Source organism: Occallatibacter savannae (assembly GCF_003131205.1).
In the GTDB taxonomy this organism is placed as follows: Bacteria; Acidobacteriota; Terriglobia; order Terriglobales; family Acidobacteriaceae; genus Telmatobacter; species Telmatobacter savannae.
In genome coordinates, this window is sequence record NZ_QFFY01000003.1 from 748863 (window position 1) to 795662 (window position 46800).

Genomic DNA, 46800 nt, shown 5'->3' on the forward strand with positions numbered 1-46800 from the left:
GAACAAGCTCCTGAATGCGCGAGGCGATCTCGTAGATGGTCTCGACTCGGTTGTGCACGAAGTAGACCTGCCCGCCGCGCTCGAGTTCCACCTCGATCGCCGAGCGAATGATCTTCTCATCGAACTTCGCAACCACAGTCTGGATAGCCATACGATCCTTCGGCGGGGTCTCGATGACTGACATGTCGCGCAGGCCGACGAGCGACATGTGCAGCGTTCGCGGAATAGGTGTCGCGGACATAGCCAGCACATCGATCTCCTTGCGCAACTGCTTCAGCCGCTCCTTATGCCGCACGCCGAATCGTTGCTCTTCGTCGACGATCAGGAGCCCGAGATCCTGAAACTTGATGTCTTTCGACAGAATGCGGTGCGTGCCGATCAGCACGTCGACCTTGCCGGTCTCGAGCTTTTCGAGAATGATCTTCTGTTCCTTTGCTGTGCGAAAGCGCGAGATCATCTCGATGGTGATCGGAAATTGCGAAAAGCGCTTCTTGAAGGTCTCGAAATGCTGAAAGGCAAGCACCGTAGTCGGCGTGAGCACTGCCACCTGCTTGCCATCCTGCACGGCTTTGAATGCGGCGCGCATGGCGACCTCGGTTTTGCCGTAGCCCACGTCTCCGCAGAGCAGCCGATCCATGGGCGTGGTCGACTCCATGTCCTGCTTCACGGCCGCTATCGCGGATAGCTGGTCGTCCGTCTCGCGGTAGTCGAATGAATCTTCAAACTCACGCTGGAAGTCGTTGTCCGCCGAAAACGACGTGCCCTGAGCCGTATGCCGCTGCGCGTAGAGCTTCAGTAGTTCCGCGGCCATGTCCTGCATGGCCTTGCGCACGCGCGCCTTGGTCTTGACCCACTGCTGCGATCCGAGTTTGTTCAGCTGGGGCGCGGGCCCGGTGTCTGTCGAACGATACTTCTGGATCAGGTCAAGACGTGTCAGCGGCACATACAGCTTGGCCTGTTCCGCAAACTCAAGGATCATGAACTCGACCGCGAGGCCATCCTGCACGATCTCCTTCAGGCCTTGGTATTGCGCGATGCCGTGCTCCACGTGGACGACATAGTCGCCAATGGCAAGATCGCGAAAATCGGAAAGGAACGCGGCAGTCTTCGACTTCTTCGGCTCGGGCCGCGCGTGAATATCGGCATCGTCGGAAAGGTCGTTCGCGCCGAAGACAATCAGGTTCGCGTCCGGAAAGCTGACGCCGGAAGCGATCTGCGTCCGCACGATGACAGGCACGCGCATATCGCCCGCCATGTAGCTGGCCTCTTCGAGTTCCGACCCATGCTGGACAACGCGGCTGCCGAACCGATAGGGCACTTGGTACTCGCGCAACATCGTTGCCGTTCGTTCGGCATCGCCCTGCGTGGGCACCGCGAGGACGATGCGCTGATCTGCGGCCATCAGATTCTTGAGTTGCTCCACGAGCGCGGGAATCGATCCATGAAACCGCAAAGTAGGCCGCGAGTTCACTGCGATCTCTCCCAGCGTGTTGTCGTCTTCAAGCACATCGACGGCGCCGAGCTGGTCTAGGTCGAGCCCCTGATGCGAATCCAGAAAGCCCTGAAGAATCTCGGGCCGGAGATAGAGATCCTCGGGCCGGATCAGATTTCCGATCCCGCTGCGATCATGGCGCTGCTCGACCTTGTTCCACCAGCGATCGATCTGGTTGCGCACCATCGCGGGCTCCTCTACGAAGAGGACAGCGTTGGGAAGGAGCTTGAGCAAATGGCTCTCGGCTCCGGCTACTGCGGAGAAGAACTCCCAACCGGGAAAGACGCTGACGCCACCGGCTGCGGCGGCTTCGATCTCCATCTCCTCTTCGTCAGACAAGCCCTCGCCGGCGACCTGCACGCGCTGCTTACTGAGCCTGGCGTGAACGGCGGCGAGCAAATGCTCCGTGACGGGCGTCTCTGTTAAGGGAAGCAGCTGCGCTTCATCCAGGCCGGACTGCGAGCGCTGCGTCTCAGGATCAAACTTGCGGATCGTCTCGATCTCATCGCCGAAGAACTCGATGCGGACTGGGCGATCAGCCTCCGGCGAGTAAACATCGAGGATGCCGCCACGCCGCGTAAACTGCCCGGGCATCTCCACCAGGTCCATCTGCGTGTAGCCCACGGTGGCGAGGTGGGCAGTGAGAATCTCGACATCCATTTCCTCGCCACGGCGCACCGTTACGGCGAGGCTCGCGTAATAGTTGCGGTCGAAGAGGCGCAGAGCTGCGGCCTCAGCCGGGGCGATCAGAATCGACACTCCACCCGTCGCCAGCTTGTACAGGGCAGCAGCACGCTGTTCCTGGACGTCCGGGTGTGGCGACAGGTTCTCAAAGGGCAGCACGTCGTGCGCCGGGAGCCGCACAACGCGATCGGGATCAACGGCGCCGGTCAGCTCGCACCCAGCGCGAAGCGCGAGTTCCAGCGCTTCAGCAGCTTTATTGTCGGCGACGACGACAATGACCGGGTGCTTGGCCGCGCGGGCCATCAGCGGAATGTACAAGCAACGAGCTGTATTGGTGAGTCCAGACAGACGTCGCCGTCCAACACCGAGGGAGAGGTGCCTGCGAACGCGGTCAAACGAGGAGGACTGCTCCAGTTCCGCGAAAATTTCGCGGACAAACGGGAGGATCATGCAGTGTTCAGTTTATCGCACTGTCTCAGCAGCAGTTTCGTCCGATGAAGCGCCAATCCGAGCGGAAAAGGTTGCTTTCTCTTGAGCTCAATCCGCCGCCTGGGACACCGGATGGGCAGCCTTGGTCGACTCGGCGTATACGAGCACCCCACCCAGCGTCATCGCCCCCGCAATCGCCCATAGTCCCGCCGAGTAGTGATGCGTCAGGTCATGCAGCCAACCCATCGACGACGGGCCGGCGAAGGCGCCGACCGCACCAACTGAATTCACCAGCGCAATCGCCGCGCCGGCGGCTTTCCCGGAAAGACGGCTCGCGGCCAGGCTCCAGAACATCGGCAGCCCCGCCAATATCCCCATCGCGGAAATGCAGAAACCAGTCGCTGAGAGCGGTGCGGTATGCGCGACACCCGCAACTACAAACCCGGCCGCACCGACAAGAAACAGCCACGGAAGTGTTCGGAACCCTCTCCTGCGGCTGGCCCACAGCATTGCGAGCGCGCCGCACCCGAATGTCGCAGTTCCCCACCAGCCTGTCGCGATCGTCGTAGCACCATGCGCGGTAAGGATCTTCGGCAGCCAGAACGTAAGCCCGTAGTTCCCGCTGCTCCAGAGAAAGTAGACGATGCAGTCGCGGATCACTCGGCCGGTCTGTTTCTCTCCGGTCTCCTGCAATCCATCCTCGCCGGATCGATCGCGCGCGACCTGCTCTTTCTCCGCATCGGAGAGCCAGGACGCCGACCACGGCCCATCGGCCAGTACAAACCAGCTTGCAATTCCCAGGAGAACCGCCGGCGCTCCCTCAATCAGAAATAACCACTGCCAATCCTTGAGGCCTCCGAAATCGCCAAGCATCATAATGTGGGCCGAGATCGGCGAACCGATTGAGTTGCACAGCGGCACCGCCAGCAAAAACATCGCCAGTATGCGCGTGCGCAGTCCGCGCGGCATCCAGAAGGTGAAGTAGTAGATCACTCCCGGATAGAAGCCCGACTCCGCAATCCCAAGCAGAAAGCGAATGGCAATGTAAGCGGACAAGCTGTGAACGAACGCCGTTCCCATCGACACAATGCCCCAGACAACCATCAGAATTGCCAGCCATCGCCGCGCGCCGAGCCGCGCCAGCACAAGGTTTGCAGGCACTTCAAACAGGCAGTAGCTGAGAAAGAATACGCCGGCGGCGAACCCGTAGTTTCTAGCACTGATGCCAAGATCGCGGTTCATCGTCAGCGCGGCAAAACTGATGTTCACTCGATCGAGAAACGCGACCATGTAGAGAATGACGAGAAAGGGGACGAGACGCCAGGCGATCTTGCGGTAGAGCGGGCTCATGGCTACGGCGTTCACTCTACGCAGATACTCCTCGATGCAGGCGCGAACCAGACTACACGCTAATGCGGACGCCCGGGAAGGATGAAATGCTCGGCGCAGCGCGGCTCATATGCGTCGCCCGGTACCTTCACCGGGCAGTCATACGCTGCGGGCTTGCCGTCGATCAGCCGCTGCGAGTAGAGAGCCCGCGCGCCGCAGGTGCAGTAGGCCATGCACTCCGTAATGCTGCCGCCGTAGGCATTTACAAGCCAGCTCAGGTTGAGCATCTCGCCGAACGGCAAAGCCCGGAAGTCGAGGTCCAGCCCGGCGACCAGCACATCATGATTCGCATCGAGCAGGTTGCGCGCAAAGAGAAAAAGATCGCTGACGAACTGGCCTTCGTCAATGGCGACACATTCGACGCGCTTACCGATCTCCTGTTCCACTTCCGCAATTTTTTCGAGCACGGGCCAGGGATCGGCGGAGTTGAATTCAAGCGCCTGCATCCGCGCATGGCCATTCGGATTGCGGCTCTCCACCAGCCCAGGACCGCCTTTGGTGTCATCGCTGGGCTTCAGCACAAGTACGTACTGCTTGGCATACTGGCGGCGCATCTCGGCGCGGCGCAGCAGCTCGGCCGTCTTGTTGCTGCGCATCGGCCCCATGATCAGTTCGATCTTGCCCGGCACTGCTTGAACTCCCCTCACATCTGCGTCGGAGTTCATGATACTGCTTCAGGCAGTCGCCGGGTCTTTGCTGTTGGATTGACGCTCACTCGCTGCCCAGCGCCTTCGTGAATGCGTAGAAGAAGTCCAGCGACTTCCAGAACGAGTCCACTGGGATGCGCTCATCCTGGCCATGCGCCCGGTCGTCATCACGCTCCAGCGCGACGGCTGAATAGCCGTAACAAGGGATGCCGACCTGGGCAAAGTAAATGGAGTCGCTGGCGCCGTTTTCCATGACGGGGGTGACCGGAACGCCCGGCCAGATCTGCTGCGTGATGCGCGTCAGCGGATCAAAGACTTCCTTGATGGGCGGCGGCGGCACGATCGCCTTCCGTTCCGGCGCTGTTTCCGACACTGCGCCCGCGTCGGAGACATACTTCACGCTGAGCTTCGAATCGGCGAAGAGCTTGATAAGTTCCTGCCGAATCTCCTCCGGCGAGTGGCCGGGAAAGATACGGCAGTTCACGTTGGCCTGCGCTGTCTGCGCAAGGGCGTTGCGCGCGTGGCCGGCGTTCAGCATCGTGGCAACGCAGGTAGTGCGGAAGTTTGAATTGAAATCCGGCTCCTTGCTCAGCCGCGCCGCTGCAGTCTGGTCGGGCGGAGTTGCAAGTATGGCCTTGATGTCCTGCGCGGTCTGCCCCTTCTCCTGCTTTTCGAGATTCTGGAAGTACGTCCGCGTGACGTCATTCAGCTCGAAGGGGAAGGAGTAAGCCTGAAGCTTGTTGAGCGCGGTGGTCAGTTCGTAGATGGCGTTATCAGGGCGCGGGCGCGAGCTGTGGCCGCCAGGATTCCGCGCGGTGACCTCGTAGTCCGCGTAGACCTTTTCTGTAGCCTCAACATCGGCGACAACGGGCCGCCCGTGATCGAGTTCCACCCCTCCCGCATCCATGTTGATGACGAACGCCGCGTCCACCAGGTCGCGGTGATTCTTCACCAGCCACTGAGGGCCGTTGAACTTGCCGCCTTCCTCATCGGCAGTCAGAGCCAGAATCAGATCGCGCTTCGGCTTGTAGCCGTCGTGATGAAGTTGAAGGAAGGTCCACACCAGCGCTGCGTCCGACTCTTTCATGTCCTGCGTCCCGCGCCCGTAGAAGTAGCCGTCCTTCTCCACAAACTCAAACGGATTGGTGTGCCAGTCGCTCGGCAGAGCTTCCACCACGTCCAGGTGGCCCAGGAAGAGTACCGGCTTTTCGGACGTCGGCGCTCCGGCGCGCATGCGCACGATCAGGTTCATCTTGTTGGGATCAGGTCCGATCAGTTGCATGTCCTCCGGCGCAAAGCCCGCGTCGAGAAACCGCTTCTGCATTGCCTTCGCAGCCGCCGTCACGCTGCCCTTCGGCGTATCGGTACTGTTGATCTCGATCAGCTGCTTGAAGATGTCGCGAGCCTCCTCCCGTTGCGCCGGAGTGGTCGTTGGAAGCGATCCGGACTGTGCGGAAGAAGCGATGGATGCTGCGCAAAAAAGGCTGGAAAGAAGAACGGAAACGACCTTCGGGGACATGGCTGCATTGTACAAAATTGCTGGCTCGGGCCGAGTCGGAGACCTGCATCGGGTACTTCGGTTGCAGATCGCGACAAATCGATTTATTGTGATGCCGCAGCATTTTCGAGGTGGGGTATGTATCGAAAGCTTCTTGTCGCGGCCGGAGCGGTCGCATTGACACTCGGCACCGTTACTCTCAGCGCGCAGGAACGGCCGAAGATCACCAGCATTTCGCACCTGGCGGTTTACACGTCAGATGCGGCGGCGACGGATCACTACTATCGCGAGATCATTGGAGCGGCCAAAGAAGCGGATCCCGAGAATCCTGCCGGCGTAAAGTACGCCTTCAGCGCGACGCAATACATCGAGGTGCTTCCTCTGCCCGCCAACTCGGGCGTGAATCGCATGGACCACGCGGCATTCAATACATCCGATGCGGAAGCTATGCGCAAATACCTCGCGGCCAAGAGCTGGAAGACCCCTTCGTCGGTCTCAAAGGGCAAGGACGGAAGCCGCTGGTTTGCGGTGACCGATCCCGAGGGCAATAAGATCGAATTCGTTCAGCCCTCTTCCAGCGCGAAACCCGTGAATGCGCCGAAGATCATCGGCAGCCACGTCATCCACGTCGGCTTTCTCGTCCACAGCCGCGAAGCCGAAGACAAGTTCTATCGCGACCTGCTCGGCTTCCGCCCCTACTGGTATGGCGGCATGACGGACGCAAAGACCGACTGGGTCAGCCAGCAGGTCCCCGATGGCCACGACTGGCTCGAATATATGGTCTCCGGCGGCCCCGGCACCGGCATCCCGGCGAACATGACGCAGCAGACGCTCGGCGTCCTCGATCATTTCGCCATCGGCGAACACTCCGTCCCTGACGCGTACAAGAAGCTCGAAGCCGAAAACCGCCTCGGCAACGGCCGTCACGATCAGGGCCCGAAGATCGGCAAGGACGGCAAGTACCAATTCAACATGTACGATCCCGACGGCATCCGCGCCGAGCTTATGAACTTTAAGGCGACCGAGAAGCCCTGCTGTTCGCCATTCACTGCGCCTGATCCGTCCGAGTAGGCACCTAATCAGCAATTGGAACGAGGGCTGCGCTTCGGCGCGGCCCTCGTTCTCTCCACGATAAAATTGCTTATGGCCGCAACCGCAATCTCTCCTGAAGTCCTCGCCAAGTACGAGCCGGTGATCGGCCTCGAAGTGCACGTCCAGCTCCTGACGGCGACGAAGATCTTCTGCGGCTGCGCCAACAAATTCGGCTCCGAGCCCAACACAAACATCTGTCCTGTCTGCATCGGCCTGCCCGGCGCGCTTCCCGTCCTCAACGCGAAGGCCGTCGAATACGCAACGCTCGCGTCGCTGGCGCTCAACTGCCAGGTCCGCGAGCGCTCCATCTTCGCCCGCAAAAACTACTTCTACCCCGATCTTCCCAAGGGCTACCAGATCTCACAGTTCGACAAGCCCATCGCCGAGCACGGCTGGATCGAAGTTCCCACCGCCGAGGGCGGTACGAAGAGAATCGGCATCACGCGCTTGCACATGGAAGAAGACGCAGGCAAAAGCATCCACGACGGCTTCTCCGACTCCGCAACGCGCACCTACCTCGACCTCAATCGCTGCGGCACTCCGCTCTGCGAGATCGTCAGCGAACCCGACATCCGCACGCCCGACGAGGCCTTCGAGTACCTCACGCGCCTGAAAGAGATCCTCCTCTACACCGGGGTCTCCGACTGCAACATGGAAGAAGGTTCGCTGCGCTGCGACGCGAACGTCAGCGTTCGCCTCAAAGGCGCACCGAAGTTCGGCACCAAGGCCGAAGTCAAAAACGTCAACAGCTTCCGCTTTATCCGCCAGGCGCTTGAATACGAGATCGAGCGCCAAATCGAACTGATCGAAGAGGGCGGTCGCGTCATCCAGGAGACGCGCCTCTGGAATGCCAACGAGGGACGTACGTATTCGATGCGCTCCAAAGAGCAGGCGCACGACTACCGCTACTTCCCCGAGCCCGATCTGCCGCCCCTCGTCCTCACGCCTGAGTTCATCGCACAGAAACGGGCGGAACTACCCGAACTGCCCGAAGCCCGCCGCAAGCGGATGGTCGCTGAATACGAGCTGAGCGAGAAGGACGCGCAGCCCCTCACCTCGTCGCGCGAATTCGCAGACCGCTTCGAAGCAGCCGCAAAGTCCGCGAAGAACCCGCGGCGCGTCTCCAACATTCTGATCAGCGAACTCGGCGGTCGGCTCAACGCGCAGGGACTCGAGCTCGATCAATCGCCCATCTCGATGGCGGGCGTGGTGCTTGCTGCCGATCTGCTCGAAGAAGGCAAGATCAGTTCCAAGCAGATGAAAGGTCTGTTCGACATTTGCTTCGAAGAGAGCGAAGACTTCCCCGCTGTCTACGAGCGCGAAAAGCCGGAGCAGATCACGGACACCTCCGCGATCGAGAAGATGATCGACGAGGTCATCGCCGCGAATCCCAAGCAGGTTGAGCAGTATCGTGCCGGCAAAAAGACGCTCGCGGGATTCTTCGTCGGCCAGGTGATGCGAGCGTCCAAAGGGCAGGCCAATCCCGCGCTACTCAACGAGCTGGTCACGAGGAAGCTGGAAGGCTGATCGAACTCACCGGCCTACCGCGATTTCGCCGCATGCTGTCGCGCGGAATCGCGCCACGGCATCCGCACGGCGTATACCGGCGTTGCAGTCACGGTCTCCTTGGTTACGCTGAGCAGCTTGCGTCGCGCCAGCCAGCGCACCGCGGACTGCGCTGAGCTCTTCGATATTCCCACGGACTCGGCGACCTGCTGGTAACTGGCGCGAACCTCGCACTTGCTCCGCGCCTGCTCCGCTGCCAGCCAAAGATACACGAGAAAGCTGGCGGGTTTGTGGTCGTGACCGACGAGATCGCGCATCAGTACGTCCGTGATGTAGTCATCCAGCAACGGCATAGCTGTATCGATAAATACTATAGCAAGCGATACAGGATTGATCTCAAAAATCAGTCCGCGTTACTCTCGCCTGCGTGAGGTGAAGATGATCAGAGGAATCAAGTTTGTAGGTGTACCCGTACGCGACCAGGCCGTCGCTTTGAAGTTCTACACCGAGGCGATCGGCATGAAGGTGATGACCGATCAGCCTTTCTCGCCACAGCAGCGTTGGATCGAGCTGAAGTTTCCTGGAGCAGATACGGGCGTCACGCTCTTTACACCGCCAGGCCACGAGGATCGAATCGGCCAGTTCCAATCCATATCATTCTGGTGCGATGACGTGTTTGCGGAAGCCGAGGCTCTGAAGCAGAAGGGCGTTGTCTTTACAAAAGAACCGGCGACCGAAACTTGGGGAACGGCCGCCGTCTTTCGTGATCCTGATGGAAATCAGTTTGTCTTGTCGAGCCGGAAGTAGCTTACTTCAGCTTCAGCTCTGTCTCATAATCTTTGCTTGCGTTCCACGAACTCACGGTCTTCGTGGCGCTCTTCTTGCCGTCTTTTTCAGCCCAGAGATCGTAGTCGTCGGTCATGCTCACCTGGGCAAAACGGAATCGCCCGTTGCTGGCGGAGGTATAGCTGCGAATCGCCTTGGTCTTGCTGTTCTTGAGGAACACGGTCGCGCCCTGTACCGGCGCGGAATCGTCCCCGACCACCGATCCGCTCACATTGCGCTGCCCCACGTTCTGGGCATGCGCGGCGGTGAGATTGGCGATCGAAGGGACTGTACCCAGCGTCAATGCTGCGAAAAGGGCCCATGCGGTCATACGTGCGCGACTGCGTTTCACTCTTCCTCCTCGTCCTCGTCCTTGTAGTCGTCATCGTCCTCGTCGATTTCATCTTCGACTTTCGACAACTCCAGGGGTTCCACTCCGACTATTTCGTACTCGGTTCCACACTCGCCGCAGGCGACCACGTCGCCCTCTTCCACTTCTTCTACGTCGATATCGAGATCGCTTTCACATTCCGGGCAGCTTGTCATGGCAGCCTCCTCTCTCCAGGGATTCCTTGATGTAGGATGACGGTACCCTTAGGGTACGAACTCCGGCTAGTTTTAGGCAAACCCGCCGCCGAGGTCAAGTAGCCGAGACCCTTCTTCACTCAGAAGTACCGCATCGGAGAACAGAATGCAGATTCAGCGCGCGCTGTTGTTTTGCGGAGTACTTTTTTCCTGCGGCTCCGCCATCGCGCAGCCCGATTATCAACGTCATGCCACCTCCCTCAAGCCTGCTCCGGCCGACCCCGCCATCGCTCGCGTTCTGGCTTCCATCACGCCTGCTCAAATAGATCAGACGGTAAAAGCGCTGGTTAGTTTCGGTACCCGTAACACATTGACCAGCATGGACAGTAACCTTCCCTCGGGCCAGGGCATCAACGCCGCGGCGGACTGGATCGCGAGCCAGTTCGAGGCGATTTCGCAGCAGTGCGGCGGCTGCCTGGAGGTCAAGCGCGACACCTTCACCGCCGATCCGGCCAGCGGAGAGCCGTGGGCCCGGCGCATTCCCAAGCCCACAAAGATCGCGAATGTGTACGCCGTGATGCGCGGCTCCGATCCCGAGCGGGCCAGGCAAATGGTGCTTGTCACCGGTCACTACGATTCAATGAACTCGAACACGTTCGCCAACTGGTCCGACACCTCCGGTGCAGCCCCTGGCGCAAACGATGATGCATCCGGCGTCGCGGTTTCGCTGGCATGCGCCCGCGCTCTGAGCCAAGTCAAGTTCCCTTCAACGATTGTCTTCGTTGCCGTGGCAGGAGAAGAACAGGGCCTCGTCGGCTCTGAGCATCTCGCCAAGCTGGCGAAGTCGGAAGGCTGGCAGCTTGAGGCCGTGCTCAACAACGACATCGTCGGTGGCAACACCACCCCGGGCGACACTCTGCAAATGAAGGACCGCGTGCGCGTCTTCTCTGAAGGCGTCCCGGTCGCAGCCACGGCACAGGAACAGCAGCGCATCCGTGCTTTGGGAAAAGAGAACGATTCTTCAAGCCGCGAGCTCGCGCGTGAAGTTGCCGATGTCGACCGCACCTACTTGGCTCGAGCTGCATCGCCCAGCCGCTTCAGCGCCTTCCTCGTTGACCGGCCCGATCGATATCTGCGCGGAGGCGACCACAGTTCATTCAATCGCGAAGGATTTGCCGCCGTACGTTTCACCGAGTGGCGCGAGGACTTCAATCATCAGCACAAGAACGTCGTCCGGCCGCCTGCGGGCTCCAGCGATCCAGTACAAGGCGACCTGCCGGAGTTTGTCGACTACAAATACGTGGCGCAGGTCGCGCGACTCAATGCTGCAACTCTGGCGACGCTGGCATTCGCTCCGGGCAAGCCGCAGAAGGTCGCCATCGAAGCCAAGGACCTCGGCAATGGAACCACCCTGACCTGGGAGGCTCCGGCGGGCGGCGGTGTAGCCCATTATGAGGTTCTCTGGCGCGAGACCACGTCCCCCGACTGGCAGTACGTGAAAGAAGTCGCTCCATCTGAAGGCGGGGGCGATATCTCCGTTAGCCTTCCCATCTCGAAAGACAACGTGATCTTCGGGGTGCGGGCCGTGGATGCGAAGGGCCATCGCGGGCTGGTCTTGGTTCCGTAATTGAAAGCCGAAGGCCGCATCACCAGCTCAGGCCATGACACGCCTGTGCCGTTCCGTTTAACCTGTTCAAGACCATGGCCAGGATCGGCGCCACCCAACTTTCGTTTCCTAGCTTTCGCGGCGCCACCCGTCTGCTGGTGCTCGTCAACCTGGCGACGTTCTTCATCCTGCTCATCCTGAAATCGGCAAGCCCCGATGTTTTTTCATGGCTCCTTGTGCACGGAGCGTTGTGGCCCGAGGCGGTCCTCCATGGGTGGATCTGGCAGCCGCTCACCTACAGCCTCGTGCAATTGGGCGTCTCTTCCACTCTGTTCGCGCTGCTATCGATCTGGTTCCTCGCCGGCTTCCTTGAGAATCTTCACGCAAGCGATTGGGTCCTCGGCCTCTATGCCACCTCGGTCATCTTCACGGCGATAGCCGGAGTAGCCATTTGCGCCGGCGCTCTGATGACAGGCCACGCCATTCCGGCTGCACCGCTCTTCGGCTCATTCGGCGGCGTCTTCGGCATGTTGGTCGTCATTGGCGTTCTCTATGGCGATACGGAGTTCATGCTGTTCCCGTTGCCTATCAGCATCAAGGCCAAATACATCGCCATCATCTACGGCCTCGTCGCCATCGCATACTTCTTCACCGGCTCATGGATGTATGCGTTCGCGCAACTCGGCGGGGCTTTGGGCGGATGGCTGTTCACCCGCATGCGTTCAAAGCGCGGCGTCTCCTTCGTTGTCAGCGAGCGCTGGTACGGCATGCGCAACGCCTTTTATCGCTGGAAGCGAAGGAGAGCGGCGAAGAAGTTTGAAGTCTATATGAAGTCGCAGGGCCGCACCGTCCGTTTCGACGGCAGCGGCCGCCAGATCGACGATGAAGATCCCGAAGACAAGAAGCGCTGGAACTAATCAGCGCAGTTTTGAAAGGGCACGACTTCAGTCGTGCCGAAAAGCCGCGCAAACATGAAGTGGGCTTTAGCCCCTGAGGTAGGCTTCCATTCGCAAGTCAGCTTCAGCCCGCCGTGCCCTCATCGACCTTTCGCTCCATGATGGTTTCATCCATGGGCTCGTCCAGGTTGCCCTCCACAATCGCTTCCGAGCCCGCAATCGTCGTGTTCGGATGATGCCGCCGCAGGATACGGCTCGTGTCGTCCCGCCCCGGCTCTACGCTGACCACGCCGATGTCGCCCTGCATCGGATCAGCCTCAGTAAAGCGCGCCAGCCGCTCCTCGGCCGTGTCGTCTACGATTCGTCCCGAGCTGTCCCGCGTGCTTGGCGGATGGTCATCCTGCGTCAGATTCACGCGGAGAGCATCCACCTCTTCCTCGGTGCTCGCGGCCAGCTCCGAAAGCTTCTCGCTTATGTCGTCCGCTTCGACATCGTCGCTGCTCTCAGCGCCTGAGGCGAGCACCTCGACTCGTTCCACATCGCCTTCGTTGTCTAGTTCGTCGGGGGTCGTTCCCACCTGACGCGAAAGATCTCCGGCCTGTCCCGGCCGCACATCGGTTGCCTGCCGCTCGTTCCGATCCGCCATCTTCTCTGCTCCTCGTCTGCTTCTTCGCTCGTGCTCTCCCTTCTGATGCGTCCTGTGCGGTTGCCGCATGTCTGGCCAGCCATACCGCGAGACCGCCGGCACAATCCGGTGAACGGCCGTGGGATACAATCCTCTCTGGAATGAACAAGAAGATCGCATTTCTCTTTCCTGGGCAGGGTTCTCAAACCGTCGGCATGGGCCGCGAACTCGCCGAGCGCTTCCCCATCGCCAAACAAACCTTTGCTGAAGCCGATGAGGCTTGCGGATTCGCCCTGTCGAAGCTCTGCTTCGAGGGACCCGAAGAGGACCTCAAGCTGACCGAGAACACCCAGCCCGCCATCATGACGGTCAGCGTCGCCGCCCTTCGCGTTCTGGCCGAACACGGCATCAAGCCTGCGCTCGCCGCCGGGCACTCGCTCGGCGAGTGGTCCGCTCACGTGGCTGCAGGAACCCTCTCCTTCGCCGATGCCGTTCGCTCCGTCAAAGCCCGCGGCCGCGCCATGCAGCAGGCAGTACCGCCCGGCCAGGGAGCGATGGCTGCCATCCTGCAACTCGATGCCGAGAAGGTAGCCGAAGCCTGCGCTGCCGCTGCTCAGGATACAGGCCTCGTCGTCGCCGCCGCCAACATGAATTCGCCCGGCCAGACAGTCATCTCCGGCGCAGCCGCTGCGGTGGAGAAAGCCGCCGCCCTCTGCAAAGAGCGAGGCGCCCGCCGTGCCGTGATGCTTCCCGTCAGCGCACCCTTCCACTGCGCCCTGATGCAACCTGCTCAGGAAGAAGTAGCGCGCGTTCTTGCCGCCCTCAAGCTGAGCGATCCGCAGATCCCCGTCGCCGCCAACGTTAGCGGCACCATCATATCCACGGCGGACGGCGCACGAGAAGCGCTCGTGAAGCAGGTGACCGGAGCCGTTCGCTGGGTCGACTGCATGCGAGCCCTCATCGGCGCGGAAGCTGAAATCTTCGTGGAAGTCGGCCCCGGCAAAGTGCTTTGCGGCCTGCTCAAGCAGATCGACCCCGCGCAGAAATCGTTGAACGTAGAAGACGCTGCAAGCTTCGAAAAGACTCAGGCGGAGTTAGCCTCCGCCTGATCATTGCAACCTGGATGTGAGCGCCGACCTACGGCCCGAGGTACAGTTCCTCATCCGGCGGCGCGAAGTTCAGCGTGTGGTCCTTAGGGAAGTACGTCAGGAAGAGCGCCTTGCTTTTGCGCCCATTGATGAACATGCCCACCAGCAGAACGTTCTTGAAGACGCGCGCCGCTACGATGTCGTGGCTCTGAATCACGCCGTACTCGTTCTGGCTGCTGTTCGGTCCCCAGTCCTGTTCGAACCGCTGAAACGGGTACATGCCGAACTTGTCTGGATGCTGCTGCCAATTCGGGTCGTGCATCCAGATGCCGTACGCCTTCTTCAGGTCGTTCTTCTCCACCGACTCCATGAAGCTGTTGATGGCATGGCGTCCGCGCATGTGCGTGTACCAGTTCCACGGCCAGTCGGCAGGGTGCCCCGACGCCAGCCAGAACCCCACAATCAGAGCCAGAACCAGTCCACCGGCGCTGTAGACCATCAGGCGGTTGCGCCGGTCGCGCGCCTCGTCGAACTTCGGTGCATCAAGCAGCGTCATCGCAAACTTTCCTCGCACTCAAGAATAAGGCACACCAGTGAGCAGGGAGTAGTTAGTAGTCAGTAACGAGCAGGAGCGCAGAGCTCAGCACACTCACTTAGACACCAGTAAGTGCCACTCTGTTCCCTAATCCCTGCTGTACACGTTCCGCTGTTTCTCCCCCTGCCGCTCCAGCGCCAGCTCGATCAATCGCGTAATCAGGTCCGTGTACTTGATCCCGCTTGCCTCCCAGAGCTTCGGATACATGCTGATCTGCGTGAAGCCGGGCAGCGTATTCACCTCGTTAATGTAGATCCGCCGCTTGCCATCCGGCTCCATCAGGAAGTCGACCCGGGCCAGCCCCGCCAGATCGCACGCGCGAAACGCCGCAATCGCCATCTCGCGAATCTTCTTCGATTCGGCCCCCGTCAGCTTCGCCGGAATCACCGGCACCGATCCCTCTGACAGATACTTGGCCTCGTAGTCGTAGAACTCCTTGCCCGGAATGATCTCGCCCACCACGCTGGCCTTCGGTTCATCGTTGCCGAGCACGGCCACCTCAAGCTCGCGCGCGCCCGATTTCTTTCCGACCACGCCCTGCTCCACCACCAGCTTCCGGTCGTACTTCGCTGCTTCATCCAGGGCGGGCCCCAGTTCCCTCCGGTTATGAGCCTTGCTGATGCCGACCGAGGACCCCAGGTTTGCCGGCTTCACAAACAGCGGATACTTCAGCGCCGCCTCAATCTGCGCAATCGTCTTGCGCGGCGACCCCTCCCATTGCGACCGCAGCACCGTCACGTGCTTCACAATCGGCAGCCCCGCCTGCGCGAACAGCCGCTTCATCACGTCCTTGTCCATGCCGGCCGACGACCCCAGCACGCCCGACCCGACGTACGCGATCCCTGCCAACTCAAACAGACCCTGAATCGTCCCATCCTCGCCGAATGTCCCGTGCAACACCGGAAACACGACATCAATCGCGGAAGCCTGATCCGAAAGACGCCGCTTCAATTCGCCCGTTGAGGACGCAGATACAGGCACCGGAGCCAGAAGCGTAGGCATGCCCTCATGCAGCAGCTTCGCGCCCGGCGTCGTCTCCGGATCTCCAGCTCGCAGCTTGCGGCCCGCAGCGCTCTCCTGGCCTTCGAGCAAGCCGTGAGCGTCGCCTGCCCCAAGCCATCGGCCCTCTTTCGTGATCCCGATCGGGACCACGTCATATTTCTTGCGATCAATTGCCTTCAGAATCGAAGCCGCCGAGAGCAGCGAAACTTCATGCTCGCCGCTCCGCCCACCAAACAAAATGCCCACGCGCAGTTTCTTTGCCATCACGTTCATTGTCGCTCACACCAGCGTTATCGCGAGTGATGCCAAAGGTACGTGACGCTCACCCGTGTAGAACGACTCTTGGATTCACGATTGGAAGGCTAACCAGAACGGCTTGGACTAAGGCGGGAGTTTTAGGGCGGATTGGAAGGCTCGTGACGCGTCCTCCCATTCTTATGATATCTCTGCCTTCCAAAAAATAGCAGGCTGTATTTTCGCCGCAAACCCGCTATGTTCAACGAGCTGTTTTGAACACAGAGGATCGAACGAATGCAGGACTTCGCAGGAAAAGTGGCAGTGATAACCGGCGCCGCCAGCGGCATTGGCCGCGCCATCGCCGAGCAATGTGTGGCGCTGGGCGTAAAGACGGTACTGGCAGACGTGGAACAAGCGGCACTCGACCAGGCAGGATCAGACCTACAGGCTCGCGGCGGCACAGTGCTCTGCGTCCGCACTGACGTATCGAAGCGCGCCGACGTCGAAGCGCTCGCCGACAAGGCGTACGCCGCATTCGGACAGGTTCACCTTCTGTTCAACAACGCCGGAATCGGAGCCGGCGGCGTGGCCTGGGAAGCCACCTGGAACGACTGGGAGTGGGCCATCGGCGTAAACCTGTGGGGTGTCATTAACGGAATCAAGGTTTTTCTGCCGCGCATGATCGCACAGCAGACCGAGTGCCATGTCGTGAACACGTCATCGGGAGCGGGCCTGATCGCCGGCGCCGGATCAGCTCCCTACGTCACCACCAAACACGCCGTGGTGGCTCTTTCCGAGAATCTCCACCTGGGCCTCGAGCAGAGAAAGTCCCCCATCAAGGTCTCAGTACTCTGCCCAGGCACAACGCGCACCAACATCGCCTTCAGCGAGCGCAACAGACCCGAAGAGTTGCGAAATCCCGAACAGCCAATGACGCCCGAACGTCAGGCCGGCCTCGCTGCATTGAAGTCCATCCTGGAAAAAAGCACGCCCTCGGAAAAGGTGGCAGAGGACGTCTTCGATGCCATCCGCAAAGAGCAGTTCTACGTTCTCACCGATCCGCGCTGGATGGAGATGGTCCAGATGCGCGTCGAACGTCTCCTCAAACTCGAGAACCCGCTCGACCCCACACCAGCCGTGATAAAGCTGCTGGGTTCGCAAGCGTGATCCTCGCGAAGCTAACGATCTGGCGAGCAGCCGCAGCACCGACCCCTCAAAGAATCTTCTTCCCAAACGCCGAACACGCAAGCTCGACCGCCAGGTCCGCCGTCCGGTTATGTTCGTCGATCACCGGATTCACCTCGACGATTTCAAAGCTCAACATCCGGCCATGATCCGCCAGAATCTCCATCGCCAGGTGCGCTTCGCGGTACGTAGCACCGCCGCGCACCGGCGTCCCCACGCCGGGAGCATCCTCCGGATCGATCCAGTCCATGTCCAGCGACACGTGATAACCCGCCGTCCCGCGCCCAGCAGCCCTTAGCGCCTCCTCCATCACCGCGCGCATCCCGCGCTCGTCGATGTCGCGCATCGTGTACACCTCGCCGACACCTGCGCGCCGGATGTTCGCCCGCTCCGCCGGATCGATATCGCGAACGCCAACCAGCACCGTGTTCTCGGGCGAGATCTTCGGCGAGTAGCCCAGCACGTTGGTCAACTGCTCCGGCCCCATCCCCAGCAGCGCCGCGAGGGGCATCCCATGCACATTGCCGCTGGGAGACGTATCCGGCGTATTGATGTCCGAATGTGCATCGATCCAGATCACGCCGATCTTCTGATTTTGCCGCCGGTAAAACTCCGCCACACCCGAGACCGATCCGACCGCGATCGAGTGGTCCCCTCCCAGCACCATCGGTGTCATCCCATCCTCCAGCGCCTTTGTCACGGCCTTCGCCGTCCGGGTGCAGGTGTCCGCAATCTGCTTCAGGTATCGCGCGTTCGGGCTGCCGACGTTCTGGGTCTCCGCCACCTCGACTGCTACGTTGCCGCCGTCTTTCACCTGGTGGCCCAGCGCTTCAAGCCGCGCCTCCAGACCGGCCACACGCATGGCTGAAGGGCCCATGTCGACGCCCCGCCTGCTCGCGCCCATATCGAGCGGCACGCCGATCACGCGAATCTTCCGGGTTGGTAAGGATTGAGTTCCGCTGGGGGGGAAAGTGGTGATCAGGGGATTAAGTTCAGGGTTCGTCGCCATGCACGAGCTTCTCCGGGGTTCCGGCCTCAGAAATCATACCCTGCGACCCGTAGCTCCTGTCCCGATCCGGGACGAGTGTCTCGTTCTGGGCTGCTATCCCCGATGTAGCCTCGATTCCCCAAAAGGTGTACCGTCTGCGCCTCGGTTCCGACGTAACATTGAACGAAATTACAGCCTGGAATTTCGTGCTAAGTCTACCGATATCAATGGCTAACACGAAAGCAGTAGAGAAGGAACCCGGCGATGGATCTTGTGATCCGGAAGGCACGTGTTTTGCTCGGCTTGGCGCTCGCGATCGCGTCGATGCCGGCCCTTGCCCCCGGACAGAAACCTCTCACCTCTCTGCGTGCGATCCATGCCCTTTCGAATGCCCAGGCCAGCCACCAGCTCCCAGTCTCATTCGAGGCTACAGTCATCTACTACCGGGGATACGAGCGCACCCTCTTCGTCCAGGACGGCGACCTTGGCATCTATGTTCAGCCACGCGTACCCATTCAGCTTGCGCCTGGTGACCGAATCATCATCGAGGGAACCACACACGAAAGCTTCAGGCCTTTCATAGCGGGAGCCAACGTCACGGTGCTTCGCCACGGGGCTCTGCCGCGGCCGGTTCCCGCGACCTACGATTCCCTCATTCGCGCGATGTTCGATTGCCGACTCGTCACCGTTCGCGCTGTCGTGCGCAGCGTCGACCTCGTGCTCAGTTCCGACGTCCCGAGCATCTCCATGCAGATGCGCACCGAAGGCGGAGCCATCGATGCCGTGGTCGACAGCGCCGACATCCCGGCCGTCAAGCAGATGCTCGATGCCGAAGTCGAACTCACCGGAGCCGTTTCCGGTCATTTCGACGGGAAGATGCAGGTCACTGGCATTCTTCTGCACGCCAACTCGCTTGCTGCGATCAAGGTAATCAAGCCAGCCTTCAAGGATCCGTGGGACCTTCCGCTTACGCGCATGGATGAGGTCCTTGCTGCCTATCACGTCAACAATACGTCGGAGCGCGTCCGCGTTCACGGCACCGTCACTTACTACCAGCCCGGCTCTGTTGTCGTGTTGCAGAGCGGCTCCAGAAGCATCTGGGTCATGACTCACTCGAGCGAGCCGCTGCAGGTTGGCCATCAAGCGGATGCAATCGGCTTTCCCGGCCTTCACGATGGCTTTCTCACCCTCATGGGCGGAGAGATCGAGGACACAAAGGTCGCCAGCCCGGTTCAGCCGCGTTCCGTAACTTGGAGCGAGTTGGCGACTAGCCACTACCTGTTCGATCTCGTCAGCACCGAAGGCGTAGTGGTCGCGGAGAATCGCGGAGCCGCGCAGGATGAGTACGTACTCGACTCCGGCGGCAGCCTGTTCTCGGCCATCTACCGGCATCCAGCCAAACTGAGCACAAGAATCACGCCTCTGCCTGCGATGAAGAAGATTCCCGTAGGATCGAGGGTCCGCGTCACCGGAATCTGCCTGATGGGCGCGTCCAACCCGTTCGATACACAGGTGCCCTTCGACGTTTTGATGCGGTCCTCGGACGACATCATCGCGGTCGCTGCTCCTTCGTGGTTCAACGTCGGAAATCTCACGCGCATCATCGGCGTGCTTCTCATCATCGTGCTGCTGATCGGCGCATGGGGATGGACTCTTCTGGCGAAGCTCAAGCGCCAGACCGCTGCGATCACCGCAAACTCCGAGACCGTCGCAAAGCAGGAGCGGCACAACGCGCAGCTCGAAGCAAAGCGCAGCCGCATTCTCGAAGACATCAACAGCTCACGCCCGTTGCCGGAACTGATTGAAGCCATCACTGAGATGGTGGCCTTCAGCCTCGACTGTCCCTTTGCGTGGTGCGAGATGCTGGATGGGGGCAGTCTTGGCAATGCTCCCGCCAGTTCCAGCGGTTTTCGAATCGGTCATCTTGATATCCCGGCGCGCGCCGGTGGCTCGCTGGGAACGTTGTACGCCGCAACCGAATCAGGCGAACCCATTCACCCAGACGAAAGCGCGATGCTGGAAGCCGGAGTTCGCCTGGCAACACTCGCCATTGAAACTCGCAAGCTCTACAAAGACCTCGTATACAGATCGGAGTTCGACTTGCTCACCGACATTTACAACCGCTTCTCTCTGGATCGCTATCTGGAGGAGCAGATCGAGAAGGCTCGGACCGAAAACTCAATCTTCGGCCTGGTCTATATCGATCTCGATGAGTTCAAGCAGGTGAATGACTTTTACGGTCACCACGTTGGCGACCTCTACCTGCACGAAGTCTCGATGCGCATGAAACGTCAGCTGCGCACCGGAGACATGCTCGCGCGCCTGGGCGGCGATGAGTTTGCCGCGCTCGTGCCCGTGGTCCGCAGCCGCGCCGCGCTGGAAGAAGTCGCCCAGAGACTTGAACGCTGCTTCGACGCACCGTTCGCCGTTGAAGGGTACATATTGCGGGGCGGCGCCAGCGTGGGCATCGCACTCTACCCCGAAGACGGCACGTCAGCCGACAGCCTGCTGAGCGCTGCGGATGCGGCCATGTACGTCAACAAACATACCAAGCGTCACAAGACGGAAATGCCCGGCCAATTGCAGCAGGCTCTCTTCAAGCCGCGCCGCTAAGTCACACCCAAATAAAAGCGCCGATCCAAAATGGATCGGCGCCTTCATTTCCCCCCCGTGGTACAGTGCTGCGGGCCCATTGATCGTTGGACCCTGATCCCTACCGAACGTGCAGCTGCGAGATAGCGACCTTACCGTTCGTGAGGTCTGCTTTGCGCCACTGGCTCTTCTCATTGAGAGCCACCCAGCGGCGCTCCTCGCTGCGGTAGTGCCAATCCTTGTCGAGCTGGTAGTAGACCATCGTGCCGCTCGCTTCCATCACCTTGATGATGCTGTTGTCGTGCGAGTTCTTCTCGTCGTAGTCGGTGCTGGCGCTCTGCCCCATCTCGGAATAAATCTCGTTCAGTTCGAAGAGCAGCGCGTTCACATTGTCTTCCATCGGTTCGACGTTCAGGCCGATGCGCTTGGCCTCTCGCAGAGTGATTGGATAGTTGTGCGACGGGTAGCCCGCATTCAGATTGTTGCTGATCTCGCGCGCGCGGTCCTTGTCGCTCATGTGATAGGAGAGAATTTCTTCGCAGATCCGCGTCGAGAGCGCACTGGAGCGATCCACGGCGCCGATCACCAGCGGATGTACGTACGGGAACAACGCCGCGTATGGATTCGTTGTCGAGTCCTTCGCCTGCTCCGTCCAGAGGCGAATCACACGCAGCAGCTCATCGTTGCTCACGCTTACGCGGTCGTTGTCGCGATCGATCGGTGACAAGTCGTGCGTCAGCGAAGTGTCCACGGCCGAGAGATGTGCCAACGGCCCCATCAGAATCTTGTCCGCGCCCAGCGCGAGCATCGTCGCCGCCGACTGGCACTCCAGCGGAGCCAGCACCGTCAGGTGCTTCACATACCGGCGCAGCAGGTTGACCATCCGCAGCGACGCCTGCCCCGACCCGCCGTCGGACTTCACGAACAGCGACAGCCGGTCGATGCTGCCCATATTGCGCAGCAGCGCATAGAGGCTCGCGACATCGCTCTGGCAAATCGAGCCCTTGCCTGAAATCCAGTAGGTGATGACGGGTTCGCCGAGGAGCGTCGAAAGCTTGTCGAGGACCGGCTGGGTCCGCTCAATCAGCATCGGCGGCTTGGTGGCCGCGGGACGGATTACGGCAACTTCAGAGACAGATACAGAGACAGATGGATTAGGCAACTCGGGTACCGCTCAATATTGAATTGTCGTGAATGCCTAGATATTAGCACGATGTTAATTTCGCCAAAGACAAAAGAGCCCGGCTTGTCGCCGGGCCCTTCATCGCTTCTTGTTTGTACCAGCCGCGAACCAACCTGATTGCAGCTACTTGCGTGCCATGACGGAGCGGTAGCTACAAAGACACTTTAGTAAGCCAGCTTCTAGCGCCTTTGCAACTGGGGATCGTCGTCTCCTGCGTTCGACCCAGGAGGCGGAATCGTGACCCTCACTGTGATTGGCGACTGCAGCTGGAAGTTGACCAGCGTCTCCGTTTCAATCACCGTCTGCTCGCCGCGCGTTGCTGCGTTCACTCCTGTGCCCGCCGCGGCTCCAGCGAGTCCGCCGATTGCAGCGCCCTTGCCGCCGCCCGCGAGCGCGCCGATGATTGCTCCGAACGCCGCGCCGCCTCCCGCCTTGGTAGCTGTATTCCTGCCGCGCGCCGCGCCTTGCTTCGTGTACGCATCCGTAGTGACTGGAATCTTCTGACCGCCTCGTTGAATATCAGTCAATTCAAGACTCAGCAGCGACTGCCCTTTGAAGTGCGCCGCCTCGCGCGCCTCGATAATCCTGCCCACGACCGGCGCTCCGCGTCTCAACGCAATCACGCCCTGTGTTCCGAGATCGGCCGCGAGCGCGCCGTGGAAGGCATCGTTCGTCTGGGCCGTCTTGCTGTCCAGCGTCTCCGTGATTCGTACCGGAATCACCGTTCCCGCCGGGATGGTCACGTCTCGCACGACCGGCTGCGGCGGAGGCGGAGGAGCAGCCTGCACCGGTGGAGGCGGCGGAGTATTCTCTGCCTGCGCTGGACCGGGCTGATACGCGGGCGTCACAGGCGCGCTGATGGGAGCACTGTCCGCGCGGTCGGAGTCGTGCCGCTTCCGACGGTCCGCACGCGAATCCCGATCTCGATCCCTGTCTCGATCCCGATCGCGGGAAGTCGTCGGAGCCGGCGTCGGCTCAGCCACCGGTGTGGTCTGTTGCGGCGCCGGCATCGGCGCTGCTGCTGACGCCGGCTGAACCGTCAGATTGTTGATCACCGTCTTCACGCCGCCGATCGTGCCGCTGTCGTTCGCCGCCAGCGCGCGCGAAGCTTCGTCGCTGACGGTGCCGTTCAGCGTGGCAACTCCATTCGCAACGCTGACCTGGATATTCTGCTGCGCGAGCGCCGACTCGCCTTTGATCTTCGATTGAATGTCGCTTGCGATCTGCTGATCGCTTGGCGCGCCCGCCTGCTTCATCTTGCATCCCGCCGCAAGCCCGACCACTACAGTCAGAAGCACAACTCCTGCTTTGGGGAGCATGACTGCTGACCACCGAAACTGCGTACGACCGATGGTTCCCTGCTTCATTGCGAACCTCTTACTAGAAGAACTCGGCGGACTTGCCGCCTACCTAAGATTTAGACTTTCCCGGCCCCGCTTGGATGCGTTTTTCGCCGATATTCGCCCCAGCGAACCACAAGAATACCGGTCCGCTCAACTGCTATTTCGATTTACCAACCTACCCGGTTGAGCGTCCCGCAAAAGAAAAGGCCCGGCTTTTATACCGGGCCTTCTGATAACTGAAAACTGGTGACTGAGAACTGTCTTTACTCTGCCGCCATTTCTTCTGCTTCGCCTTCCTGGCGCATCATCTCGAGTTCGCGCTCTTCGGCTTCCTTCTCAGCATGCACTTCCTGCTGGACTCGAGCCGCCGCTTCCTCAAGCTCCGGAGAGAGCTGTACGTTGCGGTAGTACTCGAGCCCCGTGCCTGCCGGGATGAGTCGGCCTACGATCACGTTCTCCTTCAGGCCACGGAGATTGTCGATCGCCCCGTTGATGCTGGCTTCCGTAAGAACGCGTGTCGTCTCCTGGAAGCTGGCTGCCGAGATAAAGCTGTCGGTCGAGAGCGATGCCTTGGTGATACCCAGCAGGAGCGGACGGCCCAGTGCCGGGCGGCCACCCTCGCGCACCACGCGCTCGTTCTCTTCGCGGAAGCGGAACCGATCCACCTGCTGCTCGAGCAGGAAGTTCGTGTCGCCCACTTCGTCGATCCGCACCCAGCGCAGCATCTGGCGAACAATCACTTCGATGTGCTTGTCGCTGATCGCCACGCCCTGCAGACGGTAGACTTCCTGAATTTCGTTCACCAGGTAAGCCTGTAGTTCCTTTTCGCCCAGCACGGCAAGAATGTCGTGTGGGTTCAACGGACCGTCCATCAGTGGATCGCCGGCGCGCAGGCGTTCACCTTCCTGCACGTTGACGTGAGTGCCGCGAGGTACTGAGTACTCCTTCTCGTCGCCGTTGTCAGCCGTGACGTAGATCTTGCGCTGACCCTTGGTGACTTCGCCGAAGCGAACCACACCATCGATCTCGCTGATGATCGCCGTTTCACGCGGCTTGCGGGCTTCGAAGAGTTCGACCACGCGCGGAAGACCGCCGGTGATGTCCTTCGTACGCGTGGACTCCTTCGGAATCTTCGCAAGCACATCGCCAGGACCCACCTCGTCGCCATCCTGAATCATCAGGTGAGCGCCGCGAGGCAGCAGATACCGCTTGTGAGCCTTCGCGTTCTTCACCATGAAGGCAGGCTGGCGCTTCTCATCGGGAGCATCGGCAACCACCCAACGCGAGAGGCCGGTAACTTCGTCGACTTCTTCGTTGAGCGTGATGCCTTCCTGCAGGTCCTTGAATTGCACGGTGCCGCCGATTTCCGTGAGAATCGCGTAGGTGTACGGATCCCACTCAGCAAGCAAGTCGCCGAGCTTAACCGCCTGGCCATCCTTCACCCGGAGACGGGCGCCATAGACCACGACGTAGCGCTCCTTTTCACGTCCACGCTCGTCAACGACTGCAATTGACCCTGAGCGGTTCATGGAAACCAGAGCTCCGTCCTTGCTCTCAACCGTGTTCAGGTTGATGAAGCGCACGAAGCCGTTATTCTTCGCATCCAGTCGCGACTTGTCCTGCACACGGCTGGCCGTTCCGCCGACGTGGAAGGTACGCATCGTAAGCTGCGTTCCCGGCTCGCCGATGGACTGTGCCGCGATAACGCCGCAGGTCTCGCCGAGTTCCACCATGCGTCCGGACCCGAGGTTGCGGCCGTAGCAGAGAGCGCAGACGCCGCGACGCGATTCGCAGGTGAGCACCGAGCGGATCTTCACCTTCTCGACACCCGCACCTTGAATCGCCGAAGCAATGTCCTCATCGATCGGCTGGTTCACTTCGACAACCACGTTGCCGTCGTAATCCTTGATCCGCTCGAGAGACACACGGCCGATAATACGGTCGCGCATCGGCTCGATGATCTCGCCGGACTCGACGATCGATCCCACGTAGATGCCTTCGCTCGTTCCGCAGTCGTACTCCGTGACGATCACGTCCTGCGCCACGTCGACCAGACGGCGAGTCAGGTAGCCCGAATCGGCAGTCTTGAGTGCCGTATCGGCCAGGCCCTTACGCGCACCGTGCGTCGAGATGAAGTACTCGAGCACTGTCAGTCCTTCGCGGAAGTTCGCGGTGATCGGCGTCTCGATAACCTCGCCCGAAGGCTTGGCCATCAGTCCGCGCATACCGCTCAGCTGACGGATCTGCTGCTTCGAACCGCGGGCGCCGGAGTCGGCCATGATGTAGATCGGATTCATGGCTCCTTCCTGATCCGCGCGCTTCATGTTGCCGAACATCTCATCGGCAACCTGGTCCGTCACAGCCGACCACATCTGGATGACCTTGTTCGAGCGCTCGCCGTTGGTGATGGCGCCGTCCATGTACTGCTTCTGGACCTCGATCACCTTGCGGTCAGCATCCTCAACCACGGTGTACTTGCTGGCGGGGATGACCATGTCATCCAGACCGACCGACAGACCCGAGCGCGTTGCGAACTGGAAGCCCAGCTGCTTGATGCGATCGAGCATGCCCACCGTCACCTCGAGACCGAGGTTCTGGTTGCAGTAGTTCACCAGCTGCCCAATGCCCTTCTTCTTGAGCAGTCCATTGATGTACGGCATGCCCGCGGGAAGCGCGTCGTTCAGAATCACGCGGCCGACGGTCGTGTTGATGTACTCGTTGGTAAAGTCAACCGGCTCGGTATGCGTCAGGTCCTGATCGTCGTACGCCGTGGTCATGTCGAGAACCTTGCCCGTGTAGCGCAGGCGGATCGGCGTCAGCGTCTCCAGCTCCTTCGCTTCCAGAGCCATCAGGATCTCTTCCGTGTTCGAGAACACGCGGCCCTCGCCCTTGCCGCCCTTCTTTTCCTTGGTCAGGTAGTAGAGACCGAGAACCATGTCCTGCGTAGGCACGGTGATCGGCTGACCCGATGCGGGAGAAAGAATGTTGTGCGACGCGAGCATCAGCACGCTGGCTTCAATCTGTGCTTCAGGCGACAGCGGAATGTGCACTGCCATCTGGTCGCCGTCGAAGTCCGCATTGAACGCCGTGCAGACCAGCGGGTGAATCTTGATGGCCTTGCCTTCCACCAGCACCGGCTCGAAAGCCTGGATGCCGAGACGGTGAAGCGTTGGGGCGCGGTTCAGCAGTACCGGGTGATCCTTGATGACTTCTTCAAGAATGTCCCAGACCACCGGTTCCTGCATCTCCACCATTTCTTTTGCCTGCTTGATGGTGGTGCAGTGACCCGTCTGCTCGAGGCGGTGATAGATGAAGGGCTTGAACAGCTCGAGCGCCATCTTCTTCGGCAGACCGCACTGGTGCAGCTTAAGCTCGGGGCCGACCACGATGACCGAACGGCCGGAGTAGTCGACGCGCTTGCCGAGCAGGTTCTGACGGAAGCGGCCTTGCTTGCCCTTCAGCGTGTCGGAGAGCGACTTGAGCGGGCGGTTATTTGCGCCCCTCAGCACACGACCGCGGCGGCCGTTGTCGAACAGAGCGTCAACAGCTTCCTGCAGCATGCGCTTTTCGTTGCGCACGATCACTTCAGGCGCGTGCAGATCCATCAGCTTCTTCAACCGGTTGTTACGGTTGATGACGCGGCGATAGAGATCGTTCAAGTCAGAAGTGGCGAAACGGCCGCCGTCCAGCGGCACCAGCGGGCGCAGCTCTGGAGGAATGACCGGCAGCACATCCAGAATCATCCACTGCGGCTTGTTGCTCGACTTGCGGAACGCCTCGACGACCTTCAGGCGCTTGGCGTACTTGATCTTCTTCTGCGCCGAAGTTTCGGTCTTCATGCGCTCGCGGAGTTCCATGGCGAGCTCTTCAATGGTGACGCGCTTCAGCAGTTCCTTGATCGCTTCGGCGCCCATCATGGCCTTGAAGCCCGAGGGACGATACTGCTGGTCGAGTTCGCGATAGCGAGCCTCGTCCTTGATGATCTCTCGCTCCTTCACGGGCGCGTCGCCCACGTCGACAACGACGTAGGACTCGAAGTACAGAATGCTCTCAAGGTCGCGCAGAGAGATATCGAGCAGGTGGCCGATACGCGAAGGCAGGCCCTTGAAGAACCACACATGCGAGCAGGGGGAAGCAAGCTCGATGTGGCCCATGCGTTCGCGGCGCACTTTGCTCACGGTCACTTCAACACCGCACTTGTCGCAGATCACGCCGCGGTGCTTCATGCGCTTGTACTTGCCGCAGAGACACTCCCAGTCCGTGACTGGCCCGAAGATGCGGGCGCAGAACAGGCCGTCGCGTTCCGGCTTGAACGTGCGGTAATTGATGGTTTCCGGCTTCGTCACCTCGCCATGCGACCACGACCGGATCTTCTCCGGCGAAGCCAGCATGATGCGGATGGCGTCAAAATCGGTTATCGGGCTGGTGAGTTCAAACGGGTTTGAACGGAACAAGGCGACCCTCCTTGGCGGGCCTTGCGGCAACCGCCGCGGTATCTCCCGGGGATTAACTTCGTCGGGTCCTTCCTTCCCGGGAAGCGGCATTTACCGCTTTCAAGAAGGACACCGAAAACTCTGGAGCAGCTCGCAGCCTGCAGCCAGTAGCTAGAAGCTACCGGCTGCTACAAGCTCCTGGCTAGTCATCAGCTACCGCTGCCATCTCCGGCGCCGGAGCCTTCTTAATCAGGTCCGCACGCTTGATCAGTTCCACATCGAGGCACAGCGACTGCAATTCGCGAATCAGCACGTTGAACGACTCAGGCACACCCGGCTCGATTGCCGCTTCGCCCTTGACGATGGCCTCGTAGATCTTGGTTCGGCCATACACGTCGTCGGACTTCGCGGTGAGCAGTTCCTGCAGGATGTACGCAGCGCCGTACGCTTCGAGCGCCCACACTTCCATTTCGCCGAAGCGCTGTCCGCCGAACTGCGCCTTGCCGCCCAGCGGCTGCTGGGTGATCAGCGAGTACGGTCCGATCGAGCGAGCATGAATCTTGTCGTCGACCAGGTGAGAGAGCTTCAGCATGTAGATGTAGCCCACGGTTACCGGCTGCTCGAACTGCTCGCCGGTCATGCCGTCGAACAACGGAGTCTTGCCGGAAGACGGCAGTCCAGCCGAAGCCAGCAGCGCCTTGATCTCTTCTTCCTTGGCGCCGTCGAACACCGCCGTACCGAACCAGATGCCGCGCTCCATGCCGTGCGCGACCCGCAGCAGCATTTCGTCGTCAAGCTCTTCCAGCTGCCGCAGCGTTGCCGTGCCCGCAAACTCCTTGCGAACCTGCTCGCGAATGAAGTTCACGTCGCTGTTCTGCTTGAGCAGTCCGGCAATCTTCTTGCCGAGACCCGCAGCAGCCCAGCCGAGGTGCGTCTCCAGGATCTGTCCGACGTTCATACGAGAAGGAACGCCGAGCGGATTCAAGACGATTTCTACGGGTGTGCCATCGGGCAGATACGGCATGTCTTCCTCGGGAAGAATGCGCGCGATCACGCCCTTATTACCGTGGCGGCCGGCCATTTTGTCGCCGACCGACAGCTTGCGCTTCATGGCAACGTACACCTTCACGAGCTTGATGACGCCCGGAGGCAGTTCGTCGCCCTTCTGCAGCTTTGCGATCTTCTCGTTCGTGATCTTGCGCAGAACCTCGATCTGACGCGACGTCATCTCTTCGATCTCGTCGATCTGCTCGTTCACGCGCGGATCCTTGTCGTTATAGCGGATACGCTTCAGGTTCTTGGTCGAGATGCGCTCGATCGTTTCGCGATCCAGCAGTGCACCCTTCGTGATGAGGCGCTTGTTGGTGCGCTCATCGTGCAGATCGGCCAGGACTTCCTTGCCGCCCAGGATGCCTTCGAGTCTCTTCAAACGCTCATCGGTCAGAATTCGAATTTCGTCGCCAAGGTTCTTTTCCAGCTTTGAAACGTATTCCGCTTCGATCTGCTTGGCGCGCTCGTCCTTCTCCTGTCCCTTGCGGCTGAAGATGCGAACGTCAACCACCGTGCCTTCGATACCCGGAGGGCACGTCAGCGAAGCATCGCGAACATCGCCGGCCTTCTCACCGAAGATGGCGCGGAGCAGCTTCTCTTCCGGAGTGAGCTGCGTCTCGCCCTTCGGCGTGACCTTGCCGACGAGGATGTCGCCGTGGCTGATCTGGGCGCCGATGCGGATCACACCGCTCTCGTCCAGATCGCGCAGCGCGTGTTCGGAGACGTTCGGAATATCGCGCGTGATCTCTTCCGGCCCAAGCTTCGTGTCGCGGGCTTCGATTTCAAACTCCTCGATGTGAACCGAGGTGTAGTAATCGTCCTTCACTAGCCGTTCGCTGATCAGGATCGCGTCCTCGAAGTTGTAACCGCGCCATGGCATGAACGCCACCAGCACGTTGCGTCCCAGCGCCAGTTCGCCCTGCTCCGTGCAAGGACCGTCAGCGATGACCTGGCCCTTCACAACCCGCTCACCTTCGCGCACAACCGGCTTCTGGTTGATGCAGGTGTTCTGGTTCGAGCGCTTGAACTTGATCAGCGTGTAGATGTCCGAACCGACTTCGCGCGACAGCTGCGTGGGATGGTGCTCACCCTCGACGCGCACGATGATGCGCTCGGAGTCCACCGAGTCCACGATGCCGTTACGCTTGGCCAGCACCACGGCGCCCGAGTCGCGAGCCGTAACACCCTCCATGCCGGTTCCCACCAGCGGAGCTTCCGCTACGAGCAGCGGCACCGACTGGCGTTGCATGTTGGCGCCCATCAGCGCGCGGTTTGCGTCGTCGTGCTCGAGGAACGGTACCAGCGAGGCCGCAACCGAAACGAGCTGCTTCGGCGAGACGTCGATGTAGTCGACCTCAGTCTTGTTCACCAGCACGAAGTTGCCCTGCCGGCGAGCGTTCACCAGGTCTTCGGTGATCACGCCGTCGTCGTTGAACTCGATGTTCGCCTGCGCGATGGTGTGTCGGTCTTCTTCCCAGGCCGACAGATAGAAGCTGTACGGAATGTAGTCGATCGTCCGCTTGCCCTGCTTCTTCAGCGAGGCATTCAGCTTGATCGCCTCATCCTTCTCGATGTGGTCGCCCACGCGCATGCCGCTTTCGCCCGCGTTCACCACTTCCACGTAGTCCAGAATCTTCGAGTCCTTCACCTTGCGGTAAGGCGACTCGATGAAGCCGTACTCGTTGATGCGCGCAAAGCAGCTCAGCGAGCTGATCAGGCCGATGTTCGGACCTTCCGGCGTCTCGATTGGGCAGATACGGCCGTAGTGCGTCGGGTGCACGTCGCGGACTTCGAAGCCTGCGCGCTCACGCGACAAGCCGCCCGGTCCAAGTGCCGACAAGCGGCGCTTGTGCGTGATCTCCGACAGCGGGTTCGTCTGGTCCATGAACTGCGAGAGCTGCGAAGATCCGAAGAACTCGCGGATCGCCGCCATCACCGGCTTCGCATTGATCAGGTCGTGCGGCATCGCCGTCGACAGCTCCTGGTACACGCTCATCTTTTCCTTGATGGCGCGCTCCATGCGCACGAGGCCGATGCGGAACTGATTTTCCATCAGCTCGCCCACCGCGCGAACGCGGCGGTTGCCGAGGTGATCGATGTCGTCCACCACGCCGATGTTCTTGCGAAGCTTCAGCAGGTAACGAATCGTCCCGTAGAAGTCCTCAGGCGTCAGTGTCCGATGATCCAGCTGTGTCGCGTCCTGGTTCTCGTAGAGCTTGATGTTGAATTTCAGACGGCCCACGCGCGAGAAGTCATACTTGCGCGGATCAAAGAACATGCCCTCAAACAGCGCAGTCGCCGTGTCCAGCGTCGGCGGATCGCCGGGGCGCAGCTTGCGGTAGATCTCGATCAGCGCCTCTTCCGGCTTGTGCACCGAGTCGCGCTTCAGCGTGTTCGTAATGATGTTGCCCACGTCGTCGCGCTCGGGGAAGAACACTTCGACGGTCGTCGCGCCGCTCGCCATCACCTTGTGCAGGCGATCGGCAGTCAGTTCAACGTTGGCTTCCACGATCACTTCGCCGGTGTTCAGATCCACGACATCCGCCGCGGTCATTGCACCGTCAAGTTCGGCGTTTTCGATTTCGACCTTCTCAATGCCGGCTGCGCGAATCGCCTTCAGCGTGTTCGCCGTGATCTTGCGCCCGGAGTGCGCAATCTCCTCGCCCTTGTGCAGGACAGCATGAGCCGGCTTCGCGCCCAGCAGGTGCGTCGAGCGCTTCACATCCGACTGCACGGTCCACTGCAGCTTGCCGTTTTCGATCTGAATGCGATCAACGGTGTAGAACGTCTTGAGAATTTCTTCGTCCGAACGCAGACCGAGTGCGCGGAGGAAGATCGTGCCCAGGAACTTGCGCTTGCGGTCGATGCGGACATACAGCGTGTTCTTCTGGTCGTACTCGAACTCAACCCACGAACCGCGGTACGGAATGATCTTGCCAAGGAAGTAGGTGCGGTTGTTCGCGGTCTCAAAGAAGACGCCGGGCGAACGGTGCAGCTGCGACACGATCACGCGCTCCGTGCCGTTGACGATGAACGTGCCGTTCGGGGTCATCAGCGGGATGTCGCCGAAGAAGACTTCCTGCTCTTTGATGTCGCGGATCGTCTTGTTGCCGGTCTCCGCGTCCTTGTCGTAGATCGTGAGGCGAACCGTCACCTTCAGCGGTGCGGAGAACGTCATGCCGCGCTCTTCGCACTCCTGCTGGTCGTACTTCAGCTGCAGGCCCACAGGGTCGCCGCACTTGTTACAGAAGTCGGGAACGTTCTTGTTGTACGTTCCGCACTTGTGGCAGAGAACGTCGCCAGGAAGGAACGGGTCCGTGATCACCATCGCGCCGCAATGCACGCAGGCGGTACGCAGGTGGTGGAGGCCCTTGAGGTGGCCGCACTTGCACTCCCAGTTGCCGATCGCGTAATCGACGAAGTCGAGCTGCGAGATTCCGCGGAAGTCGGTGATGGGGAAAACGGAAACAAACACCGACTGCAGCCCTGAGTCATCGCGCTCGTTGGGCAGCTTGTCCATCTGCAGAAAGCGCTCGTACGAACGGCGCTGCACTTCGATCAGGTTGGGAATCTGGGTGGCTGTTGGAATCTTGGAAAAATCGAGCCGGCTGCGAATCGCGCGCTTCTCGTTAGGCATGCATCACTCCTGAGGCTCATCAAACCGGCCGATACCCGTATCGGATCGCGCCGGGCCGGCACCCGAGTCTCGAGGCACCAGCTGTTTGCTGTCGTCGAACTGAATCATCCGGACTGGCTCACTGCCCTTCACCAGCCCCGCTTCCAGAACCCCGGCGAATCGCCAGCCAAAGCTCCGGTCTCTCCCGCCAAGCGTATTTACTGTATTGAGGCGTCCCGAAAATCGCCTCGCAGGCGTTGTTGTTCCTCAGGACAGTGCGCTATAAGTGTCCGAGAGTCGCTGCCATCTGAATCCGGTCGTAACATGACCTTCTTCTTGCAGCGGCGATCTCAAAATCGCTTAAGCGCATCACAAACGTTGGAATTCCTCGTAGACTGGTCACAATCGGAAGCAGACCCCACCGGTGTTCCCCGGCTCCCAAGTCCGCAAACGCAACGCAAATTTTGCCCGAACGTCTAATTCGCTGCGACAGAGACACAAATGCCCGCGAGGACGCAATCCCTCACGAGCGCGGCTTAAAGCCTGTGCCCCCATCCGATTTTTGTTGAAATCCTGTCGCCGATCCCAAAGCTCGCTTCTGCTGCCCGTCGCCTGCCAATCGACATCCATCAACAGGAAGCCCGCCTAACCTGTTGACACTAGAGCACTTGAACTTCGCGCTTATGCCCACCCCGAGGCTGCTTGGCTCAGCCGCGAGACGAACATTGTGCCCTTTGACTCTTAATCAAGACGCGCCGTGTGTGGTTTTCGCCCGAAATTGCGGAAATGCCCGCAGGGCCGAAAAGACGCGCAACGATTATCGTAGCGCGTCCCGGCTTGTCTTGCAAGTCACGTACCAAATTACTTAACTTCGATGGTTGCAACGCCTTCGAACTTCTTCTTGATCGCCTCTGCCTCGTCCTTGGTCGCGCTTTCCTTCAGCGGCTTCGGCGCGCCATCGACCAGGTCCTTGGCTTCCTTCAGGCCGAGCGAAGTGACTTCGCGGACAGCCTTGATGGTGTTGATCTTGTTTGCGCCGGCATCCTTGAGGATGACCTGGAATTCGGTCTTCTCCTCGGCCGCCGGAGCCGCCGCCGCGCCACCGCCGCCGGCCACCATGACCGGTGCCGCTGCCGCTGCCGAGACGCCGAGGCGCTCTTCGAGCTTCTTAACCAGGGATGCAGCCTCGAGCAGGCTCAGGCCAACAATCTGTTCTTCCAACTGTGCGAGATCCGCCATGTCTTTTCTCCATTCAAATCCGAAATTGATATTCCCGGCCGCAAACCCAAACGGTAAGTTTCCGATGCGCCAGACCAGCGCCCTTCCCGCCCGCTTTACTGCCAAAACCCTTGAAAACAGTTTTCAGTTACCAGTCTTCAGTTCCCAGCGAGAGCTGGAAACTGGCAACTGGAGACCGGCAACTGGCGGCATTTATGCCGCCGTAAACTTTTCCTTCTCCACGCCCTGGTTCAGCACCACGGCCAGGTCGCGGCCAGTGGCATTCAGAACCGTAACCAAGCGCTGCGCCGGAGCATTGATCAGGAACAGCAGCTTCGAGAAGAGCTCTTCCTTGCCCGGCATGGTCGCCAGAGCCTTGATCTCTTCCACGTTGATCAGCTTGCCGTCAACGATGCCCAGCTTGAACTGGAACTCTGCATTTTCGCCGGCCCACTTCGCGAACACCTTGGTCAGCGCCACCGGGTCGCCCGAGGTGAACGCAACCGAGTTCACACCCTTCAGCCCCTTCAGCGCCGGACCCACCTTCGAGTCCTTGCTCGAAACGGCAGCCAGCTTGTTCTTCACCACGCGATACTTGCCACCCGCCTCGCGGATAACTTTGCGCAGCTCGTAGTCCTTGGCAACGGTCAGCTTGCTGAACGTGCCGATAATCGCGGTCGTCGAGGTCTCCAGTTCCTTCGCGAGCTGGTTCACCTTCTCCGTCTTCTTCGCCTTAGAAATCGCCATTGCCTTCGCTCCGCTCCGATGAGGGACTGAGGGACTAGGGACTAGGGACTAGAAAATCCCGATTCGCCTACTCTCTCGCCGCCATCTCGCTCTGCTCCGCCCCATCCGGGCGCTATCCCAAATCTCTGCGGACCCTGAGACCGGCTACTCTCGCCCGAAGGACTGCGGACCATCAAGTCCCTAGTCCCTAGTCCCTAGTCCCTGCTTCTTAGTGCTTGCCCGCCGCGTCCGCCACAGCTGAATCCAGCGGAACTCCGGGACCCATCGTCGAGCTCAGCGTCACGCTCTTGATGTACTTGCCCTTCGCCGCTGAAGGCTTCGCGCGCACGATCGACGTAATCACCGTCGTCGCGTTGTCGATCAGCTTCTGCGAGTCAAAGCTCAGCTTGCCCACCGGAACGTGCACCAGGCTGGTCTTGTCGGCGCGAAACTCCACCTTACCGGCCTTGATCTCTTTTACCGCCGCTGCCACGTCCTGCGTCACAGTCCCGGTCTTCGGGTTCGGCATCAGGCCCTTGGGGCCGAGCACTTTGCCCAGACGTCCGACGACCTTCATCATGTCGGGGGTCGCGATCAGGGCGTCGAAATCGGTCCAGTTCTCTTTCTGGATCTTCTCCACCATCTCTTCGCCGCCCACGAAATCCGCGCCTGCATCCTGCGCTTCCTTCTGGCGGTCGCCGGTGGCGATTACGGCAACGGTCTTGGTCTTGCCCAGTCCGTGCGGCAGAACCACGGTTCCGCGCACCATCTGGTCGGCATGCCGGGTGTCCACACCCAGACGCATGGTCAGATCCACCGTCTCGTCAAACTTGGCGAACTTCACCTGCTGCAGCAGGGTGACCGCTTCTGCAAGCGGATAGGCCGGCTTGGTAACAGCCGCGCGCGCCTTCGCAATATTCTTGCTTTGTTTAGCCATCAGATCCTCGTCTCCCACCGCAGTTGCCAGCCCCTTTTCGGGGAACCTGGAGGCCATACGCCTGAATCCCTGGCGCTTACCGCCTCGAACAGGTCCAAATGCCGTGGTGCAATTGACGGCCCGGAGCTATGCCCCGAGCACATTTGTAAATCTTATCGGAACGGAAGCGGAAGTGCAACAAACCCCTGAAACTTCAACCATTCGTTTAGATCAATCAGGCGCCCTGAACGATTCAGGCGCCGGAAGCTGGTTTGCTCCCCGGCGCCTGCAACCTCTTCGATGCCCTTACCTTAAAAACGCCGGCAGCTCCCGGCTTTCCTGAAACTGCGGCACAAACGCAGATCCGCCCAGGTCCGAGTCTTTGAACCCAAACACAAAGAACTGGTTCGGATTTGCGATCGTGTTCCCATTCGGATCCTGAACGGTCGGCAGAAAGTCGTTGTCGTTCGCCACCCACAGCGTATGGATCGTCTCGCCTCCACCCATAAGGTCGGGCCCAAAAGAAATCCCTTCGATCTTCGCCGGAATCTCGGCGGAAGAGATTCCCGCCGCATTTAACGACTTCACCAGATCCACAAACAGCGTCTTCGCAACCTCATGTGTAGCCGCCGTCTTCCCGTCCATCGCACTCACGTCGGTGGCTCCCGTCAGATCGATCTTGAAGAGCTGCTTCACCACCGCCAGGCTGCCGTCCGCGCGTCCATGACCATCGCGCTCGTCAACGAGGAACTCGTGGTTGTTCAGCGCCAGCAGTTCGCTCACGCCCGAACCGGTCGTCAGCCCGTAGGCGTACTGGCCCGTCACCTGCCCTGACGCGATATCGATCGTCACGATCCGCAGCAGCTTCGCCGCCGCGCCTTTTTGCAGTGCATCCTGAATCAGCGAGGCTTGTATGATTCCGACCAGCGTCTTGCCATCCGGCGTGATCGCCAGCCCTTCCATGCCCTTGTTCGCCGTTCGGCCAGCAGTATTCCCGCTGATCTCTGTCGCGCCCACCGACGAAAGGTGAGTCACAAAAAACGAAGCCGGCAGCGTAAACGTCCGCAGACGAACACCAGTGACCCGGTCGAACTGATAGACATACGGCCCGTACTCATCGGAGATGAACACACTCGCGCCATCATTCGACACGCGAATGCCTTCCGTATCGAAGCGCGCGTCATTTGGATCGCCCGAACTCTGGCTCGGATCGAACCCGTCCGACCGGCCCGTGAAGTAGTACCGCATCAGCCCGTTGACCGGCGGAACACCCGAGCCGTCCAGGTTCCCGTACACCAGTGGAGTCGCGCTCCACAGCAACGTGGTCTGCTGCAGCAGCGGCTTCAGTTCGAACGGCAATCCCGACCCGGAGTGATTCGGCGTGAGATTCAGATGCACTGTATGGAAGCGATTCACGTACGCAACCGTGTCGTCCACGGCAGGATTGAACGCCGCCGCATTCGGCCCGCGATCCGGAAGCGCCAGGAACTGATTGCCTCCCACGTACGTGATTGCCGAGCCGAAACCGCCCAGACTGTTCGCCGGAACGCCGTTCTCGAGCGTATAGGTCAGCCCTGAAACATCGGCCCAGGCGCCCGCCCGGGACTCATCGAGCGTTCCGACCGCCAGCAGCGGAAACTGCTGCGAATGAAGCTGAATACCTGAAGTCAAAATTGCCGCGCAGACCGGTACGGCCAGACGCATCATTGTCTGTCTCACGAAGCTCTCTCCTTGTGTGTGCTTGCTTGGGGTGAGTTGAGGTTGTACGTGCGACCGCAATCATCAACGCCACGCTACACACCCTTGTCAAAATCCGGTCAATATCTCGTGAAAGCCTTCAGCGCTGATTCCTGACGAGCAGGGACTAATGGCGCTAAGCGCCGATAGCCTCCGTCCACTGTCGGAACAGCTGGTCTCGCCAATCGATCCCCGCAGACGGACGTCTTCCAAGCTCCTCGTTACGTTCGCGATAGCTCTACCGCCGCAACAAAATCCGCCTAAGGGCATCTAAATAAGAAGAAAAGGACAAGAATCGGCCCCCAACATGCACTGTCGACCCCGGGGCACTAGATCTGAGGATTATTTATGAAACGGTTTGGTAAAGCAGCAATCGCACTCACCGCGGGCACCCTGCTCGCGACTTCCCCGGTTTTCGCACAGAAAGACGCGCAGCAAGGCCAAGGCCGCGCCATCGTCACGGTCCTGCCTTCAGCAAAGAACGGCAACGCCGGGCAGATTTCCGCGCAGAATCTGAAGGTCAAGGTCAACGGCAAAGACTCGACCGTCACCAGTTTCAATCAGCTGCAGGAAAGCAGCAGCCCCGTCGAACTGGTTTTGATGCTCGACTCCGGAGCACGCGCAAATCTCGGAACGCAGTTCAACGAAATACAGGCCTTCGTCAAGGAAATGCCGCCCAACACCAGGATGGCCATCGCTTACATGCAGCAGGGCCGCGCAGTCTTCTCGTCTCAGCTCTCCTCGAACGCGGCAGATGTGCTGAAAGGATTGCATCTCAGCTCCGGCATCCCGGGCGAAAATGCCAGCCCGTACTTCTGCCTCTCTGACTTGGCAAAGAACTGGCCTTCGCACGACCGCACCGCTCGTCGCGAGGTGGTCATGGTGACCGACGGCGTGGACAATTACGAGCGCCGCTTCGATCCAGACGATCCGTACGTTCAGACCGCAATCAAAGATTCGGTGCGCGCCGGCCTGGTCGTCTATTCGATCTACTGGCAGAACACGGGACGGCTCAACAGCACGGGGTACGAGACCAACGCCGGCCAGAACTTGCTCTTGCTTGTCACGCAGGCGACTGGCGGCAACAGCTACTGGGAAGGCCTTGGCAATCCAGTCTCGCTCCAGCCCTTCTTCCAGGACCTGCGCCGCAGGCTGAACAATCAATACGAAGTCAGCTTTACAGCACCGTCCAACGGCAAGCCTCAGGTGGAGACGTTGAAGGTCGATCTGCATGTTCCATCAGCCAAGGTTGCCGCTCCGCAGCAGGTGCTGGTCACAGGGCCTGTAAGCGCACGAGGCGAGTAACTACCTCATCCCGCAAACGAAAGGGCAGGCGATTTCGTATCGCCTGCCCTTTTTAAACCCGCTTAGATTCAGCTTAGATTCCAGCCGACTGGCTGTACGACCGCTCCGGCGAACGATAGCTCGAGTACCCTTCGCTCCCGCTCTGGTCCTGCTTGCGGCCGTCAGAACCATGTTGCTTCACCATCTTGTTGTAGATCCCAAGCAGCAGAAACGGCGCAGCCCACTGCCCGATGAACAGCGACTCGTCTCTCTTGCGCATCGCCTGAAACGTCGCCGAAACTGCCATCGACGCCAGCGCCAGCGCCAGGAACGCACTCGATGGAACTTTGGAGGTCGTGCTCTCGATCGCCGCTGTAAACTGATCCTCCTGCGACTCACCTCGACCGACTCGATAATCTGCCATAACCAAACCTCTCCTTGGCGATACTCCAGATCGCTCTGGTTGGGATGCGGCCCGACCGTGAGCAGCGGCCTTGAAAACTCCTCATTTTCGTCTCCCGAAATACCGCGGCCTCTACTCCGTCTCATCACAACAAGCGTTCGCTGCTGCCTATACCTCCCATTTCTTGAACCCAGAGTAGATGCCGTATAGTTTTCTCCAAGTCAGCACTTCTGAATCGGCTTCGTCTTCATTCCACTCCCATGCAAGGTCGTTCTTTGGGTTGCCGCTTCGGTGACGGGGCGATCGCTCGTTGCTCTTCGGATCGCTCAACTTAAGTGCCGGCTGAACTTCAACAGAAGGACACCATGCGACCAATTCGCCTCGCCTTGCTGCTTTGTTCATTTTCTTTTGTCAGTGCCGCAGTCTCCCTCCAATCACAATCGCTGAACACCAACTTCGCGCGCGACCCTCAGCAGCCCATCGATCAGGACTACACCGACCACATCCACAAGTACACAACCGACCCCACCTTCACCTCCCCTCTCGTCGACTACCTCCCCGCCTCAAAGACCGTTCCCACTCCCGCCAGAGTCCTCGGCGATGTCTCCGGCGCGCCTGACATCCTTCCCTACGCCGAGGATGTCTACAAATACTTCCGCCTCCTCGCCGCGGCCAGCCCGCGCGTGAAGGTCTACACCATCGGCCACACCGAAGAAGGCCGCGAGCAGATTGCTGTCGCCATTGCCGATGCCGACCTGCATAAGAACGCCGACGCCAACAGGCAGCGCCTCGCCCAGCTTGCCGACCCGCGCACCATCAACTTCGACGACGCAAAGGCCCGCACGCTCATCGACCAGTCCTACCCCGTCTACTACATCACCGGTACCATTCATTCACCCGAAACCGGCGCGCCCACCGCGCTCATGGAACTCGCCTACCGCCTCGCTGTCGACGACTCGCCCTACATCAAATTCATCCGCTCGCACATGATCGTCCTCATCACCCCCGTCGTCGAGGTCGACGGCCGCGATCGCCAGGTTGATATCTACCGCTGGCACAAAGCCCACCCCAACGAGAAATACCCGCACCTCCTCTACTGGGGCCACTACGTCGCGCACGACAACAACCGCGACGCCATGGGCATGACGCTGGACCTCACGCGCAACGTGCTCAACACCTACCTCGACTGGCACGCGCAGGTGCTGCACGATCTCCACGAATCCGTGCCCTTCCTGTACGACAACACCGTTGGCGACGGCCCATACAACGCCTGGGTCGATCCGCTGCTCGCCGACGAGTGGGCCGAACTCGGCTGGAACAATGTCGCGCAGATGCAGGGCTTCGGCATGCCCGGCGTCTTCACCCACGGCGACTTCGACACCTGGAGCCCCGGCTATCTCATGTTCCTCGCCGCCATGCACAACGGCATCAGCCGCCTGTACGAAACCTTCGGCAACGGCGGCGCTGACACCGAAAAGCGCATTCTTGATCCCGAAGAATACTCACGCACCTGGTACCGCCAGAATCCGCCGTGGCCCATCGTTAACTGGTCGCAGCGCGACAACAACAACTACGAGCAATCAGCGCTGCTCTCCACCCTCTCCTACTTTTCACAGCACACGCACCACTTCCTAGAGAACTACTACACCAAGAGCAAGCGCGCGACGCAGAAGCCGACCCTCGAAGGCCCGGCTGCGTACGTCATCTCACCCGACGCGGCCTCAGCCAATCGGCAAGTAGAACTGCTCAAGGTCCTTCAGCGCCAGCACGTCGAAATCCAGCAGCTCTCCGACGCGGCCACCTGCTCGATACCCGGCGAGAAGCGCGACGACAAACCGAAGCAGCAAACCTTCGCCACCGGCTCCATCGTCATTCGCATGGATCAGCCCTACTCCCGCATCGCCGACGCCCTCCTCGACCGACAGTTCTGGGCGCCGGACGATCCGCAGAAACACCCCTACGACGACACCGGCTGGTCCTTCACGCACCTGTTCAATCTCCAAGTTGTCCGCGTCACCGATCCCGCAATTCTCAAAGCAACCATGAAGCCCATCGACGACCCCGCCACGCTCGCCGGCAAACTCGACGGCTCCGGCTCCTTCCTCGTCCTCAACAACACCGGCCAGGTCTCGCTTCTCTCCGCCGTCTACAAGCTCAAAGGCGCGAAAGTCCAGGTAGCCGAAAAAGCCTTCGACGCGGACGGCAAGCACTTCAACGCCGGCTCGCTGCTCATCTCAAGCGCTGACGACAAAATCGCCGACACGCTTCGCACCCTCGCCCTCGACGCTACGAAGATCTCCGCCGCGCCGAGCGTCGCAACTCATGATGCGACCGCGCCGCGCATTGCGATGATGCATACCTGGCTCGCTACGCAGACTGAAGGCTGGTGGCGCTACGCATTCGACACCGCCGGGATCCCCTACTCCTACATCAGCACGCAAACCGCCGCCAAAGAAGACGACCTCCGCTCCAAGTACGACGTCATCATCTTCGCCCCCGTCGGCCACGGCTCCACGCAGGACATCATCAACGGCTTGCCCCGCTGGAACAACCACATGCCCTGGAAGAAATCCGACATCACGCCCAATCTACAGATTGGCGACGACGGCACCGACGACATCCGCCCCGGCCTCGGCTACGACGGCCTCGAGCACCTCCGCACCTTCGTCGAAAAAGGGGGCCTGCTCATCACCTCCGAAGACACAGCCCAGTTCGCCGTCGAAACTGGTCTCGCTCCCGGCGTCAGCCTCGCCTCAAAAGGCGATGCGCGCATCGTAGGCTCCGTTCTCAACACCACCTTCGTCGCCAAAGACAGCCCGGTCGCCTTCGGCTACACCGGCAATCTCCCCGTCATGAGCGCCAGCGGCATGGCCTTCAACATCAGCAACACCCTTGGCAGCAGAGCCAGTCGCATGCTGATGGATCCGTACTCTGAACGCCCCACCGGCCGCGGGGGCCTGGAGGACAACGACGAGCCCCTTGGCCGCAAAGCCGTCGAAGCCGAGAAGCTCGAGAAGACTCAGCCCTGGGAAGCCAAGAAGCTGAACGAAGAACAGATGCGCAACAACTTCTCCGTGATCCCCGAACAGCTCCGCCCTGAAGTGATCCTGCGCTTCAACGACAACAAGTCACTTCTCCTCGACGGCCTTCTCGACAAAGCCAGTTCCATCGCCGAACACGCCGTCGTCGTCAACGCGCACCTCGGCACCGGCAGCGTTCTCCTCTTCGGCAACAACCCCGTCTACCGCGGCGAAACCATCGGCGACTACCCCCTGGTCTTCAACGCCATCCTTAACCACGACCACCTCCAGCGCACCGCCTCACCAGCCGCTCCGAGCGGCGACCAGAAACCATCCACGCCCGAACCAGCCACCAAACCAACTGGCAACTGACACCTGGCAACTGATAACTGTTCGCATTCATCGGCCTTTCCCGATGAATGCGAACTATGTCAAACTGTCACACATGGGAAGCAAAGATAAAGGTCGCAAAGAAGCCAAGAAAGCTCCGAAGCCGAAACCAAAACCCGAGCCGACCCGGCGCGAGATCTTCACTCCGCAGCCTCCTTCGAAATAGCCGAAGCGATCTCCTCCCGGCCCGGATCAAACAAGACACAGAGAGCCCTCCGAATTCCGGAGGGCTTCTTCTGTTTTGGGCACAGGCTTCCTGCTGCGCCCACCCCCGTGACGGATTGACTGCGCCGCTCTCCGGAATCTCTCGTCAATCCTTGAATTCTCACGATATGCTGGCCGCATGCCTCAGCATGCTTTTCGAGCGGCACTCTGCTGCGCAGTGTTCTGTTGCATCCCTGCGGGCCTCAGCGCCCAGAGTTCGACGTCAACATCCCCATCCACGGCGACAGCAGCCGCAGCATCCGTGCTCTCATTGGAAGACCTCGGCAGGGGCCTTGCCCAAGTGGACGGAGCATGGCAATTTCACCTCGGAGACGATCCCTCTTACGGATCTCCAAATCTCGACGACACGGCGGGACACAATGGGTGGGAGGCCCTGACCACCGACAAGACCTGGGGCTCCCAAAGCCACCCCGCGTACGTCGGCTTCGCCTGGTACCGGCGCCACGTCCATGTGCAGCCGGCTGCAGGCCAGTCGCCCGATATGGCTATGCTGATCCGGAACGTCGACGACGCTTACGAGGTCTACTGGAACGGAAAGCTGATCGGCGGCTTCGGCAAGCTGCCCCCCGGCCCTGTCCACTACTACCGTCCACCGGCACAGACCCTCGGACTTGGCCCAATCACAGATGGCGTTCTCGCTTTCCGCGTCTGGAAGGCGCCGCTCAATTCGTTTGACTCCGATCAGCTTGGAGGCTTCAACTTTCCGCCTCTGATCGGAAGCCCCGCAGCCATCGGCGCTCGCAAAGCGCAATTGGATTACGAGTGGATGCGCAGCCAGCAGTTCATCTTTGCGCTTACATCCCTCTACGCGCTAGTCATGGTGCTCAGCCTGCTCTTCTGGTTGCGCGACCGCTCGCAACGACTGCTGCTGTCCATGGCTGTCTACTGTTTCGCACTCGTGGCGGGCATATTCCTCTTAAGCCTCCGAATTCCCTTCAGCAACGATTTCGCCCTCGGCTGGTTTCAGCCGTTGTTCGTTCTACAGGATGTCGGCCTCTGGTATGTTCTGCTCTACATACTCAAGCTCGATCAATCACCCGGCATCGCGCGTGCCACCCGCATCCTCGCTATCATCGCGCTCGTTGGGGGTTCTCTCGACGGCTTGCTGGTGCCCGTCACCTCTCCTCAATACGTGCCCATGGCGCAATTCGCGGACGCGGTTTTGACGGCAGTCACCACCATCATCGAGCCCTTCCCGCTGGTTCTCGTAGCCTTCGGGCTTCGCCAGCGGCTTGACGCTCCGCGCTGGCTGGTTGCCATCTTCGCTTCGCTCGCAGGCATGTTCTCAGTCCTCCGCATCGGGGTCCAGCAGGGAGCGCGCTTCACCCACTGGAAGCTCGCTGACAAAATCGACGCTCCGCTCTTCAACGTTCTTGGCAATAACGTCTCGATGCAAGGCTTGATGCGCGTCTGTCTGCTGGTGGCCATCGTTTACGGCGTCTATCGCTACTCGCGCGAGGCCAGCCTGCGCCAGTCCATCCTGGAGCAGGAATTCAAAAGCGCACGCGAACTGCAGCAGATCCTCGTTCCGGAAGCGCTGCCCGACATCTCCGGATTCACCCTTACAAGTGCCTACAAACCGGCAGCCGAAGTGGGAGGCGATTTCTTTCAGATCATCTCGCTTCCCGGATCTTCGACCCTCATTGTTCTCGGAGACGTCAGCGGAAAGGGACTGAAGGCGGCCATGACGGTTTCGCTCCTGGTCGGCGCCATCCGCATGGTTGCCGAGACGTCCAGCAGCCCCGCAGAAATTCTCGCTGCTCTCAACCGCAGGCTCGAAGGACGCATGCAGGGCGGGTTCGCGACGTGCATCGCGCTTCGACTTGATCCGGACGGCTCCTGTACCCTCGCCACCGCCGGGCATCCCGCGCCTTTCCTGAACCAGCGTGAACTCGAATTGCCGGGAGCTCTGCCTCTGGGCATCACACCGCAAGCCCGCTACGAAGAAACGAAGATTCAGCTTCGCGAAGGAGATCACTTCGCCCTCTACACCGACGGATTGCTGGAGGCCCGCAATTCCACCGGCGAACTCTATGGCTTCGGACGCCTGAACATCCTCTTCGGCACATACCCCACTGCGTTGAAGGCCACAGAAGAAGCCGTTGCCTTCGGCCAGAACGACGACATCACTGTGCTCACCCTCACGCGCTCGCAGTCTGCTGCACTGAATCTCGCCACAGCCTGATAGCTCTGTTTAGGACTATCGCTCAGACGCACGAAGGCCCTCCACTCGGGAGGGCCTTCATCACGACGCGCAAGCCAGTCCGGCTTTACCCTACAACTTCGATTCCCATCGATCGCGCTGTACCCTTGATGCTCTTGATCGCCGTCTCAATCGACGCGGCGTTCAAGTCAGGCATCTTCTGCGTGGCGATCTCGCGAACCTGCTTCTCCGTCACCTTGCCGACCTTGTCCTTGTTGGGAGTGCCCGAGCCCTTCTGCAGGCCCGCAGCCTTCTTCAACAGAATCGATGCCGGAGGCGTCTTCGTCACAAACGTGAACGAGCGGTCGCCATAAACCGTAATGACAACCGGAATAATCAGTCCGGCCATCTCCTTGTTCTGCGTGCGGGCGTTGAACTGCTTGCAGAACTCCATGATGTTGACCTGCGCCTGGCCCAGTGCCGGACCAACCGGCGGTGCAGGCGTCGCCTTGCCGGCTTCGATCTGCAGCTTGACCATCGCACTTACTTTTTTCGGAGGTGCCATATCTCGGGTTCCTTCGGAGACAGCTCTTAGCTCCTAGCTTTTAGCTCTTAGCTGTCGGGTGCAACATTTGAATTTTGGTGCGCAGCATTCAGCGTTCGCTTTTAACCGGCGCCGCCAGGTAGGCAAACCGGCTAGAAGCTAAAAGCTAATAGCTAAAAGCTGTCGCTACTCAATCTTTTCGACCTTTCCGAACTCCAGTTCCACCGGCGTCGAGCGGCCGAAGATCGTCACCATCACCTTCAGTGTCTCGCGGTCCTCGTTGATCTCATCCACCACGCCGTTGAAGTTGGCAAACGGTCCGTCCGTAATCCTGACAGACTCGTTCTTCTCAAACTTGATCTTAAGCCGCGGCTTTTCCTTCGCCGTTTCGCTGCGGAAGAGGATCGAACTCACTTCTTCCTCGCTCAGCGCTACCGGCTTGTCGCCGGTTCCCAGGAAGCCCGTCACCTTTGGCGTGTCCTTCAACACGTGCCAGAGGTTGTTATCGAGATCCATCTCGACCAGAACATATCCAGGCAGAAAGACCCGCTCCACCGTGCGTTTTTTGCCGTTGACGATCTCCGTCACCGGCTCGGTGGGAATCATCACGCGGCCCACCCGGTCCTTCAGACCAAAGGCCTGCACCCGGCTCTCGATCGACTCGCGTACCTTGCGCTCAAAGCCCGAGTAGGCGTGAAGGATGTACCACTTGAAGCGCTCGTTCGGTTGCTCGGGCGTCGGCTGCTGTTCGGCGGAGTTTTCGATTTCTTCTGCCATTGCTGTCTCGATTCGATCCTGCATTCTTACTGCGCGCCCAGCTTATGAAGTATCGCCTGAAGGGCCCTGCTGAAGACGCTGTCCGTCACCCAGAAAAAGAACCCGAAGATGAACACTGTGACGATCACGACCGAGGTCGTCGTCTGCACTTCCTTCCGGTTCGGAGTGACGACCTTCTTCATCTCCGCGCGCACATCGCTCAAAAAGCGATTGAGATTGCCCCACGCGCCAAGCGCACCTTCTTGCACGTTCGAGAGCGCTCCCGGCTGCTGACGCTTGATCGAGCTGTCGTCGCCCTTTTTGATCGCTGACTCTGTTGCCATACTTCAATCCTCTGCGGCCGAAGTTTCTTCCGCCGCATCTTCCTCAGGCTGACCTTCAGCCATTCTCTCCTCTGCAATGCCGTCAACTCTACAGAGGAGAAGCTGACAGCTAAGAGCTAATGGCTACTAGCTGTCTTTCAATCTGGCAGGGGCGGAGGGATTCGAACCCCCAAGTTCGGTTTTGGAGACCGACAGTTTAACCGTTGAGCTTACGCCCCTAAAAACAGCTTTTAGCTGTTAGCTTTTAGCCTTTAGCTCCATCCTGCCACGGAAACCGAGTTCGCTGACTCCGGCAAAATGAGCTAAAAGCTAATGGCTAATAGCTAAGGGCTGTGCTTTACTTCGTTTCCTTGTGCGGCTGGTGCTTGCGGCAGCGCTTACAGAACTTCTTGAACTCGAGACGGCCCGTGGTCGTCTTCTTGTTCTTCGTCGTCGAGTAATTCCGCTCCTTGCACTCCGAACACTGCAACGTAACAATATCCCGCATTTCAATTCCCTTCAGTCTGCAGTTTCCAGTCCCCAGTTGCCAGCGTCGAAATCAACTGGCAACTGGTAACTGGCAACTGAC

General features: G+C 60.1%; 35 protein-coding genes and 1 tRNA gene (1 of these 36 cut by a window edge). 11 read left to right on the top strand and 25 right to left on the bottom strand.

The window, feature by feature from the left end; genetic code table 11:
- From mfd to DHV10_RS14795, 4 genes are all read right to left on the bottom strand, one after another.
- Nucleotides 1–2626, bottom strand: the 5' portion of a protein-coding gene (mfd, locus tag DHV10_RS14780) for a transcription-repair coupling factor (protein WP_109487111.1). 938 nt of this gene lie to the left of the window's left edge; the window shows 2626 of its 3564 coding nt (coding positions 1–2626); it begins with the start codon at nt 2624–2626; its stop codon lies beyond the left edge, outside the window.
- A gap of 87 nt (nt 2627–2713) precedes the next feature.
- Nucleotides 2714–3970, bottom strand: a complete 1257-nt coding sequence (locus tag DHV10_RS14785; protein WP_162601555.1) for an MFS transporter — start codon at nt 3968–3970, stop codon at nt 2714–2716.
- Between the two features lie 44 nt (nt 3971–4014).
- Nucleotides 4015–4659: a thymidine kinase gene (locus DHV10_RS14790; protein WP_109487113.1), complete on the bottom strand. Its 645-nt coding sequence runs from the start codon at nt 4657–4659 to the stop codon at nt 4015–4017.
- A 46-nt stretch (nt 4660–4705) separates the two neighbouring features.
- Complete coding sequence (locus tag DHV10_RS14795) at nt 4706–6160, bottom strand: M20/M25/M40 family metallo-hydrolase (protein ID WP_162601556.1); 1455 nt, start codon at nt 6158–6160, stop codon at nt 4706–4708.
- Between the two features lie 117 nt (nt 6161–6277).
- On the opposite strand from DHV10_RS14795, the gene DHV10_RS14800 reads away from it, so the two are divergent.
- Entirely contained in the window at nt 6278–7210 is a 933-nt protein-coding gene (locus tag DHV10_RS14800) for a VOC family protein (protein ID WP_109487115.1), read from the top strand.
- Nucleotides 7211–7282: 72 nt separating this feature from the next.
- On the top strand, nt 7283–8758 hold the full coding sequence (gene gatB / locus DHV10_RS14805; protein ID WP_109487198.1) for an Asp-tRNA(Asn)/Glu-tRNA(Gln) amidotransferase subunit GatB: 1476 nt from the start codon (nt 7283–7285) through the stop codon (nt 8756–8758).
- A gap of 14 nt (nt 8759–8772) precedes the next feature.
- Here gatB and DHV10_RS14810 read toward each other — a convergent pair whose 3' ends face one another.
- Complete coding sequence (locus DHV10_RS14810; protein ID WP_109487116.1) at nt 8773–9090, bottom strand: helix-turn-helix domain-containing protein; 318 nt, start codon at nt 9088–9090, stop codon at nt 8773–8775.
- A gap of 85 nt (nt 9091–9175) precedes the next feature.
- On the opposite strand from DHV10_RS14810, the gene DHV10_RS14815 reads away from it, so the two are divergent.
- Entirely contained in the window at nt 9176–9544 is a 369-nt protein-coding gene (locus DHV10_RS14815; RefSeq protein WP_109487117.1) for a VOC family protein, read from the top strand.
- Between the two features lies 1 nt (nt 9545).
- Here DHV10_RS14815 and DHV10_RS14820 read toward each other — a convergent pair whose 3' ends face one another.
- Together DHV10_RS14820 and DHV10_RS14825 are read right to left on the bottom strand one after the other, a co-directional pair.
- Nucleotides 9546–9914, bottom strand: coding sequence for a carboxypeptidase-like regulatory domain-containing protein (locus DHV10_RS14820; protein ID WP_162601557.1), 369 nt, complete (start codon nt 9912–9914; stop codon nt 9546–9548).
- Complete coding sequence (locus DHV10_RS14825) at nt 9911–10108, bottom strand: hypothetical protein (protein WP_109487119.1); 198 nt, start codon at nt 10106–10108, stop codon at nt 9911–9913. Before DHV10_RS14825 ends, DHV10_RS14820 begins: the two co-directional genes overlap by 4 nt.
- A 145-nt stretch (nt 10109–10253) precedes the next feature.
- On the opposite strand from DHV10_RS14825, the gene DHV10_RS14830 reads away from it, so the two are divergent.
- Nucleotides 10254–11714, top strand: coding sequence for a M28 family metallopeptidase (locus DHV10_RS14830; protein ID WP_109487120.1), 1461 nt, complete (start codon nt 10254–10256; stop codon nt 11712–11714).
- A gap of 74 nt (nt 11715–11788) precedes the next feature.
- Nucleotides 11789–12610: a rhomboid family intramembrane serine protease gene (locus DHV10_RS14835; RefSeq protein WP_109487121.1), complete on the top strand. Its 822-nt coding sequence runs from the start codon at nt 11789–11791 to the stop codon at nt 12608–12610.
- 103 nt (nt 12611–12713) lie between these two features.
- Here DHV10_RS14835 and DHV10_RS14840 read toward each other — a convergent pair whose 3' ends face one another.
- Nucleotides 12714–13235 (bottom strand): hypothetical protein, encoded by a 522-nt coding sequence (locus DHV10_RS14840; RefSeq protein WP_109487122.1) that lies wholly within the window; start codon nt 13233–13235, stop codon nt 12714–12716.
- A 140-nt stretch (nt 13236–13375) separates the two neighbouring features.
- On the opposite strand from DHV10_RS14840, the gene fabD reads away from it, so the two are divergent.
- Entirely contained in the window at nt 13376–14323 is a 948-nt protein-coding gene (gene fabD, locus DHV10_RS14845) for an ACP S-malonyltransferase (protein ID WP_109487123.1), read from the top strand.
- 28 nt (nt 14324–14351) lie between these two features.
- On the opposite strand, the gene DHV10_RS14850 is transcribed toward fabD, so the two are convergent.
- Both DHV10_RS14850 and DHV10_RS14855 read right to left on the bottom strand, forming a co-directional pair.
- A complete protein-coding gene (locus tag DHV10_RS14850; protein WP_109487124.1) occupies nt 14352–14858 on the bottom strand; it encodes a hypothetical protein in 507 nt (168 codons plus the stop codon).
- A 126-nt stretch (nt 14859–14984) separates the two neighbouring features.
- Complete coding sequence (locus DHV10_RS14855; protein ID WP_109487199.1) at nt 14985–16163, bottom strand: D-alanine--D-alanine ligase family protein; 1179 nt, start codon at nt 16161–16163, stop codon at nt 14985–14987.
- 267 nt (nt 16164–16430) lie between these two features.
- On the opposite strand from DHV10_RS14855, the gene DHV10_RS14860 reads away from it, so the two are divergent.
- Nucleotides 16431–17303 carry an SDR family NAD(P)-dependent oxidoreductase gene (locus DHV10_RS14860; RefSeq protein WP_109487125.1) on the top strand — a complete coding sequence of 291 codons (873 nt, stop codon included), beginning with the start codon at nt 16431–16433 and terminating at the stop codon, nt 17301–17303.
- Nucleotides 17304–17349: 46 nt separating this feature from the next.
- Here the strand turns inward: DHV10_RS14860 and rocF are convergent, their stop codons facing one another.
- Complete coding sequence (gene rocF / locus DHV10_RS14865) at nt 17350–18330, bottom strand: arginase (RefSeq protein ID WP_109487126.1); 981 nt, start codon at nt 18328–18330, stop codon at nt 17350–17352.
- 243 nt (nt 18331–18573) lie between these two features.
- Between rocF and DHV10_RS14870 the strand changes: the two genes are divergently transcribed.
- On the top strand, nt 18574–20922 hold the full coding sequence (locus tag DHV10_RS14870; RefSeq protein WP_109487127.1) for a GGDEF domain-containing protein: 2349 nt from the start codon (nt 18574–18576) through the stop codon (nt 20920–20922).
- A 100-nt stretch (nt 20923–21022) separates the two neighbouring features.
- Here DHV10_RS14870 and DHV10_RS14875 read toward each other — a convergent pair whose 3' ends face one another.
- The 8 genes from DHV10_RS14875 to DHV10_RS14910 all read right to left on the bottom strand — a co-directional run bounded on the left by DHV10_RS14875 (nt 21023) and on the right by DHV10_RS14910 (nt 37105).
- On the bottom strand, nt 21023–22063 hold the full coding sequence (locus tag DHV10_RS14875) for an SDH family Clp fold serine proteinase (RefSeq protein ID WP_204101423.1): 1041 nt from the start codon (nt 22061–22063) through the stop codon (nt 21023–21025).
- Nucleotides 22064–22263: 200 nt separating this feature from the next.
- A complete protein-coding gene (locus tag DHV10_RS14880) occupies nt 22264–23451 on the bottom strand; it encodes a BON domain-containing protein (protein ID WP_109487129.1) in 1188 nt (395 codons plus the stop codon).
- A 239-nt stretch (nt 23452–23690) separates the two neighbouring features.
- Nucleotides 23691–27881, bottom strand: coding sequence for a DNA-directed RNA polymerase subunit beta' (rpoC, locus tag DHV10_RS14885; RefSeq protein ID WP_109487130.1), 4191 nt, complete (start codon nt 27879–27881; stop codon nt 23691–23693).
- A gap of 181 nt (nt 27882–28062) precedes the next feature.
- Entirely contained in the window at nt 28063–32547 is a 4485-nt protein-coding gene (gene rpoB, locus DHV10_RS14890; RefSeq protein WP_109487131.1) for a DNA-directed RNA polymerase subunit beta, read from the bottom strand.
- Between the two features lie 840 nt (nt 32548–33387).
- A complete protein-coding gene (gene rplL / locus DHV10_RS14895; RefSeq protein WP_109487200.1) occupies nt 33388–33765 on the bottom strand; it encodes a 50S ribosomal protein L7/L12 in 378 nt (125 codons plus the stop codon).
- 192 nt (nt 33766–33957) lie between these two features.
- A complete protein-coding gene (rplJ, locus tag DHV10_RS14900) occupies nt 33958–34491 on the bottom strand; it encodes a 50S ribosomal protein L10 (protein WP_109487132.1) in 534 nt (177 codons plus the stop codon).
- A 208-nt stretch (nt 34492–34699) separates the two neighbouring features.
- The gene (gene rplA / locus DHV10_RS14905; protein WP_109487201.1) at nt 34700–35407 is read right to left on the bottom strand and encodes a 50S ribosomal protein L1; all 708 of its coding nucleotides are present in this window, start codon (nt 35405–35407) and stop codon (nt 34700–34702) included.
- 285 nt (nt 35408–35692) lie between these two features.
- Entirely contained in the window at nt 35693–37105 is a 1413-nt protein-coding gene (locus DHV10_RS14910) for an esterase-like activity of phytase family protein (protein WP_239461705.1), read from the bottom strand.
- Between the two features lie 366 nt (nt 37106–37471).
- On the opposite strand from DHV10_RS14910, the gene DHV10_RS14915 reads away from it, so the two are divergent.
- Nucleotides 37472–38428, top strand: a complete 957-nt coding sequence (locus DHV10_RS14915) for a hypothetical protein (RefSeq protein ID WP_109487133.1) — start codon at nt 37472–37474, stop codon at nt 38426–38428.
- Nucleotides 38429–38501: 73 nt separating this feature from the next.
- On the opposite strand, the gene DHV10_RS14920 is transcribed toward DHV10_RS14915, so the two are convergent.
- The gene (locus DHV10_RS14920; RefSeq protein WP_239461708.1) at nt 38502–38831 is read right to left on the bottom strand and encodes a hypothetical protein; all 330 of its coding nucleotides are present in this window, start codon (nt 38829–38831) and stop codon (nt 38502–38504) included.
- Between the two features lie 344 nt (nt 38832–39175).
- On the opposite strand from DHV10_RS14920, the gene DHV10_RS14925 reads away from it, so the two are divergent.
- Both DHV10_RS14925 and DHV10_RS14930 read left to right on the top strand, forming a co-directional pair.
- A complete protein-coding gene (locus tag DHV10_RS14925; protein WP_109487134.1) occupies nt 39176–42202 on the top strand; it encodes a M14 family zinc carboxypeptidase in 3027 nt (1008 codons plus the stop codon).
- 484 nt (nt 42203–42686) lie between these two features.
- Nucleotides 42687–44630: a PP2C family protein-serine/threonine phosphatase gene (locus DHV10_RS14930; protein WP_162601558.1), complete on the top strand. Its 1944-nt coding sequence runs from the start codon at nt 42687–42689 to the stop codon at nt 44628–44630.
- An 85-nt stretch (nt 44631–44715) separates the two neighbouring features.
- Here the strand turns inward: DHV10_RS14930 and rplK are convergent, their stop codons facing one another.
- The 5 genes from rplK to rpmG form a co-directional block, all read right to left on the bottom strand.
- Complete coding sequence (gene rplK / locus DHV10_RS14935) at nt 44716–45153, bottom strand: 50S ribosomal protein L11 (RefSeq protein ID WP_109487136.1); 438 nt, start codon at nt 45151–45153, stop codon at nt 44716–44718.
- Between the two features lie 165 nt (nt 45154–45318).
- Nucleotides 45319–45909 carry a transcription termination/antitermination protein NusG gene (nusG, locus tag DHV10_RS14940; protein WP_109487203.1) on the bottom strand — a complete coding sequence of 197 codons (591 nt, stop codon included), beginning with the start codon at nt 45907–45909 and terminating at the stop codon, nt 45319–45321.
- Between the two features lie 26 nt (nt 45910–45935).
- Nucleotides 45936–46232 (bottom strand): preprotein translocase subunit SecE, encoded by a 297-nt coding sequence (secE, locus tag DHV10_RS14945; RefSeq protein WP_109487137.1) that lies wholly within the window; start codon nt 46230–46232, stop codon nt 45936–45938.
- Nucleotides 46233–46375: 143 nt separating this feature from the next.
- Nucleotides 46376–46451, bottom strand: a tRNA-Trp gene (locus DHV10_RS14950).
- Between the two features lie 118 nt (nt 46452–46569).
- Nucleotides 46570–46719, bottom strand: coding sequence for a 50S ribosomal protein L33 (gene rpmG / locus DHV10_RS14955; protein ID WP_109487138.1), 150 nt, complete (start codon nt 46717–46719; stop codon nt 46570–46572).
- Between the last annotated feature and the right edge of the window lie 81 nt (nt 46720–46800).

Excerpts from the sequence above, each read along its gene's own strand:
- fabD (WP_109487123.1), top strand. The coding sequence starts at position 13,376 with ATGAACAAGAAGATCGCATTTCTCTTTCCTGGGCAGGGTTCTCAAACC.
- DHV10_RS14800 (WP_109487115.1), top strand. The coding sequence starts at position 6,278 with ATGTATCGAAAGCTTCTTGTCGCGGCCGGAGCGGTCGCATTGACACTC.
- gatB (WP_109487198.1), top strand. The coding sequence starts at position 7,283 with ATGGCCGCAACCGCAATCTCTCCTGAAGTCCTCGCCAAGTACGAGCCG.
- nusG (WP_109487203.1), bottom strand. The coding sequence starts at position 45,909 with ATGGCAGAAGAAATCGAAAACTCCGCCGAACAGCAGCCGACGCCCGAG.
- rplA (WP_109487201.1), bottom strand. The coding sequence starts at position 35,407 with ATGGCTAAACAAAGCAAGAATATTGCGAAGGCGCGCGCGGCTGTTACC.
- DHV10_RS14920 (WP_239461708.1), bottom strand. The coding sequence starts at position 38,831 with ATGGCAGATTATCGAGTCGGTCGAGGTGAGTCGCAGGAGGATCAGTTT.
- DHV10_RS14810 (WP_109487116.1), bottom strand. The coding sequence starts at position 9,090 with ATGCCGTTGCTGGATGACTACATCACGGACGTACTGATGCGCGATCTC.
- DHV10_RS14880 (WP_109487129.1), bottom strand. The coding sequence starts at position 23,451 with ATGAAGCAGGGAACCATCGGTCGTACGCAGTTTCGGTGGTCAGCAGTC.
- rplL (WP_109487200.1), bottom strand. The coding sequence starts at position 33,765 with ATGGCGGATCTCGCACAGTTGGAAGAACAGATTGTTGGCCTGAGCCTG.
- DHV10_RS14815 (WP_109487117.1), top strand. The coding sequence starts at position 9,176 with ATGATCAGAGGAATCAAGTTTGTAGGTGTACCCGTACGCGACCAGGCC.
- DHV10_RS14835 (WP_109487121.1), top strand. The coding sequence starts at position 11,789 with ATGGCCAGGATCGGCGCCACCCAACTTTCGTTTCCTAGCTTTCGCGGC.
- DHV10_RS14825 (WP_109487119.1), bottom strand. The coding sequence starts at position 10,108 with ATGACAAGCTGCCCGGAATGTGAAAGCGATCTCGATATCGACGTAGAA.
- rpoB (WP_109487131.1), bottom strand. The coding sequence starts at position 32,547 with ATGCCTAACGAGAAGCGCGCGATTCGCAGCCGGCTCGATTTTTCCAAG.
- rplJ (WP_109487132.1), bottom strand. The coding sequence starts at position 34,491 with ATGGCGATTTCTAAGGCGAAGAAGACGGAGAAGGTGAACCAGCTCGCG.
- DHV10_RS14925 (WP_109487134.1), top strand. The coding sequence starts at position 39,176 with ATGCGACCAATTCGCCTCGCCTTGCTGCTTTGTTCATTTTCTTTTGTC.
- DHV10_RS14840 (WP_109487122.1), bottom strand. The coding sequence starts at position 13,235 with ATGGCGGATCGGAACGAGCGGCAGGCAACCGATGTGCGGCCGGGACAG.
- rpmG (WP_109487138.1), bottom strand. The coding sequence starts at position 46,719 with ATGCGGGATATTGTTACGTTGCAGTGTTCGGAGTGCAAGGAGCGGAAT.
- DHV10_RS14870 (WP_109487127.1), top strand. The coding sequence starts at position 18,574 with ATGGATCTTGTGATCCGGAAGGCACGTGTTTTGCTCGGCTTGGCGCTC.
- secE (WP_109487137.1), bottom strand. The coding sequence starts at position 46,232 with ATGGCAACAGAGTCAGCGATCAAAAAGGGCGACGACAGCTCGATCAAG.
- rocF (WP_109487126.1), bottom strand. The coding sequence starts at position 18,330 with ATGGCGACGAACCCTGAACTTAATCCCCTGATCACCACTTTCCCCCCC.
- DHV10_RS14790 (WP_109487113.1), bottom strand. The coding sequence starts at position 4,659 with ATGAACTCCGACGCAGATGTGAGGGGAGTTCAAGCAGTGCCGGGCAAG.
- DHV10_RS14830 (WP_109487120.1), top strand. The coding sequence starts at position 10,254 with ATGCAGATTCAGCGCGCGCTGTTGTTTTGCGGAGTACTTTTTTCCTGC.
- DHV10_RS14860 (WP_109487125.1), top strand. The coding sequence starts at position 16,431 with ATGCAGGACTTCGCAGGAAAAGTGGCAGTGATAACCGGCGCCGCCAGC.
- DHV10_RS14850 (WP_109487124.1), bottom strand. The coding sequence starts at position 14,858 with ATGACGCTGCTTGATGCACCGAAGTTCGACGAGGCGCGCGACCGGCGC.
- DHV10_RS14795 (WP_162601556.1), bottom strand. The coding sequence starts at position 6,160 with ATGTCCCCGAAGGTCGTTTCCGTTCTTCTTTCCAGCCTTTTTTGCGCA.
- DHV10_RS14855 (WP_109487199.1), bottom strand. The coding sequence starts at position 16,163 with ATGGCAAAGAAACTGCGCGTGGGCATTTTGTTTGGTGGGCGGAGCGGC.
- rplK (WP_109487136.1), bottom strand. The coding sequence starts at position 45,153 with ATGGCACCTCCGAAAAAAGTAAGTGCGATGGTCAAGCTGCAGATCGAA.
- DHV10_RS14915 (WP_109487133.1), top strand. The coding sequence starts at position 37,472 with ATGAAACGGTTTGGTAAAGCAGCAATCGCACTCACCGCGGGCACCCTG.